Source organism: Vibrio sp., assembly GCF_050299255.1.
In the GTDB taxonomy this organism is placed as follows: domain Bacteria; phylum Pseudomonadota; class Gammaproteobacteria; order Enterobacterales; family Vibrionaceae; genus Vibrio.
Genome location: NZ_JBNKVP010000009.1, coordinates 1 through 57671, shown reverse-complemented (window position 1 = coordinate 57671; position 57671 = coordinate 1). Strand labels below are relative to the sequence as shown.

Below are 57671 nucleotides of genomic sequence, written 5' to 3'. Positions count from 1 at the left end.
TCCCGAATAGAGCCGTAAAACAGCTGGCTTTCCTGCGGCACACAGCCGATGTTGCGCCGGATATCGATATGGTGCAGTTGCTGGATATCGGTGTCATCGATACGCACATGGCCTTCGTTGGGTTGGTACAGCCCCATGATCAGCCGCTCCAGGGTGGTTTTCCCGGAACCGATCCGGCCAATGATGGCCACTTTTTCGCCGGGATTGATGGTCAGGCTCAAGTCACGGATTGCCGAGATTGGCGAGTTAGGGTAGTGGAAGGTGACTTTATCCAGTTCGATTTTGCCCCTGACCACAGGACGATGAATGTAACGCTTGCCTGGCTCCTGTTCGTCCGGCATTGACATTACCTGTTCAATGATGGTCATCGAGGATTTGGCATGATTGTAACGGGTTGACAGAACGGATAGCTGTACCAGCGGGCCAATAGCGCGGCCGCTCAGCATAGTCGCGGCGATCAGTCCGCCCATAGTCAGATTGCCGTCCGCGATCAGGTATACACCAAATATGATGATGCCGACGTTACAGGACTGGTGGACAAAGCTGGCGGTATTTTGAATGCCATCGCTGATGCGGCGGCTTTTGATATTCCAGTTGGCCATGTGGGCAACTGCCTCTTCCCAGCGGAACTGGAACTGACTCTGGGCGCCGAACAACTTAACGGTTTCCAGCCCGGCCAGACTTTCGATCAGGTTCGCGTACTTTTGTGAAGCGAGCCGGGTGCCTTCTTCAATGGTTTTCCGTAATGGACGTTGGATCAACAACGAATAAATCAGCAAGACGATCACCCCGGCAAGGGGCACCAGTACCAACGGTCCGGCCATCAGCCAGATCACCAGTAAGAACATCAGCGCAAACGGCAGATCAATTAACGAGCTGATGGTGGCGGAAGTGAAGAACTCCCGAATCGATTCAAACTCCTGTAAGTGGCGGGCAAATGCGCCGACCGAAGGCGGACGCGCCTCCATCCGAATGCCGAGCACTTTACTAAACAACTTGGAGGAAATAAGAACATCGGATTTTTTTCCTGCGACATCAATAAAATAACTACGCAGTAGCTTAAGAGTCAGGTCAAAAGCGAAGATCACGAATATACCGCTGGCCAGAACCCACAAGGTTTCAAAGGCCAGGTTAGGTACCACTCTGTCATACACCAGCCGGGTAAACATCGGCGCGGCAATGGCGAAAATGTTGATCAGCACCGACGCGATGATGACATCACGATAGATGTGTTTAGACTGCCACAGTGTGCCCCAGAACCAGTGGCCGTCACGGGTTTTTAGCACTTCCGGAGAGCGTTCGTCGTAGCGAAACTGTTTTTTGACCAAAAAGTAGTGGCCCAGATACTGCTCTGCCAGCTCAATCAAAGGTCTTGCCATCGGCACCATGTCTGATTCTTCGGTGACGACTTCCACTTCGCCCTGTTCTCGGTCGATGCTGGTCAGTACGCAGGCTTCCCCTCCTTTAAGCAGTAAGATCACCGGCAGAACCAGTTCCGAGATCTGGTCAAACTTAGCACTGTGTTCGCTCGCCACCAGCCCGGCCCGCTCTGCCGCTCTTGGCAACAGGAACGGAGTCAGCCTGCCTTCACTCAGCGGCAGGCCGTTGATTAGTGCTTCCGGCGAGTTGGCCAGCCCATAATATCGGCTAACGTAGATTAAAGATTTCAGTAGTGGATCCTGCATTTAATCATCCTTGAACTGGCTACTTGTCGACAATAAATCCCTGGAACACTTCAACGAAATGTTCAGAGAGAAAATCTAGCTGAGTCTGAGTTTCAACCCGGGAAGCCACGGTGGTGATGCCGAGATTGTGTGCGGTACGCGCTACCGAGGTTAAAGTGAATTTCTGTTTTTCATCCTCTAGATGGTGGGTGAACAGGTAATCTAACTTGACGTAGTTAGGCCGGAATTCGTTAATGTAATCCAGCGACTGGAAGTGGCGGCCGTAGTTATCCACGCCAAAAAGCGCACCAGACTGCTTGATGGCATTGCACAGTAGGGCGGTATGGTGGGGCGCTTCCACAAAACTGGACTCAGGCAGCTCGAAATGCAGGTTGGGGCAAACTTCCGGATGTTTTGACAGCAACTGAGCCACCCAGCGGATAAAATTCGGCAGCAAAATACTGGAATGGGCGATATTGATCGCCACCGGACCGTCCAACTCACCACGCTCAATTTTCTCCACCATGGCTTTGACCACATATTGGTCAAGCAGGTGGCTGGCGTTCAGCTGTTCCAGCGCAATCAAGTATTGATTTGCCCGGTACTCTTCGCCGTCTTTTTCAATAGATGTGTAGACCTCACGATGAAAGACCTGACCATTGCTGTAGCTGGCGACCTGGAATCGGAACTGGAACCAGGCGTTGTGGATCGCTTCTTCAACCAGGGTTTTCCACTGCTGTTTACCCATCACGGCGCGCATCGCATCGCTGGAAATCAGGCCATATGTCAGCTCGGGGTTGGCTTTGGCGGCGCTGAGTGCGTTGTCCAGTAAAGTGAGTATTTCAGAGGCCGATTTTCGCTGTTCGCTGTGTACCACCCCCAGCGCCAGTTCGGCTTTCGCGGTACCGGTTGGGTCTGCGTTTAAGTCCTGCACATAGCTGACAATGCTTTCGGCGGTCAGTTTGAGTTCATTGCTGGCGATATTTGGCATGATAACCCCAAACTCGGCGGTAGATATCCGGGCGATCACGATACCTGGCTGGTTCAGGGATAATTTAAGGTGATCAGCCAGCTCGCGCACTTTGCCGTCGCCAGCTTCGTACCCTTTGCTGTCGTACAGGTGAGTGATGAACCTGGCTTCCAGTATCGCAATGCCGCCGGTGCCGGATTCCGCCAGCCAGGCGTTCAGCTGATTGATGAAGTAGGCCCGGTTGCCCAGATGGGATACCGGATCGATATACGCTTTTTCCCGCAAAATTTCCGCTTCGTGGGCCTGAGCTTTAAAAGACTGTTCGACTTGCGCCGACATCTTGTTGATGCCGTTCACTACCGAGAGTAAGTCCCGGGTTTGTGGCAGTGGTAAAGGGTCGCCAAACTGATTGTGGGCGACCTGATCCATTTTCCTGACGATCATCTGCAGTGGCGTGAGCGCCCTTTTGACGATGATGGCTATCGCGACGATACCGATTAAGAACACCGAGCTAAATGCCAGTACCAGGCGTATGAACGCCTGCCACAGCTGCACGTAAGCTTCGCCGGGATGACTGACGATTTCCACTTCGGCCAGTTGCATCCAGCCGCTGGTCACCACCCGACGGTCGTGAATGCGCTGAAACAGATTCAGTTCAGTAAACCACTCCGGCACATCAATTGGTTTGATGGGGTAAGAACGGACAATTTCCTCCTCGTTGTCGAGGAAGATTAGCCGGACCACGGCATAGCTGCTGCCATCGAAAAGGGCATTGATGACGGATTCGACGGCGACATGATCTTTGTCTTCCAGGTAAGGCGCTAAAGCCAGACCTACCGTATTGATGGTGTTGTTGATCTCAGAGCGTTGTTGCTGCTCTAAGTTACTGCGGGTGGTATTAAATTCGATGACAAATACAGATGCCATCAGTATTAAAAACACCGTAATCATACCCGCAACAAGCTGTTTATATAGCGTCATATTGCCTACTCATCGTAACTTATGATCGGTTTGTTCAGATTGACGGAACTGCGTCTGGAACGCAGATCATTCCATAAACTCAGACGGGACGACTTACCCGCCAGCTGCCCCTGTTTGGATTTCATCAACCAGAGGTTTTTACCGTTAAAACTGTAGACGGGCAGCAGATCCCGCCGGGCTGAAGCTGGTTTAATCTCTCGATCAATGTTGTCCAGAATCAGCGGCTGTGCACTTGGTTTGGAGTAATACGCCAGTACCATATGAAATTGATTCAGTTCTATGGCTTTAACGTATACCAGGCGCAGTTTTTTATCCGGGACACCCAGTTCCAGCAGTGAGAAGTACTTGGCGATCGTGAAGTCTTCACAGTCGCCGGCGTTACTGCCGAGAAACTCAAGCGGAGTCGCCCAGTAATCTTTCTGGCCCCACAACACAATGTCGTCGACAAAATGTAGCTGGTTAAAAAAACGGTTTACCTGGGTCAGCTTATCCCGCTCGGACAACGACTGAAATTTACTCATTTCCCGTCGCCAGGTTTCTACCCGAAGCGCTGCTCGCTCTCCATAGGTGTCCCGCACCGACGCTACCCACTGCTGCTCGCGGGTATTGAGCGCCAGACTCGTCGAGGCGACCAGCAGGGATAAAACAAGGCCCAGCCAATATTTCATCGTCGCGCCGCTCGGTTAGGGTGTAGCCAGATCGTCATGGTTACTCTCTCAAAGCATTTTTCTGGGCATTGAGTATTGGATTCAATAGGTAATCCATTACGGTGCGTTTGCCGGTAATGATGTCGACAGAGGCCGTCATCCCCGGAATAATTGGCAAGCTGTCGTCGTGATTGAGCGCTGTCTCTTTAGTCCTTATCCTCACCAGGTAAAAGCTATTGCCGTCTTCGTCCTGATTGGTATCGGCGCTGATGTGCTCTAACGTCCCTTCCAGGCCGCCATATTTGATGAAATCGTAGGCGCTGAACTTGACGATCGCGGGCAAATTTGGCCGCAGGAAGGCGATGTCTTTTGGTGCGATCTGAGCTTCGACCAACAAGGTATCTTCACTTGGAACGATCTCGACGATATCCATCCCGGGCTGAATGACGCCCCCCACAGTATTGATATTGAGGGTTTTGACGGTTCCGGTCACCGGCGACACCACGACGGTTCGATTAACCCTGTCCTCCAGTCCCACGGTCGATTCTGTCATCGCAGACAGCTGATCCTGGGCCTGATTGAGTTTTTCCTGCTGCTCAGAGCGAAATTTCTGAGCGGCATCGATCCGGGACAACATCGCCTCTCGAATGGCCGATTCCAGTACCGGCATTTTCAGTTGACTGGAGGTTAGCTCTCGGCGGGTATCGTTCACCTGACGCTGCAACTTGAGCAGTTCTATCTTGGGTACCACACCTTCATCGGCTAAGGGTTTGGTGATGTCTAACTCGCGCTGGGCGTAATTGTAGCTGTCACGCAGGTTGCGTACCCGAGCGCGGATTTCGACCAGATCCTGTTGTTTCTGTTTAACCTGCTGGTCAATCACCGACAGTTGGTTGCGCAGGTTATTGAGATCCTGACGGTATTCGGCTTTGCGCCGTTCAACCAGGTTAGTACTGTTTTGCTCTAACTCGGCAGGAAACTGCAGCTGTTGATAGTTCAGTACTACGTTCTGTTGCCAGTTTTTACTGTCAAAATCTTCGTTGATCACTACGCTGGAAATGGCGGCAGAAAGCTGCACCACACTGGCTGTCAGGTTAGTGACTTGCTGTTCGCGTTCGCGGTAATCAGAGCGAAAACGGGTATCGTCGATCAGAAGTAGCTGCTGGCCTTTCTGGACGCTCTGGCCTTCCCGAACCAGAATTTCTTTCACTAAACCGCCTTCAAGGTTCTGTACTACCTGAACCTGGGAGGAGGGCACCACCTTGCCCTGGCCCTTGGTCACTTTGTCTATTTCTGCCCACGATGCCCAGATGGCCGCCAGCACAAAAAACAGCACTGTGACCCATAGCATCACACGAGCGCTGCTCGGGGTATTGAGCAGCAGCGCGGCAGTCTGGTCGTCGACATACTCCAGTTGTGAGGCGGAGAGCTTGTCGTAGCGGCGTTGAGTCATAGTGTGTGTTTGCTCCTCAGAACAGGTTAAGTGACGTAATCTTAGTTGGTGAGGCAATTTTTGCTCAATGGTATTGATAAGTATGAGTGATAAAACCGATTGAGCAATTATATGCCTATCAATAGTTTAGTTCTGAATTTAGGATTCTGGCTTGAGTAATTTCGCAGATCGGAGCACAATCTACGGAAAAACCCAGTAGGAGATAAGATGGAACTTGCAGATATTCGTCGCGAATACATTCAGGGCGGATTACGTCGCAAAGATTTAGAGTCGGATCCAGTCGCCCAATTCAATAAATGGTTGCAGCAAGCTATCGAGGCTGGCCTGACCGATCCTACCGCGATGACGGTCGCCACGGTCGACTCAAGCGGGATGCCGTATCAGCGAATCGTATTGTTAAAAAGCGTCGATCAAAATGGTTTTGTCTTCTACACCAATCTTGGTAGCCGCAAGGCGCAGCAGATTGAGCACAATAATAAAGTGAGTCTGCATTTCCCCTGGCACCCGCTGGAGCGTCAGGTTCATATCACCGGTATTGCTGAAAAACTGTCGGCGGTTGAAAACATGAAGTACTTTAGTTCCCGGCCGAAAGAGAGCCAGTTGGCGGCGATCGCCAGTCGCCAGAGTAGCCGTATTTCTGCTCGTGGTGTACTGGAAGGTAAATTCCTGGAGTTGAAACAGAAATTTGCCCAGGGACAAATCCCAGTGCCTTCATTCTGGGGTGGCTACCGTGTTCGCCCGGAATCAATAGAATTCTGGCAGGGTGGAGAGCACCGGCTGCACGACCGTTTCCTCTACTGCAAACAGCAACAGGAATGGACCATTGACCGTTTAGCGCCATAACGGAATATGGTTTGGGATACCAAGAACCGGCCAGACGTGGCCGGTTTTTTTACATCTACGAAAAAGGGAGGCGAGGCCTCCCTTGGTACTGATAACTATCGCCAATCACTGTTTAGTCGGACGATAAATCCCGGTTAATTGATTTCCCGTAGGACGCGGAAACCAATGTAGTTACCTGCGGCGGAAGGCGCTACGTACAACTGTTGATGCGCGGCAGCCATGACTGGTGAAAAGTTCCAGGCTCCGCCTTTAGCCAGGCTGGTCTTTTCGTTGGTCCACTGCCATACGTTACCCACTACGTCGTACAGGCCAAGTGGGTTCGGCTCAAACGCACTGATTGGTGACGTACCTTTGTTGGACCAGGGTGTTCCGCCCCAACCGGTATTGGCTTTGCCCGGTTTGAATTGATCCCCCCACCAGTACTTGTTCTCACTGCCTGCGCGGGCAGCGATTTCCCATTCGTCTTCTGAAGGCAACCGGTAGGAGTAACCGGTCTGTTCACTCAGCCATTTAGTGTAAGCCGTGGCATCATTGCGACTGATGCAGACAACCGGTGAATTAGCGAATTGTTTAAATCCGGGATTACGCCAGTAGCCTTTTTCAACCGGGCTGACCTGCGAATTTTCAATCGTGGTACAGGTGTTGGTCAGTTCAGCATCGGTCTGATAGCCAGACTGGGCCACGAAGGTATCAAACTGGGCCACCGTAATCGGTGTTGCACCGATCGCGAAAGCATGATCAAGGAAAATTTGCTTTGACGCATTCTCACCGGTCATGTATTCGCCCTGTAATACCGTTACCATCGAAGGCCCGTTGCTGCCGGACTGAATTGCGTCGGCAAACTGATAACCCTGCTTGAGACGATTTTCTGTCTGTACCAGAACCGCGCGCAGAGTATGGTCAGATTTCAATTGGATGGCTTGGTTGAACGTGCGGTAACCATCTTTGATCACTTTGACCTGGTGTTCACCGACTGGCAGCATCACTTCCAGCGGGGTACTGCCGTAGGAGACGTCGTTGACATAAACCGTATCGCCATATTGATTGGAACGTATAGACAGACTGACCCAGGCGGTTTCCTGCTGCTTATCCTGATTGTTACTGTATTCACCCGGTGCAAAACAGAATTGATTGTCGACATTCAGCAATCGACAGGCGGCGGTTTCCGATGGACGTGCTTCCAGATTTACGTCTAGCGCATTTTTGAATCTGAGGCCATCATAAAAGCCGGAATCGGTAACCTTATGTCCCAGTACGTGGATGTTGAGCGAGACATTGGCTGCGTTGCGGGCAATGAGTTCGGATTCAGTCGCGTTGCCCAGCAGGGTTTTACGGTACTGCTTCACGGCCTTTTGCAGACCAAGCTCCGTGGTCTGCTCAGAACATTGCGCCAGCGTCATATCGGACTGGCAAACATTGGTGAAACTGACCGAGAGTTTTTGACTCTGGCGAAGCTCAGCTTTTAGCCTGTCTGCGCGGGCACGTTGTTTACTACCAGCCAGTTTTTCAATATCTGCCTGCAGTTTTTCAACCGCTGACGCTTTCTGTTGCAGAGTCAGTTCCAGTTCCTGCAGCCTTTGCTCTTCTGTGAGACGCTGTTGCTGATTTGACTTAACGTCAGCCCAGGCCTGCTGATAGTTGCTCTGGCTGGCGCTGATATCCAGTTCAGGTTCATCGATCATGCGTTGATAATCACGTTCAAGCGCTTGTTTCGCGGTCAGCAGAGCTTTGTCCAGCACGCTGGCTTGCTTATTAAGCTGGGTCAGCTGTTCCTGCTGATTATCAACCGAGAGTTGTTGGTCTGCTTTTGCTTTCTCTGCCTCTTTTAACTCAGTATGTTTAGTAAAAAGCGCATCATCGATAGCGATGACCGAGGTGGGCTTGTCTTCTTCCGTTGCAGCCACGGTTGAGGTGACTACTAAACAAGGAGTGAGGGCGAGCAAAATTGCGGATAAACCGTGTCGCATTTTTTAATCTACTTCAACTGTTTAAATCGAGAATGGCATCATTCTAAACGAAAACACCACTTTGTCAGGCGCTAACTTAGGTTATCTGCTTGGCAAAATGGTGCTTGAATTAATCTTTGTGAAACCTGACTGAATTCGTCACGATGATTTCACCTTTACGCTGGTCATCAGCTCTGTTTTTCCGGTAGCAGTTTAACCCAAACGGTGTCGTTGCCGTTGATGGTTACCGTGCGGTTGTAGGTCTGGTAACCCTGCTTTGAAACTGTCACCTGATGACGACCGGCCGGCAGAACCACCTCTATCGGGGTGCTTCCGTATTCAATCCCATTAATGGTGACTGAATCATTGTACTGGTCAGAACGGACGGTTACGTTTGCCCAGCTTTTATCTTTATTAGCCGGATTGGCAGCCGTGCCCTGGTCTTTAAGACAGTAGCGAGAAGAGACGTCCAGCAGTTTACAAGCCGCGACGGCTTCAGGCTTGGCCTGCAGCTGAGCTTGCATCTGGGTAAAGTAAGCGTTGTTACCTTCAAAACCGGCACGAATAATCTGGTTCTCCTGAACGTGGATATTCAGTTGCACGCCTTTCAGGTTTTGCTTAGCGATAGTTGATTCAGTCAGGCTGTCGATCAGCTTGGCTCGGAATGTTTTCACCGCTTTCTGCTTAGTCAGATGTTTGCCCTGATTGGCACACTCACCCAGCGTCATGGTAGTGGAACAGGTGGTTTTGTAGCTGGTTTCCAATACGTCGCTTTCGCGCAGTTCAGCACTAATCCGCTTAACCCGGGCTTCGACCTTCTGCTCTTCCAGATTCGACAGTTCCGTGTTCAAACGGGCCTGTTTCTGTTTGATCTGAGACAGACGCATTTCACTCTCGGTCATGTCCTGGCTGTTGGTCAGGATGTTGGCCTGGTTCTGTTTAACCGCAGCCCAGGACTCCTGGTATTTTTTCTGGAAGGAAACCAGATCGGTATCCGGGTCATCCAGCAGGCGACTGTACTGCTTATCTAACGCAGATTTGGCACGATTACGTTTGGCGTTCAGCTCTTCGCTTTCCCGCTTCAGTTTTGCCTTATCGTTGGTCAATTGTTGCAATGCGTCAGATGCCGAACGGTACTCTGAAGACAATGCTTCGATTTCTGCTTGTTTTGTTTCGAGTTTGGCATCGATGGCCGCAACGGGGTCAGTTTGACTCACCTCTTCGGCGTGTAGCGATGTCGAAACCCAAAAAGGGCTTAGCGCAAGCAAGAGCGCTGGGATGCGACGTGTTATCATAGGTCCCTGCAAACATTTAACGTATTTAACCACGTTATGTGGAATAGACAATCTTTTGACAGCTTATTAAATATTGTTGAAGCACTGATAGTTTCTTCTGCTGTCTTGCATGAAAAAACTCACCGATAACAAGCCACTAGCGGCGGCTTAAGATGAGTTTTCTCATTTGTGCAGGATCCATTTTGGGCAGATTCATAAAATATGCAAGCGTAGATTGTGGTTCTAATTAAGGGAATCGCAATTGAACTCACATTGACCGTAATTTATGTGCACTTGATCAGCGTTCCAAAAAAATATTGGCTGTTTTTTCATCATGCCGAGGCGCAAATAGAGGCGGGTTTTATAGGTAATTAGTTGTATATTAAGGCGCTGGTTCGGGGAAATTTCTGACTCATTTTCGCAAATGATGTACCATAAGGAATCGTTGCGATTTGAACTTAAGCTATGAAATCTCCGAGCCAGACAGCGAAGCAAACTCTACCGACCAGTGCCAAAGTTTTGTCGCCTAAGCCGGCTGAAGTGGTGACGCTGCCCTCTTATATGGACTGCCATACTCACGATTACACCCAGGTGGTGATCGGTTTAAAAGGTCAGGTCGAGTTTGAAGTGGCTGGTGCGGGTAACCTGGTCGGCCCGGGGCAGGGCTGTGTAGTGCGCTCGGATACCGGACACGCTTTTGGCGGGCTGCTGAGTCAATCGGATATTTTGGTGCTTAACATGCCGCTGCCTGTCGGCGCAGATGCATTATTATTAGAAAAGCTCGACGGGCTGGCCCAATCACAAACCTATTTCCAGTTGGATGGCCAAATCCAGAAACTGATTCAGATGTTAGTGATGGAAATGAGGGACAATCCCGAAGATCTGTTGCTCAGTCGTGCATGCAACGACACGGTTACCGCGTTACTGCAGCGTCACATCTCTGCCTTTCAGGTGCATCGCCGTGACTCCCGCTTTGATCTGGAAGTTATCGACCGGTACATCGAACAGCATCTGGGGAGAAAAATCTCCATCGCCCAACTGGCGGGCAGTGTGTTCCTGGGGGAAAGTCAGTTCTATATGCTGTTTAAAGAGCATATGGGCATTACTCCTCATCAATATGTGCTTGGCAAGCGCATCGATGCCGCCAAGGCGCTGATTGAACAGGGCAGCTTATCGCTCAGCCAGATAGCGGAAACCACTGGCTTCTCCGGCCAAAGCGCATTTACTCATACCTTTACCCGTCTGCAGGGCATTACCCCGTCTAATTACAAAAAGCAGTATCGTGTTAAATAGGTAACACGGAACCAAATAATATATTGCTCAATTGGGCGTGATTTTGTTTTTGTTTTGTTAATTCGCGGAGTTTTTAGCAAAAAGCTCGGAGTTTTTGACAAGTAATCTGCATCGGCTCAAAATAAACTCCTTGCCATTGTAACAATCCCGTTAAATTTCTTTCGGGTGTGAGTGAGGAAAACGCATGTTTACAGCAACAGATGTGTTGAAAGCCGAGTTTGTCGAGCAACCGCTTGAGCAACTTTGGTCACTGATCTCGCCACTATATATGGTGGACGAAACTCAATGGCTACAGCAACTACTGCCTCTGGCAACGCCGTCTCAGCAGGAAAAGGACCAGATCACGACGAAAACCACGGAACTGATCGAAGCGATTAGGGCCGACAAAAAGTCGATTCAGATGATCGATGCTTTGCTGCTTGAATACAGTTTAGATACTCAGGAAGGTATCTTGCTGATGTGTTTGGCAGAAGCCCTGATGCGTATTCCAGATTCCGCCACAGCCGACGCGCTGATCCGCGACAAACTGGGTGTAGCCGACTGGAAATCACACCTGAAAAACTCCGACTCCGTGTTTGTCAACGCCTCGACCTGGGGCCTGATGCTGACCGGCAAAGTGGTTGGCTTATCTGAGAAAGAGTCTCAAAGTCCGACTCGCGCGGTTAACCGTCTGGTGAATAAACTGTCTGAGCCGGTGATCCGTCAGGCGATGAACCAGGCGATGAAGATCATGGGCTACCAGTTTGTGCTGGGCCGTAACATCAATGAAGCGCAAAAGAACGGTCGCAGCATGCGCGAAAAAGGCTACACCTATTCGTTTGATATGCTGGGTGAAGCGGCACTGACCACTGCCGATGCCAACAAATATTTCAAAGATTACCTGATGGGGATCGAAGCGGTAGGCCGTGAAAATGCAGGTTCAGCGACTGGGCCGGCACCGTCTATTTCGATCAAACTGTCTGCGCTGCACCCTCGTTATGAAGTGGCTAACCGTGAGCGAGTGCTTACTGAGCTGCATGACACTATTTTACAACTGCTGCGTCGTGCGGTAGAGCTGGATGTGCCGCTGACCGTCGATGCCGAAGAGATGGATCGACTGGAGCTGTCTCTGGAGCTGTTTGAAAAATTGTACCGCAACGATGTTGTTAAAGGCTGGGGTAAGTTCGGTCTGGTGGTACAAACCTATTCCAAACGTGCACTGCCGGTTCTGACCTGGCTGACAGCTCTGGCTAAAGAGCAGGGCGATTTGATTCCGGTTCGTCTGGTAAAAGGCGCGTACTGGGACAGTGAGGTGAAATGGTCACAGCAGGCGGGTTACGACAACTACCCGGTATTTACCCGTAAAGAAGCCACTGACGTTTCTTACCTGGCGTGTGCCCGCTTCCTGCTGAGTGAAAGTGTACGCGGTAACCTGTTCCCACAATTTGCCAGCCACAACGCTCATACTGTAACCGCTATCGCAATGATGGCAACGCACAAAGATTACGAATTCCAGCGCCTGCATGGCATGGGTGATTCGCTGTATCATCATGCGATGGAAAAATTCCAGCAATCGGTGCGCATCTATGCGCCGGTGGGCAGCCACAAAGATCTGCTGCCTTACCTGGTACGCCGTCTGCTGGAAAACGGAGCTAACAGCTCGTTTGTTCACCGCCTGGTGGATGCCCGCTGCCCGGTAAACTCACTGACACAGCACCCGGTTGAAGCGTTGCAGTCATTTGCCACCCTTCATAACGATAAGATTCCTTTGCCGCCACAGATTTTTCCTGAGCGCCGCAACTCTTACGGTGTCAACGTTGATGTGGAAAGTGAAGCGAAACCATTTGAACAACAAGTCGAAGCGTTCATGAAACAGAGCTGGACGGCTGGACCTATCATCAACGGCGACTTTTTAGCCGAAAGCATGATCAAGGAAAACCAGCGCGTTGAAATCGTCACAGCGCCTTATGATCGCCGCATTGAAGTCGGTCAACTTGCTATGGCCAGCCTTGATCATGTTTCCAAGGCGATTGAAGTTGCCCAGTCTGGCCTGGAGTCCTGGCAGCAGGAAGATAAGGCCGTTCGCGCCGCTGCGCTGGATAAACTGGCTGATTTACTGGAAGAAAACCTGGCTGAGCTGGTGGCTATCTGTCACAAAGAAGCGGGCAAAACCATTCACGATGCCATTGACGAAGTACGTGAAGCGGTCGATTTCTGCCGCTACTACGCTAAACAGGTTGATGAACTGGCAGCGATGTCTATGCAGGGCTTCGATGGTCAAACCCGTACCATTTCCCGAGTGGGTCGTGGTGTGTTTGTTTGTATCAGCCCTTGGAACTTCCCGTTGGCGATTTTCCTAGGCCAGATCACTGCCGCGCTGGTCGCCGGCAATACCGTGGTAGCCAAACCTGCCGAACAGACCAGCCTGATTGCCGGTCGAGCGGTCGAACTGATGCTGCAAGCCGGTTTCCCGGCCAATACTATTCAGCTACTGCCAGGTCGCGGTGCTGAAATTGGTTCATCGTTGACCTCTCACGCTGCTATTGCCGGTGTGGCGTTTACCGGTTCTACGGCGACTGCACAGCGAATCAATGCTTCTCTGGCCGCCCGCGATTGCGATCCCGTGCCACTGATTGCCGAAACCGGTGGTCAGAATGCGATGATCGTCGACAGTACGGCTCTGCCTGAACAGGTGGTAAGGGATGTGCTTCGTTCTGCATTCGCCTCGGCTGGTCAACGTTGTTCCGCCTTGCGTGTTCTGTACGTCCAGGAAGATATTGCTGAGCGAATCATTGCCCTGATACAGGGAGCGATGCACGAGCTGTCTGTGGGTACACCTTACCTGCACAGCACTGATGTTGGCCCGGTTATCGATGCAAATGCCAAAAACAAATTGCTGGCGCACATCGACCATATGACCCGTACCCAGAAAAAAGTTGCTCAGCTGGAGCTGGATGCCAACTGCGAACATGGTGACTTTGTGCCGCCGACGGCGTTTGAAATTTCAGACATCTCTTGTCTGAGCGAAGAGCAGTTTGGTCCGATACTGCACATTGTTCGCTTTAAAGCCAAAGATCTGGCAGAAGTGGTCAACAAGATTAACCAGACCGGTTATGGCCTGACCATGGGCGTACACAGCCGCAACGAAACCACTTATCGCTGGATCGAAAAACACGCGCGGGTCGGCAACTGTTATATCAACCGTGACCAGGTGGGGGCCGTAGTTGGCGTTCAGCCGTTTGGCGGCCAGGGATTGTCTGGTACCGGACCGAAAGCAGGTGGTCCGCACTACCTGTACCGTTTCACCAAAACTCAGTTTGATTAATTGCCGAAGTAAGGAGAAAAGTTATGGTTCATCAAGTGGCACTATTTTCCGATGCTTACTCGGCATGGGAAAACTGGAATCTGACCGATTTCGATTCAAAAAGCGAATCGCTGCTGTCAGTTAAGCAAAATTTTGAGTCCGGCAGCGCCGATCTGGCTGCTGTGGTCTCTTATCATCTTCAAAACGCTTCGGCGTTACTGGCTCAGCCACATCAGCTGATTGGGCCTACTGGAGAAACCAATGAGCTCTACACCGCGGGTCGCGGTGTTGCCCTGCTCATTCAGGATCAAGTTGGTCACCAAGCGCAAATCGCACTCGTCGCGCAGTTTACTGCTGCTCTGCTGGCGGGTAATGCGGTGATCGTATGTAGTGATGATGTAGAGTTGGTATCGATATTAGAAGCTGCCGTAGCGCAGTCATCGTTGCCAGCCAATCTGGTTCAGTTCGCATCTGTTGACGCTCACAGTCAGTTGCTTGAATCGGATGTACGCATCGTAGGTTACATCGGCAATGCTACCGTCGAACGTAACCTCAACCGCCAACTTGCCCAACGTTCAGGTGCTATTGTTGCCCTGATCTCAGAAACGGAAACTGGCCTCAACAGTGTGGCTCATGATCCGCATCTTTCGCTTCGGTTTATTACCGAGCGCACACGCACAATAAATATAACAGCAGTGGGCGGCAACGCGACCTTGCTTGAACTCGGAAGCGAAGCCCACTAAGCATCATTTCCGTGGTATTCCCGCCCCACTTGGGGCGGGTTTGGAAAGTGATCTAGCAATCTAGAGGAAAACACAATGGAAAATAGCTTTGCTATTACTTCAACGTTTATCGTATATCTGATTTTGATGTTGGCGATAGGCGTTATAGCTTACCAACGGACGAAAAACTCTTCTGACTATTTCTTGGGTGGCCGTTCCCTGGGACCATGGCCAGCGGCGTTGTCTGCCGGTGCCTCGGACATGAGTGGCTGGTTGCTGCTTGGTCTGCCAGGTTACGCTTACGCAGCCGGTATTGAAGCGTTCTGGCTGGCGGGTGGCCTGCTCGTCGGTACTTGGGCCAACTGGCTGATCAGTGCTAAGCGTCTGCGTACCTACAGCATTACAACGGATTCACTGACGCTGCCAGATTTCCTGTCGCGCCGTTTTAATGACAACTCCAAACTGATTCAGACAATCTCTGCTTTCTTCATCCTTTTATTCTTCCTTTTCTATACCAGTTCAGGTCTGGTAGCGGGCGGAAAACTGTTTGAGACAGTATTTGGTATGGATTATTCCACTGCGGTGATCATCGGTACTATCTGTGTTGTATCGTACACCCTGTTTGGTGGCTTCCTGGCCGTTTCCTGGACTGACTTAGTGCAAGGCCTGTTGATGGCTGCCGCGCTGATGATTGTGCCTGTGGCAGCGATGCAGGGCGGATTTGGCCAGTTAGGTGGTGATCTTGAAGCCATCAACCCAGAACTGATGACCCTATGGAATGACGTTAAAGGCGAGCCGCTATCGGCGATCGCGATTATATCGCTGGCCGCGTGGGGCCTGGGCTACTTTGGTCAGCCGCACATCCTGGCGCGTTTTAAAGCGACTCGTTCAAATAAAGACCTGACTACAGCGCGCCGCATCGCGGTAACCTGGTCTGCCTTGTCTATGGCTGGTGCTATGCTAGTCGGTCTGGTTGGTCTGATTTACATCACTAATCACCCAACGGCAGAACTCGCTGATGGCGAAAAAATCTTCATGCTGCTGGTAAACGCGATTTTCCATCCAGTTATTGCCGGTATTTTGCTGGCAGCAATCCTGGCGGCAATCATGAGTACCGCAGATTCACAATTGTTGGTGTCTTCTTCAGCTCTGGCGGAAGATTTCTACAAACAAGTGGTGAAAAAAGACGCTTCTACCGAAGAGATCGTTATGGTCGGTCGCGTGGCAGTAATCCTGATTTCTATCGTGGCACTGTACCTGGCAATGACTCCTGACAGCACGGTTCTGGGGCTGGTCTCGTATGCCTGGGCAGGTTTTGGCGCTGCATTTGGCCCGGCAATCGTACTGAGCCTGTACTGGTCTCGCATGAACCGCAATGGCGCGCTGGCCGGTATTCTGGTTGGCGGCGTAACCATTGTTATCTGGAAACAGCTGTCTGGTGGATGGTATGACGTGTACGAAATCGTACCGGGAATCATTTTCTCTACCATCGCCATCATCAGCGTAAGTTTGCTGACCTCTGAGCCGAATGAAACGGTTAAAGCCCAGCATAAAACCTTCCAAAAACATTTGGCTGAACTGGACTAATCCATTCGCCTGAGTAACGTTAACAGGCCCCGTTTACGGGGCTTGTTGTTTTTTTACCCCAAAACTGTCGATAAGCGTCACAAAATCGTCATATCCCCCTTAGCTGAACGGAACTATGCGCCGCCCTACTAGTCTGTAGTCGATAGTTAACATTTGCTAAGGAGAACAAGGATGCCTAAAGCATACTGCCCATGCTGCCGCCGCACTACGGCGCATAAAGTGGTGATGAAACGTCATGCTGCCCAGCGGGACTCTCTGCTGAGCGGAATGCAGAACCTGTTTAATGCACTACTGCATGGCGACCACTATATGAAAATGGAAAAGCAGTGCTTTTGTCGCGAGTGCAATTCTCGCGCAGAGATGCTCCAAGACGGTTACACTGATGTCCGGGTGATTTAGCCACTCTTTACACTTTATTACCACTTTGATTGATGGCACTGCTGGGTTTTGCATGTTCCTGCAGGCACTGGTATTTGCGCACATTGCCGCACTTTTACTAACCGCTGCTATTCCATTAGTGGTTCGCTCCTATATTATGCTGGTTTGTCACTGGAAACTGCCATCACACCATCATGGATCTAGATAGAATTGATCGCCAAATCCTGAGAATCTTACTGCTGAAAGGTCGCCTGCCGATCGTTGAGCTGGCCAAACAGGTGAACCTGACTACATCCCCCTGTTCTGATCGGGTCAAAAGGCTGGAAAAAGACGGCTATATCAAGGGCTACCACGCTGAGCTCAATCCGGAAAAGCTCGGCCTGGATGTACAAGTGTTTATCCATATTCGCCTTGATCAAACCAGTTTTTCTATCTTTGAAAAGTTTGCCGAAGCGGTCGATCTGATGCCGGAAATTGAAGAGTGTTATTCACTGTCTGGCGATTTTGACACCATGATCAAAGTCAGGGTCAAGGACATGAAGGCGTACCAGAACTTTATGTCTACTAAACTGGGTACTTTGCCGGGCGTGATTCAGACCCGCAGTGAAGTAGTTATTGAAGAACATAAAACCAGTTTTGGACTCAATCCGGATCTAGTCGCTTCGCTTTAACCGGCTAAGACTGTAGCAGAGGTAGGAAAAGTTGAGCTTGGGAGGCCTGAGCCTCCCGAGATGAAGTGGTCCGTTACACCAGCAGTGAAGAGATCACGCCGATTACTGCGCCAAACACGCCCCCCCAGACAACCAGCCAGCCGAGGTGCTGTTTAATCATCTTCTGCACCATCTCTTTTACCAACTGTGGTGTCAGCTCACTTAGTCGTTGATCGATGATGTTTTCGACGTTGGTTTTGATCTCCGACAGCATCGCTGGAGATTCCAGCTGCTGTTTCAGCGCCTGCTTGATCGTGTCACTCTGGCTGATTTCCAATACCGATTGCTGCATTTTTTCCACAAAAGGTTGTTTCAGAGGTTGCAGCGCTTCGGTGCCGCCAAACATCGCCAGCATGCCACCAAAGGAAGAGTTGGCGATCACTTCGACCAGCGAGTCAAAAGTCGGGTTGAAGTCGACTTTGTCCAGCACCGGAGCCAGATCGATATTCTTGTCACTGGCCAGTTCACTGCTGAGGAACCGGTCGATGTTATGGTCGGTAAAGAACTGTTCCATCATCAGGGTTTTAATTGCCGCTTTAAACTCATTGAAACGGGCAGGGATTACGCCGGATCCATACAGACCGGGCACTTTTTCAAACAGCATATGTACTGCCAGCCAGTTGGTGATGGCACCGGAAAAGGCAAACAGGCCGGCATACAACAACACGGTATGTTGCAGCAGGTAGCCCGAAGCCAGCAGCAGCAAAGAGACCAGGTTAGTGATTAAGCTTTTATTCATGGTTAACATTCGGTAAAACAGCGAGACGCTAGAGTATATTTTCGCACTTACTGGCTGACAAGCGGCGAATAAAAGAAAAGGCGATCTGATGATCGCCTTTTTGAATCAAGGGCAAAATTGTGGTTAGGCGGTTTGCTTCTGGTCGGTTTCTTCGCCGATAAAACCGCCGGTCTGGTGTGCCCAAAGTTGGGCATATATTCCATGGTTGTCGAGCAGTTGCTGGTGGGTACCCTGTTCGACAATTTGGCCCTGGTCGAGCACGATAAGCCGGTCCATTGCCGCGATAGTCGATAAGCGGTGCGCTATCGCAATCACGGTTTTGCCTTCCATCAGCTCGTTGAGGCTTTCCTGAATCGCCGCTTCTACTTCGGAGTCCAGCGCTGAGGTGGCTTCATCCAACACCAGTAGCGGCGCGTCTTTCAGTAGTACCCGCGAGATTGCAATTCGCTGCCTCTGTCCGCCAGAGAGTTTTACCCCACGCTCACCCACCTGGGCATCGTAACCGGTATTGCCAAACGGATCAGACAGGCTCTGAATAAACTCGTGGGCATGGGCCTGGTGGGTAGCTCTGAGCAGATCTTGCTCGTTGGCATCCGGATTGCCGTAGAGAATATTGTCGCGAATCGAACGGTGTAGCAGTGACGTATCCTGGGTCACCATACCGATATTACTGCGCAGGGAATCCTGAGTGACGGCGGAAATATCCTGACCATCGATCCGGATATGACCCGCTTCCACATCGTGGAATCTGAGCAGCAGGTTAACCAGGGTCGATTTACCGGCACCGGAACGCCCGACCAAGCCTACTTTTTCGCCCGGTTTGACCGACAGGTTCAGGTGGCTGATCACCCCTTTGTTTTTCTCACCGTAATGGAAGCTGACATTGTCGAACTCGATGCCGCCCTGGCTGACCAGCAACGGCTTCGCATCAGGTTCATCGACGATATCGATCGGTTTGGACAGGGTTTTCATACCATCCATGACGGTACCCATGTTCTCAAACAGGGCGCCGACTTCCCACATGATCCACATCGCCATGCCGTTTATCCGTAGTGCCAGACTGACGGCAATCGCGATAGCCCCTATGGTAATCGCATTATCCATCCACAATACGATTGAGATAGCAGCAATCGCGAACACCAGCAGATAGTTAGTAATTTGGACCGCGATGTTAAAACCGGTCACCAGCCGCATCTGCTGGTGCACGGTGTGTAAAAATCCCTGCATCGAATCCTGGGCGTAGCTGGTTTCGCGCTGGCTGTGCGAAAACAGTTTTACCGTAGCGATATTGGTATAGCTGTCGACGATACGGCCGGTCATGGTCGAGCGGGCATCGGCCTGCTCCGATGCGACCCGTTTCAGCTTGGGCACGAAGTAAATCTGAATGCCAATGTACAAGCCCAGCCAGGCCAGCATCGGGATCATCAAGCGCCAGTCCGATTGCGCCAGCAGCCAGATCATCGAAGTAAAATAGACCGAGACATAGACGAACACGTCCATAGTCTTCATGACGGTTTCCCGTACCGCCAGCGAGGTTTGCATCACTTTGGTCGCAACCCGTCCGGCAAAATCATCCTGATAGAAATTGAGGCTCTGTTTCAACAAATAGCGGTGTGCCAGCCAGCGTATCGACATCGGATAGTTGCCCAGCAGCGACTGGTGGATCAGCAATGAGTAAAGGACCACCAGAATCGGCATTACGATCAGCAGCAGGCCGGCGTAAAACATTAGCTGATCGCGATTGTCTGACCAGAAAGTTTGTGGGTTACTTTGTGACAACCAGTCGACCAGGTTCCCCATGGCACCAAACAGCGATACTTCCACTATCGCCACAGAGGTGGCAAGCAGTGACATCAGAATCAGAGGTATTTCAAAGCCACGGGTGTAATGACGACAAAAGGCCAGAATACCGTAAGGTGGCTGCTCCGGTTCTCGGTTGGGGAAGGGGCGGGTAAACCCTTCGAAACGCTTAAACATATCTCATCCTAATTTTATCTTGCTGGTCCGGAAATTAGGGAAAGCACAAGCGCCAGACACAGCGACTATACGCACTGCAGATTAGCAGCGGCGAATTCGGGGTAGTTCAGCTAAGAAGCAGTTATTGAGGTTGCGAATGTAAACAGTTGGTTAAGTCCGAGTCATTGTATCGGATTTCGCCGGTGAATTGCCACTTATCCAGCAGAGTCAGGTCTTGCCCCGCCTGGATACATACGGCCGATCATGCATATTTATGCCCGGCGGCAGTAAAAATTACTGCCTAATAGTGTTAACCCAGGTAAAAATATAACCAAGATATTTATTTGACCTGCAATTTCAGTAAATATTCGTTTAACAAAATGCTTACAATTTGGCAAAAATAACCTTTGAATAAGTTGGTATGAGATGCTGCCGAAACAGAGTTTAACCGAATATCATGCGCGTTCTGTGCAGAATGCGAACTGTGTTGTGATGGTGCCACCGAAGGAGTTTCGCTTTAATGCTGAAACCGCTCAGGATAATGAATTTCAACATGCTCCGCGCCTGACACTGAATGAAGTGCGCACCCAGGCGATGGCGGAATTTAAGCAAATGGTGGCGACCCTGCGCCAGGAAGGCGTTGAGGTAGTGGTGTTTGATTACCCGCTCAGTGAGAAAGAAACTCCGGATGCCGTGTTTCCCAACAACTGGTTCAGCACTACCGCCGACGGCAAACTGTTTACTTTCCCGATGGCCTGTCAGAACCGCCAGCTGGAGCTGCGCCCGGATGCGTTGATCGCAGAGCTGAATCAGGCTGGACGGACGGTTAACCATACCGAAGGGCTAGAGCACTACCTGGCTGACAATGCCCACTTGGAAAGCACTGGCGTGATGGTGAAAGATCACATCAACCGTACCATTTATGCGGCGTTATCACAGCGCTGTGATCGTGAAGTGCTGGAAGACTATGCCGAGCGAATTGGTTATTCCCGGGTGGTCTCATTTCAGACCGCGCTGCCTTCAGGCCATCCTATCTATCACACCAACGTGATGATGGCTGTCGGTGAGCGCTTCTGCGTGATCTGTGATGAAGTGATCCCTGAATTTGAGCGTCGCTTTGTGGTGAAATCGCTAGCCAAAGATAAACAGGTGATTTCGATTACCTTAGAGCAGATGAACCGCTTCTGCGGCAATATACTGCAACTGGAAACGGCCAAAGGCGACAAGGTGATTGCCATGTCACAATCGGCGTATGACGCTTTCTCACCAGCGCAACGCGCGCAACTGGCCAGCCACGGGAAGCTGTTGCCGTTTAATGTCAAAACCATCGAAGATATCGGTGGAGGCAGTGTCCGCTGTATGCTGGGTGAGGTGTTTCTGCCCACGATAAACAGTGCTGAAACGGTAGGCTAAAAGATTGGAAGAAAACAAAAGCGGAGCCAGTAGGCTCCGCTTTTTCTCTGCTTACAGTTTCACTTTTTTCACCATGCCGGCTTCGGCGTGCCCTGGAATATTACAGGCAAATTCGACGTTGGTATCACCATGGAAATGCCACATTAACTGTTTGGCTTTGCCTGGCTCTACCGTGATGGCGTTACCTGAGTCATGCATATGCCCATCCGACATGTTTTTCATCATCTCGCGATGTTCCAGCTGCTCTGAAGGTGAACCAATGGCAAATTCGTGGTCGATTTTGCCGGTATTCATCACCACAAATTGCACTACATCATTTGGCTCAATCTTAACTTCTTTTTTGAAGGTAATTTTCATATCGTCGCTCAAAATGACGTGAATTACTTTGTCGGGTTTGGCGCCTTTGGCAGGCATTCCGACCGCAGACATACCCTGAACATTGCCCATGTTGTTGTGGTTCATTTTGCTGTTATCAGACTGCATTTGGCTATGGTCCATTTTACTGTGATCCATCGCTTTATTATTCGAATGTGAGTTGCCCATATCGGCTGACACATTGGTCGCCAGCATAGTTAGAGTTAACGCAATAAAAGTCTTGTTCATGTAAATTAATCCTCAAATTGATTTTGCAATCGTTAATCAGTTGTCGGTCACTTCACGCTGTTTCCACAACTTAAAGATGGCCGGTAATACCAGCAGTGTCAGCATTAGAGCTGACGCCATACCACCAATCATAGGTGCTGCAATACGCTGCATCACTTCTGAACCAGTGCCTTCGCCATACATGATGGGGATCAGGCCGATGATCACCGTCAGAACAGTCATCATTACCGGTCGAACACGCAGACCGGCACCTTCGCGTATTGCGGCAATAAGATCCTTGCTAGTCAGGGGGTGTTGTTCTTCCGCAAGATCGAGTTTCTTGTGGTGCCATGCCTGGTTGAGATACACCAGCATGATCACCCCGATTTCCACCGCAACACCGGCCAGGGCGATAAAGCCCACCCCCACCGCGATAGAAAGGTTGAAGCCCAGATAGTGCATCAGCCATAAGCCGCCTACCATCGCCAGTGGCAGGGTAGCCATAATGATCAGCACTTCACCAATTCGGCGGAAGCTGAAATAGAGCAGCAGCATAATGATCGCGAGCGTGATTGGTACCACGATGTTGAGACGCTGTTTGGCTCGTTCCATATATTCATATTGACCGGACCAGGCGATAGAGTAACCGGCGGGTAGCTTGAGCTGTTCTGCGACGACGCGCTGGGCTTCAACCACATAAGAGCCCAGATCCCGCCCGTCGATATCAACATACACCCAGCCGTTGGGTCTGGCGTTTTCAGTTTTTATCATCGGAGGGCCGTCTTCATAACGGATATCGGCAACGTCCGCCAACGCGATGCGTGCGCCGTTTGGCGTGACCAGCGGCAGGTTCTGCAGCTTATCCACTGAATCGCGATAATTCTGCGGGTAGCGCACGTTGACCGGGTAGCGTTCCAGACCCTCAATGGTTTCACCCACGTTCATACCGCCAACGGCAGTAGAAATGACCTGCTGCACTTGTTTAATGCTCAGACCATAGCGGGCCGCCGCCCGGCGTTTGATATCCACGGTGACGTAACGCCCCCCCGCTACGCGTTCGGCATACACCGACGCGGTACCGGGAATACGGTTCATCACCTGTTCCAGCTCCGCACCTATCGATTCGATTACGCTCAGTTCAGGACCGACAATTTTAATCCCGATTGGGGTTTTAATGCCGGTCGCCAGCATGTCTATGCGGGTTTTGATCGGCATAACCCAGGCATTGGTCAGGCCGGGAAACTGAACCAGCTGATCAAATTCCTTACGCAGCGATTCGGTCGTAATACCGGGTCGCCATTGATCGCGGGGTTTTAACTGAATGACGGTTTCAATCATAGTCAGTGGTGCCGGGTCTGTTGCGGTATCTGCCCGGCCAATTTTACCCCAGACAGTTTTGACTTCCGGCACGGTCTTTATCAGCTTATTAGTTTGCTGCAGCAACTCCCTGGCTTTACCGATGGAAATGCCCGGATAGGTGGTGGGCATGTACATCAAATCGCCTTCGTCCAGTGGTGGGATGAACTCACTACCAAGACGGCTGGCAGGATAGTAAGCCGAAGCCATCAGCCCTAAAGCCAGGACAATCATCGACTTAGGATAGGTCAGGCTTAGGTTAAGCAGTGGGCGGTATAAGCTTACCAGCAGTTTATTGACCGGGTTTCTGTGCTCAGGGAGTATATTACCGCGGATAAAATAACCCATCAGTACCGGCACCAGAGTAATTGCTAACCCGGCAGCAGCAGCCATGGCGTAGGTTTTGGTAAATGCCAGCGGCGAAAACATCTTGCCTTCCTGGCCTTCCAAAGCAAACACAGGAACAAAGCTCAGTGTGATGATCAGCAGCGAGAAAAACAGCGGAGCGCCGACTTCCTGCGCGGCTCGTCCGACAATCTGCCAGCGGTTCTTATCGGTCAGGGGGGTACGTTCGATATGCTTGTGCATATTTTCGATCATCACGATAGCACCATCGACCATCGCGCCAATAGCAATGGCGATGCCGCCGAGAGACATGATGTTGGCGTTGATCCCCTGCCAGTGCATGATGATAAAAGCGCTCAAAATACCGACCGGCAGACTCAGCGCCACCACCAGCGAGGAGCGAATGTGGAACAGGAACAGCGCACACACTATTGCCACGACGATAAATTCTTCAGCGAGCTTTTTCCACAGATTCTCTACCGCTGAATTGATAAGGGTGGAACGGTCGTAAGTGGTCACTATCTCTACGCCATCTGGCAAACTGCGCTGCAGATCAGCCAGTTTGGCTTTGACATTGGCGATCACTTCACTGGCGTTTTCACCAAACCGCATCACAATCACGCCACCGACGGCTTCCCCTTCACCATTAAACTCAGATACGCCACGGCGCATCTGCGGGCCAAGGGTAATGTCAGCGATGTCGCCCAGCAGCAGCGGAGTTCCCTGCTCGTTGACCTTCAACGGGAGTGCGCGAATATCGTCCACGCCGCTCAGATAGCCGGTGGTACGCACCATGTGCTCAGCCTCGGCCACTTCAATCACCGAAGCTCCGGTTTCCTGGTTACCATCTTGAATCGCCTGATTGACTTGCTGCAGTGTCAGGTTGTAGGCGCGCAGTTTCGCCGGGTCAATCTGCACCTGGTACTGCTTGACCATGCCTCCGACCGTGGCGACTTCTGAGACCCCGCTGACGGTTTGCAGTTCGTACTTCAAGAACCAGTCCTGCAGGCTGCGAAGCTGAGCTAAGTCATGCTGGCCACTTTTGTCCTGCAGTACGTAGCTGAACACCCAACCGACACCGGTGGCATCGGGACCGAGCGTCGGTTTGGCACTGGCCGGTAAGTTGGGCGCCACCTGGCTGAGGTATTCCAGCACTCGGGAGCGTGCCCAGTACATATCGGTATTGTCGTTAAATATGATATAGACATACGAGTCGCCAAAAAACGAGTAACCCCGCACCGTTTCCGCGCCGGGTACTGCCAGCATAGCGGTAGTAAGCGGGTAGGTGACCTGGTCTTCGACTACCTGAGGAGCCTGGCCCGGATAACTGGTTTTAATGATCACCTGCACATCAGACAGGTCGGGAATGGCATCCACGGGCGTGTTCTTTACACTGTAAAAACCAGCCAGTGTCAGGGCGACGGTTGCAATCAGCACCAGAAACCGGTTGTTGAGTGACCAGCGGATAATGGCATTTATCATTGTTCACCCTCGACTGGTTTGATCTGCTTCAACTGGAACTCGGAGCCTTGTTTTTCAACCAGAAACTCTACCTGCTCACCTTCAGCCAATAGGGACAAATCCACCGTTTCATCAACGGAGAAATTCATCTCTCCCGCTTGCCATTGCCACTCGTCCACCGGCGAGTGAGTGAGGGTAATCATGCCAAAATCAGCCATTAACATACTGATTTCTCCACGCACCCACACCGCTGTGGTTGCCGGGGCTTCACCCGCTTCAAAATCGATGATCTGATATTGTCCATCTGGTGTTTTTTGCAGCTCGAACTTGATGGACTGGCCAACTTTCAGCGCGCTGATGTCCGCGTCTGGCTGCAACGTAAAGTTCATGGTCATTCCCGGCCAGTCCCATTCCGGTACCGGTTGGTGATTGATGGTCAGCATATTGTGACCCGCCATCACATCGGTGATTTCCCCTTGTGCCCAGACGGTGGCAGATTCCGCCTCGACACCATTGATTCGCGACAGATCCGCTGACTGGCTGGATTCAGAATCGAGCAGGAAGTGAGCCGATGTGACTATCTGGTCGTTCTGTTTCAGGCCTTCCAGTACTTCGATAAACTGCTCGTCTTGTCGGCCGACAGAAATACGCGCTGAACGGTATTTGCCGTCACCCTCTGCCAGTACGACCCGGGTCATGTTACCGGCACGAATAACCGCGGATTTCGGGATCCGCAGCACCGCTTGTTGCGAAGTTGGCTCAAGCTGGATATTGGCAAACATATTCGGTTTGAGTTCACCCTGACTGTTAGGGAATTTGAGCCTTACCCGCAGGGTACGCGAATTGGCATCCAGGATCGGATAGACATAGTCGACCTCGCCCCGCCACTCTTTGCCCGGCAGGGCGTCCAGACTCATGACCGCTTCACTGCCGGCTCGTACCCAGTGCGCCTGGCGCTCAAATACTTCGGTATCGACCCAGACCTGATCAAGAGGGCCTGCGGCGATAGCGACCTGGGCCGGAGAGAGGTAGCCCCCTTCGCGGATATTAAGGCTGGCGACCACGCCATCTGCCGGCGCTTTTATCGCGATGGATTGCGACGCTTTACCACTGCGGACGATGGACCGGATCTGTTGCCGATCGACGCCCAGAGTCATCAGTCTTTCTGTTGCGCCTTTAATCAGGCCATTGCGCCCGGTTCGGCTGGCGTTGAGCAACTCTTCCTGCGCTTTTACCAGCTCAGGTGAATAGAGAGTAAACAACACTTCTCCTTTGGTCACTTTTTCTCCGACAGCGTTGATATTCAGCTTTTCAACCCACCCGGCGACTCGGACGTTGGTCTGCCACAGTTTACTCTCATCAAAGGCAACATAACCGACGGTTTCTACCTTAGGTGCCAGGGGAGCCCATTCCACCGCGGCTGTTTTAACACCCAGATTGTTTTCCACTGACGGGTCAATGGTAACTGTGCCGGGCTGGTCGCTGCCACCCGCCTGATCTTCTGCATAGACAGGGATAAGATCCATGCCCATCGGCGATTTACCGGGTTTATCCCGGCGGTAATTGGGGTCCATTGGGGCGACCCAATACAGGGGTTCATCTGCACTGGATCCAGCCTCGCTTGAAGTAGTCGATGAAGCGTGCATATTGGCCGGTAGCCAGTACTGAGCGCCAAACCCTAATGCAGCACCGAGAGCCAATGCGATGGTGGCGACTTGAAAATTCTTCATAATGTTTCCTTGGTAATTAATCTTGCGTCAGGTCGGTTACCACCTGTGGTTCAGGTGCCTGGTAGTCGTAGCCGCCAAGTAAAGCCGCCAAGTTGTTGTTGACCAGATTGAGGTCGGTCAGCAGTCGCTGATGTTCCAGCTTCAGTGCCAGTACATCACTGCTGGCAGAGATCAGCTCGCTGAACTGGGCGGTATTGCTTTGGTAGCCGCGCTCAACGGCGTTGACCCTGGCCTTGGCCTGGGGTAGTAGTGCCGTTTGATAGCGTTCCAGGCGCTCAGTCAGATTGTCACGCTCGACCAGCAGGCCACTGACCCGCCCAATCAACTGCCTTATCAGAGCGTCCTTTTGTGAGCGCGATGCGACAACCTGATGCTGGGCAGCAGACAGGTTGCGATCCTGACGATTACCGGTGAACAAAGGGAGATCTAAGGTGAGATAAGCACTGACCAGATCAGATGCGGGCTGGCCGTTCATGCCTTTAGACTGGCGATAGCCATACATCACTTCAACACCAAACTGCGGGGTATAAGCCTGCTCTGCTATGTCTTCCTGGATCTGGTTAGTGGCGATATTGATATCGGCCATTTTTACCATCGGGTAATGACTCAGTAGCGCAAAGTATTGTTCTGTGCCGGAGCTGGTGGTCAATTGCTGTTGCAGTTTTGACCAGTTTAATTGATTGCTGGCTTGAACTGGCTGGTGGTTATTTAACAGATCCGGGCCTAGCCATTCTGCAAACCGGCCGATGGTACGTTGCTGCATCTGGCTATTTGCCTGAAGCTTTTCGTCCAGTTTGGTTACCTGGATCTGGGCGTTGAGCAGGTCCTGAGTATCGCTTTTGCCAATGGAGTAGTTGGTATTGATGAAATTCTCCATTTCGACCATCAGCAGACGGCTTTCCAGCAGAATCTCTCGGGCGACCTGTAAATAGCCCAGTTCCAGCCACAGCTCGGTCATGCTGTTGATGACGTCGAGCTCGCGCGCTGCAACCTGCAGCTCGACCCCTTTTGCCTGCGAATTGGCTTTTTTACCTTTCAATTGGGCGGTATTGCCCCGCTCAAATTGTTGCATCAGGCCAACAGAGATATTGGTCATAGGATCCTGATCAAACTTAAAGCTATCGACGGGAAGACCAGTTACGCCGACACGAAGTTTGGGATCCATTTGCGTCGCACTGGCAATACCCGTTTCTCGTATCGCTTGAGCCTGGGTATAAAATTGTTTACGACTCGGGTCGCTGCTTATCGCAATTTCAATCAGTTGCGATAGGTTAACTGAGGCAGGCTGAGCAACCTGAGTAGGCGACGCTTTCGGATTCGCATACACGGGCGCAATCAAGCCCACCGCTACGCTGATAGACAGCGCAACAAAATGTGGTCTGATGTTCACTTTTTTGTTCCATTTCTGAGTGCGCTATAGGCGCAATACACCACTCTGGCTATTTACAGAGGTAGCCGGAGTACAAATAGGTAGCGGAATCAGACAATGGGAGGTCGGAAAGGGGGCTGCGTTTTATGGTAGACGTCACCTGTAGAAGGCAGAGGGTGCTCCTGCGGAGAGGCCTCTTCAGGCAGAGATAAATTATGCGGAATCAATAGCGCCAGGACGCTGACGCAAGTGCTGTCACAACACAGTGTTCCCACCGAAGTATGGTTTTCGCAGCTTGTGTGGTGATCAGTACGGTCTGTAGATTCTAAGGTGGCACCCTGATGGTGGTGTAAATGCGTCATATCCGCCGGTTTCGCGTGGTTCACGGGCTGGCTGGACATGACTGAATTTGAGGCGTCGATCTGAAAACTTGTCGCACTGTTCGCGCTAAGCGAAAAGCTGGACACGAGCATACTAGCCAGTGTTAACAGCGAGATCAGCAATTTGCGAATTGAGTGAAAGTGCATAGTCGTTTTTCAGCGTTCGTTTGTGGAGTAAAGTAAAGCTTCCCCTATGGTGAAGGTCAAGATATTTTTCACCTCTAATTAGGTTGTTGATGTGGTGAATAGCCAAGACTGTACAAGGGGGCCAGCCAGATCATATTCACCGGAATCTGGCTAGACAAGTAATCATATTACTGATCTCAATAACTTCCTTAAGCAAACTCTCATCAAGGCACAAAAAAGCGCCAGCTCAGGGCTGGCGCAATAGGACATGTAATAGACCACTTAACTATTACAACATGGAGATGGTGACCTCCTTGCTAAGAATATTGAAGCTCACTTCATAGCTGCCTGCTGCTGGTGCGGTAAAGGCGATATTGCCGTTACTATCAGAGATTTCCAGGCTGGCGTCGCTCTGAGTAACATCGGCTGCGCCATGTTCAAAGCTGCCCCAACTTCCGCCGGTAAATTTAAATTCGGCGGTTTCACCTTGGCTCAGAGCAGGCAGTGTAAAGCTCCAAACGCTTGGCGAATCTTGTGTCATTAATTGGCTAGCGGTGTGGTCCCAACCTTGTGCTGAGCCTGGGATATACCAGCTCACATCACTGTAGTCTGCTACCAGTTCGCTGCTGATCACCGGTGCATCCGGGTCGGTGGCATCCATGCTGAGCTGGTACATACCCAAAGCGCTAAAGCCGGCACCGCAGTTACCACCATTACAGCCGAAGCTGGTATCCCAGTTACCAAAGGTGAACTTAAACTCAGTGTTTTCGTTCAAGCCAACCGTAGCTTGGTAGATACCGTTACCGACATATGCCGCAGCCGTACCGTTTGCTGTCCAGCCATTGAATCCACCGGCGATGTAGATAGCCTGGTTAGGACCAAATGGTGGAATGTCAGCTTTAGACGAAACCGGAAGACCGGTACCGCGTTCGGCTCCGCGTGGCGCAACAAAAACTGCTGCAGACCAGGCAGGTACCGAGAACTGACCATTGCTGTAGCTGGCGCTGCCAGCAATCGAACCACTGGTGGCGTGGCTGTTGATCAGCTCAAAGTCACCCAGAGTGATAGACTCGTTATTGCCATCAACAAACTGGCCGGTCGTTTGGGTGTCTGGCGTGGCATTAATCACCACGACTGCCGCGTCGTAGTTACTGTCGATATCGGCCGTTTGTGAGGCGCCGTTGTCGATAGTCATCACGATCAATCCTGCTTGCTGGTTAGGCCCAGTGTTGCGGAAGTCCACCCGGTTAATGATCTCTTCACCGCTTGGCAGAGTCAGCAGCGGCGTGGATTTACGCACTTCGTTCAGCTCCTTGTAGAAGTTGAACATCCGCTCCAGGTGCATCGCTTCTGGCTGGGCATTGGCGGTGAGCACTTTCTCGATCAGCTCGTAATTGGCCTGATCTTTGTCTTTCGCCGGTAAGCCTTTGTCCCAGTTGTTGTCTTGCAGAGTGAAGTCAACCCGGTTGTACCAGTCACCGTAATCGTACGAGTCGCGCTGCATCGATTTCGAGCGCAGCAGTTCGCCACCCATATGGTTGAACGGCATGCCCTGGCCCAGCAACACGGTCGCCATACCCAGTGCCTGCATTCTCACCCGATCATCAATACTGACGTCAGTGTTGACCTTGTACATATTGATATCCCAGAAAGTCTGGTTATCGTGCTTGGAAACATAGTTCTGAATTTCCCACGGCTGCTCGGCGTAACCGGCTGCCTGGCCGTTGTAATCCAGTGTCTCACCCGATTGTGTGGTACCGGTAAAATCAACCAGTTCAAACTGTTTCAGGTTGGCTGCCATACCAAGACGTACCAGGTCAGACTGGTGCAGTGCCCGTGCCAGCTCATCAGATACGCCGTCGTTGTTGGCATCCACAGCGATATCAACCAGTTCGTTCGGTTTAACATAAGCGCCGGTCGCGAAACCTTGTGCCTTACGGATGTCATCGCCGCTTTCAAACGGGCTGCCACCACGAACCGCATCACGCAGACGGTCAGAGAACGAACCGATGCCGGTGCCGCCGAGGTGTTTCTGAGTGGCCTGGACAAAGCGTTTGTCATCCGCCACTTCACCGAAGTTCCAGCCTTCACCATAGAAGTAGACTTGTGGGTTAACCGAACGGGCGGCTTCCAACGTGCCCTGCATTTGCGTCAGTGGATGGTGGCCCATTAAATCCCAGCGGAATGCATCGATCTTATACTGCTCAACCCAGGTTTTGATTGAATCGTCGATCAGCTTGGCGAACATGGCATGCTCTGGCGCGGTGTTGTCACAACAGGTCGAGGTTTCGACCGCACCGGTATCCGGTACCAGGCGCTGGTAGTAAAGCGGTACGATTTTATCCAGAACCGATTTTTCGTTGTACAGGCCAGAGGCGTTGGTGTGGTTATACACCACATCGACGACCACGTTCATACCGATATCCTGTTTAACCGCCTGAACCATTTCACGGAATTCCAGAATACGCTGGCTGCCTTCCGCATTAGTCGCGTAGGAACCTTCCGGTACCGTGTAGTGGAATGGGTCGTAGCCCCAGTTGTAGCTATCGACGCCACGGACATACTCGTTCAATGCTTCGACTTTGGCATCATCTTTCGAATCTTGCTGTTGCAGTTCGGCAAACGCATCGGCGATGGTACCGCCGCCACTGCAGTAGCTGGCGAACTGAGACTGTTTCACCGCAGGGTTCACATCACACAGCTTGCTGAAAGGTTGGTCGATATCGGCCACTTTGCTTGGGTTTTCATTGATGGTGGCGATGTCGAAAACCGGCATCAGGTGCAGGTGGGTCATACCGGCATCGCTGAGCTGTTTCAGGTGGTCAACCGGCACGCTGTTCTGTTCAGTAAAGGCCAGGTATTTACCTTTATGCTCAGTGCTGTCATCCCGGGCGGAGAAATCACGTACATGGGATTCATAGATCACCATATTGGTCAGATCAGAACCTTGTTGTGAATGCGGTGCCTGCAGGCTATCCCAACCGCTCGGTTTCAGTGTGTCGTCACTTAGATCAATGGCCTGACTGAACTTAGAGTTGGTCGACAGGCTAACCGAATAAGGGTCGGTTACTTCAAACTTAAACGGCTTCTGTTCACGCGGCTGGTACATGGTCATCTGGTAGCGGTAGAACTTGCCGTCGATGTCATCTTTGGCCACTTCCACGCTCCAGCTACCGGACGTGCTGTCTTCCGTCATGGCCAAAGTGTCAGCAACGGTTTTGTCTTTGTTGTACACCACCAGGTTAATTGCGCTGGCTGTTGGAGCCCACAAGCGCAGGGTAACGTTATCATTGTTATAAATCGGGCCGTATTGCAGTTCGGCCGCTTCTTCGGCAAATAGGGCATCTAATGCGCCGGCATACTGAACACCGGTGGCAGAACGCATGGTGCTGTCGTCATTGCTGGCGATCGCGATCAAACTACCTTTCAGCAGCTTTTCCAGCTTGAAGCCTTCATTCAGGTTAGGCAGGGCAAAAGCCGGGTAATCCGCTAGGTGCGGATACTGGGCTTTCTGATCATCGGTGAGCGAAGTGCCTTGCAACTTGATAGACATACCGGAAACCACAGCCAGTTTCTCGCCATCGACCATTTTCTCGCCGACTTTGTACTGACCATCGTTGCTGAACATTAACTGAACTAAAGCCGCGTTGGCACCGCCTTTCCAGACCAGGGTGTTGTCGTCAAGGAAGATGGCACCGATGGTGTCAATTTTGAACTCCGAAGAGGGTCCGGCTAGCTCAAAGGCTTGTAGGCGGGTATCAAACTGTGTGGCACTGCCCGGCATATAGGTGGCGGAGTGATTGTCACTCAGTGATGCTATGTCTACTTTGATATCGGAACTGATCAGCTTGTCATTGTTGCCATTACGGAAAATAACGTTGAAACAGCCGGATTCGGTATCAGCAACATCCAGATACCAGACCGGGCCGAATTCATCGACCGCATCCGGATTGACGGTTTTATCATCCCAGCCGTTGTTGGCTGAAGATTGCATTAAGCCGCTACAGCCACCGTCCGGGTTTTCATCAGTACCCCACAGGTGCAGGCTGAAATTGTCATAAGGGGCATAGTCACCCATTGGGTCATACAGTTGTAGCGCGATTTGACTCGAACCTGGCGCTGCGTGTTCACCCGGCGCGACCACTTTAGGCAGGATCACATTGGTGCCCGCTTGCGGCAAGCCTTTGCTGGCCATCAGGCCATCCTGGCGGCTACCTTCCATTTTGGCGCCATTGCCGTCAACGTAAAACCCTTTACCCAGATCGGCTTCCGCCACTGCCAGGCCAGACGCGACGGCGGTACCGTCTTTTTCAATTGCAAAACTGCCGCAGACGCCAACCTGAGCTTTAGTCAGTTTCCACAGCGGTCCAAATTTATCTACAGAAGTCGGGCTGATGATGCTGTCGTCGGCACATTTGATCTGCCACTCGGTACTGGCTTGAACGGCCGCCATAGTCGCGACTCCGGCACCGTTATCCATATAGCTGAGGTAAACCTCTTGTGCCGTCGGGGTACCTTCGTCTTGTGGTACATCTACTGCAGGTGGAATGGTTGCGACGGTTGGCGTGGTTGGGTTGGGTGTTGTCGCGCCACCTTCATCGCCAGTACTAGAGGAGCCGTTACAGCCTACGACTAAAACACCAGACAGCAAAGGCACTAACACCTTAGCAAGTGGTGATAGATGAAATCTTTTCTCATTCTGTTTCACGGGTGTATTTCCATATAGTTGTAAATTAACAGGATTCTTATTAGTGCCAGTTCAGCATAAAAGCCTGGCTCAAAATGAAATCCACCGGAAAGGTGGTAGGAGAGGGGAGGACGATAAAGGCTGAGGTGAGCGAAAAATGCTCGCCTGCTCTCGCTTTGTGGGTGGACAATTGAAAGTTAGCAACAGATCTCTGCCACGTATGTGCATCAATATCACTGATAGTGAAATGATTTAACTGGTTTATGAAACTGGATTTCTTGTTGGGTAGTGTGAGCTGAGTGGAAGTGGAATAATAAAACTGTGAGACAGATAAAATGACGAGTTACTGAACCGATCAATATCCGAAGAGTGAAATGCACCTAGAAGCTCAAACAACCTTTTCTGTATATCGGTGCTAATTTGATTGGGCCAGATAGCTGGAGCGCCAGCCAAACCCAAATACTGCCGCTCCAGAATAGTGGTGTCCAATCGTGTAAAATTGTTGATATATAGTACTTTTCTAATCTGTTTCTGGCTTGATACTCAATTGTTCTAGTACCGATTCAAATACCGCGTACTTTTGAGCACCAACCACCATCTCGGGTTCAATCAGTTGCCCGTTTTCAATTCGTCCTATTAAAAAGCTCGGTGTGCCACGTACACCCAAAGATGTCCCTAAGGCAAGATCCTGTTCAACCTTGTCTAAAATTGATGGGTTTTTCAGGCAATCGGAAAACTCAGTCATATCTAACGACAATTCAGACGCTGACTTCTGATATAAATCATCACCTAGTTGTTTAACATTACTGAATTAGTTGTTTAACATTACTGAATAATTTCATCCGCATTGGCCAATAGGCTTGTTGTTGAAAACTACACATGGCCGCAATGGCAGCCCCTTTGGCCTGTGGATGAAATTTCAAAGGAAAATCGCGAGCGATATACCGCACTTTGCCGGTATCAATATAGTGCTCTTTTATCTGGTTAAACGTATTGTCGGAAAAGCGTTTACAATACGGGCATTGAAAGTCCGAAAACTCAATGATGGCGATTTTAGCTTCATTACTACCTAAACTCGGAATTTGGCCGTTTTGATCGAAGTTGACTTGATTTGGCAGGGTTTTAGTCGGAGGTTTTCCGGCCAGTTTGTTAATTTTTTCTACTTGTTCGCCTATTTTATTCACTTCTTTAGTTAGTTGGGTGATTTGCTGCTTTAATCCGTCAATCTCTGATCTCATTTTGTCATCATCTTCCGACTGACAGCCGACAACAAATGATAATACTGCTAACGACATGAAGAATCTGGCTATATACCTTGTCATTGTTCGTTCCTCACTATTGCACGTGGTGCGTACTATTCAAATTAATCTAATTTTGATTTTTCACCGTTCAGAAAACTGTTTAAAACTGACGCAAAGTGACAAAGAGCAGTGAAACACAACAACGAATTAGAACCTGTAAACAACAGCATAATGTCTAAACCCAACACATGAGTTTACTGACCATTTTAGCTAAGACACTTTGATGTTGATGGTTGTAACTATTTGTTTAATGGTTATTTTTTTATAGCAATAAGAAAAGTATTGTAAACGTACGTTGATAAGTCAATGTCAAACCAAGGGTGAAAAGCTAGTGAAAACCCACTACCACTGCATCTGTATCATGTTGCATTGACACCCTGTACACCCACGAATTTTTAAAGGTGTTGATTTACAGAATGTTATGCAACACCTGCTCGGCTCCCTGTTACAAACTGTTACTTAGAGTGACAGCTATTTTTCGCATTAAAATAAAATTATCCATTAATTTCAATGTGTTATGTTATGGCCAGAAAGTTGCTTTTAGTCGGTCGAGTGGTTGCAGGCTTTATGCGGTGTCTACTGAACACACACTTTTGCCGCTTAAGACGTTATGAGCCTTTAAGAAGTAACAATATTTCTGCAACCAGAACGGTGCTCCTTGAGCTTTTGGCTGAGGGGAATTTTTCGCAGCAAGACAATCTAGCCTACGTTACCGGAAAATGGTTGTCGCTCTGGATAATAGGTAGGTTGGGGGATATGCAAATGAAGAATAAAACGAAAATGGGTTCGTCCGGATTCGTGAAGGGACTGGCTCTGGCATTTCCGTTAATTATTGGTATCGGCATAGGAACAGGCACAGCGATAGCTGACGACACTGTCCCCGTGGCGACTAGTGACTGGGAGATAGATGGCAATAGCTATTTTGGCCCCACGTCCAGCCAGAGGCTTCCATCGATAGATAACTCCTGTATGGGAGATGTCGCCTCCGATAATGGCATCAGCGGGCTTACCTGTACCGCCAACGATATTAGAATTGCAGAGGCGTTTGACATCAATATTATTGATGGCGATCCGAATCCAGACGATGGTAAAAATGAATGTACCATTGGTGAAGACGTAACCTTTACCGCCAAGTTCAAATTTGAACTGAGTGCACAGGAACGTCATGATTTGGGTGTTTGGTTTGCCACTGGTGGCCAGGCAGACGCGCGAAATGGTGCCTGTTTGGTGTCAACCGCTCCGCTATTTAGCGACGCGGATGGTTATATAAACGACTTGGATGGTGTGACTACCGGTTACTGTTCCGGCGACACCACTCAATCATGTAATGCGGACAGCGACTGTAAAGGTAAAAACAACACTTGTCAGTTCACTCAGGATTACTGCGGTGATATCGACGAAAATACCAGTCCACAATATTTCGAAATCGAAATCACCACAGCGTGTGTCGATAAAGATAACGATCGCAAGCTGGATCTACCTGTCTGTTTGAGCTGGCGTCAGCCTGGCGCAGACGAATATTGTGAGACCGCGGTAGATGCGTATCCAGGTTCGCCATCAAAATGTAATTGTGATGACACGTTCTCGGTTGATATTGAAGTACCGCCGCCACCACTATCAGTATACAAATCTGTCTCTCCGGCGACCATTAAGGAACCCGGTGGTACAGCAACGTTTACGTTCGATATAGTTAATCCATCAATCTATGGTAATGATGTCCAATTAGTTTCAATTCTAGATTTGTTAGATGAATATGTCACTAGCACTCCAGATTTTGGCAATCCCGATGACGAGTTAACTGTATTTGGCACTTCGCCAGAGGTAACCGATTTGAGCTGTGTGGAATATCCGGAGGCTTATACCGCTTCGCCAACTTCAACGCCAACCGCGTTCGATCCTAGCACTGATATGTTGATGGCTCAGGAAGACCAACTGCAAGATCCGGTTGTCAAGACGCCAAACTTTGTTCGTTGTACCTTCACGCTGTTTGTCGGTGGTGAGATTGAAGGTGCTGATACAGGTGTGTTCTATGACTTGATTAAGGTTGTTGGTTTGGATGAATATGGCAATTTTTCAAACGGTGAAGATGATGCCAACCTGGCAATCGTCGATGTGCCACCTAAAGTTAACCTGACCAAAACTGCCAATCCAACCACTCTAACTGAAGCAGAGATTGCCGCTGGCAACACTGATATCACCTATACCGTTTTAATTGAAGTTCCTTCGGACTCCGATACCGTGACCATTGGTTGTCTCGATGATAAGACCAGTACACTCGGCGTTGTCGGCACTTATGATTGCGGTACCGGTAGTGACATACTCGGTATGTGTAAAACTGCAGGAGGAGAGTACTTAACCGGCAAAACTATTGCCCCCGGAGGCAGCGAAACATGTACATTTGTTGCACCGGCAACCGGCATCAGTGATACCGGCGAAGTGCTGCATGACAGGGTAGCGGTCAAAGTTTCAGATGATGAAGGTGGTACGGCAATGGCAAGCGATATCGCCAGTGTGACAGTATTGAACTCGCCTCCGTCACTTAAACTGACCAAAACTGGTGCACCAACTGGTTCTGATTATGAGCCATCGTATACCGCTAAATACACTTATAAGATCGAAAATGTCACCCTGTTTAATGACATCGTAGTGCTCGACAAACTGGTTGATGACATTACGCTGGTAGATGGTACCGTGCTGGCGACTCAAGATATTACTAATGAGTGTAAAGACGGCGCAGGTTATACCATACTCACAGCACAAGAGGCTCCAGTGGAACTGGCGCCGGGTGAATCCTTCACCTGTACCCTGACTCGTACCGTGGGTCTGGATAACAGTGGTGATCCGGCCGGTGATGCCCCGGGACTTACCGATTCCGGCAACACCGAGGACAACACCGCTACCGTAACGGGTCATGAGAAAGGTGTCGCGGGTGATATCACTGCGATGGACAACGAGTCGCTAGGCTTTAAAGATGCACCACCAACCGCCATAGTGAAAAAAGAAGTGAACATGATGACGGTGGTTTACAAAGTGACCGTCTCCAACACTTCGAATGAACCTTTAGATCTGACCGCGCTCTCGGATAACATCGGCGGCGCCGCCGTGGATATTACCCATCCGGATTATTGGCCACCATCAGGGCTGACTCCTTGCTACGTGGGTGCTGATTTTGAACTGGCAGCGAAAAATGACGGTAATACCGATGATTACGTCTGTTATTTCAGCCGTACGTTCGATACCTCAACATCCACTTCACCTATTATCGATACCGTCACGGCAACGGCGGTGGATGATGAAGGCAATGATGTTAAACCGACCGCACAAGCACAGGTTAGCTGGGTATCCAACTATGTAGCTCCATAATAGGAAAACGTAGTGATACGCTGACTAATAAACGACGGGCCTGCTCAGGTTGTATTGAGCGGTCCGACAATCACCCAATCCGGGCACAGTGCGCTGCCCGGATTTTTTTATCTGGCTTGGGCCAGTCCCATTGCTCACTAACTCAGCTGCATGATTCACGCAACACCAGTTGAGGGGGCAGCACCACACTTCTTACCGGCTGTTTATTCTGTTGCATGCGCTCGAGGATCAACGAGCCAGCGGTGCGGCCGATCTCGCGGGCGGAAACCGAGACAGTGGTCAATGGCGGGTTGGTATCAGCTGCTTCGGGTACATCATCGAAACCTATGACCGAAATATCTTTACCTACCTGCTTACCCTGTTCTCTGACTGCGCGCATAACACCAAAGGCGACGATGTCCTGATAACCAATAATGGCGGTGATTTCCGGATGCTGTTCTAGCAGTTCCTTGGTTTGCTTCGCTGCATCGGAGCGGTTGGCTCCACAGGTTCGAATGTAGTGATCATTAAAAGGGATACCGTGTTCAATCAGTTTCGACAGGTAACCACCCAGCCGATAAGAACGGGTGCGGGACTGTTTTAAGCCGCCGACAAAGCCAATGTGCCGGTGACCCAGTTTGATTAGGTGTTCGGTGGCCAGTTGTACCCCCATAAAATTATTGGTGCCGACATAATCGAACTGTTCGTAGCCCATTGGTCTGACGGCCATAACAATAGGCAGGCCGCGACTTTTTACCGTTTCAAGGTACTCAATATCGGTGTCCATCGCCGGGCAGATAACCATACCGGCGGCGTTCTGGCTCAGCAAAGAGTCGATAAACTGTTTCTGCCGCTCGACGTTCTCTTCGGCATTGGCCAGAAACAGCAACGTATTATGTTGTTCCAGGTAATGACTCAACCCGGCGATCAATTCGGCGTAAAAAGGATTGGTGATATCCGGGGTTACCAATCCGACCAGGTTACTGGTTTTATGACGTAGATTGGCTGCAGTTTGGTTGTACACATAACCGAGCGTTTCGACCGCTTCCAGTACTCGTTGCCGGGTTTTGGACGATATTCGGCCTTTGTTGGTTAATACCTGCGATACCGTGGCTATTGAGACTGAACAATGACGTGCCACATCGGCGATGGTTGGTTTGCTCATGCTGTTGTCCTGTCTATTAAATATTCGTATAAATTCAATAAGATACGGTAAAAATTTAGCGGGTGTAATAATAGATTAAACGTTTAACCTAAAATCTGTTCATTTTATGCATCAGAAGCGTGATCTAAAGCTCAATAGTCTGCAGTGACAGAGGTTAATTGCAGGTAATTGACGGGTTAAACGAGTTTACCAGTTTGAGGATTGATAAATGGGCTGATTATATTGTCACTAGTTGATCAATTTTGGGTGATGTATGCAATACCTGACTGAACAATCCAACTATGACAAAACACCTCATGTGGAGGTTGCAGGCTATGCTGACCATGCTTGGCAGGGGTGGCCGGAGATCCTGGCGCAGCTCAGACAACAAGTGACCGGGCAGGCACGGTCGGTACTGGTTATCGATACCTATTACGGCACCAACCATTGTGAAATCTATCAGCAGCTAATTGCGCCATTGAATCCGGCATTAACGGTGTTCACCGAAGACGCCAGACATTCAGAACAATACCTGCTTTCCATGTTAGATCGCCATATCACCGACGATCGGGTTTTTGGCGTGATTGCGCCGCACAAGATGGAAGAATTCTTTGATCGCGACAAACTGAGTCAGCTTCAAGCGCTGATCGAACGGCAGCGCGACGGCTTAATTGTGATTTACGGACACGCTGCCAGTTTGTTCGCCACAGCGGATATTCTCGTTTACGCCGATATGGCCCGCTGGGAAATACAGCAGCGCTTTCGCCGTGGTGAGCTGGGAAACTGGGGGGCGAACAATAATCAGGAAGATCTGTTGCGCCGTTACAAGCGAGCATTTTTTGTCGAATGGCGGGTATTCGACCGTTACAAAGCGCCATTGCTGGCCAAAGCAGATTTTGTGCTGGATACCAATATTGCCCGGCAGCCAAAGCTGGTATCTGGCGCGGCGTTTACTGCCGGTCTGCAACAGACGGCCGAGCAGCCATTCCGCCTGGTACCGTTTTTCGACCCGGGCGTCTGGGGCGGACAATGGATGAAACAGGTCTGTGATTTGGACCCGGATCAGCCCAATTACGCCTGGTGTTTTGACTGTGTTCCGGAAGAAAACAGTCTGCGGCTGAAATACGGCGATGTCATCCTCGAAGTGCCGGCTCAGGATCTGGTGTTAAGCCAGCCGCGCGCGCTGTTGGGTGAAAGCGTTCACGCCCGCTTCGGAGCGGAGTTCCCGATCCGGTTCGACTTCCTCGATACCATGGAAGGGCAAAACCTCAGTCTACAGGTGCATCCGCTGACGGAATATATCCAGACTGAGTTTGGTATGCACTACACCCAGGATGAAAGCTACTACATGCTGGATTGCGGTCCGGATGCCAGCGTTTATCTCGGTACACAAACCGGGGTGGATCCAGAGCAGATGATGGACGCGTTGCATTCGGCCCAAATGGGCCTGTGCGAGTTTGATGACCGCCACTATATCAACCAGTTTGTCGCCAAAAAACACGATCACTTCCTGATCCCTGCCGGTACGGTCCATTGCGCCGGAACCAACGCCATGGTGCTGGAGATCAGTGCTACGCCTTTTATCTTCACTTTTAAACTCTGGGACTGGGGCCGGTTAGGTCTGGATGGCTTGCCGCGTCCGGTACATCTGCAGCACGGTCAGCAGGTTATCCAGTGGGATCGAGATACCCAGTGGTGTCGTGAAAATCTGGTTAACGCCGTCACGCCCATTGCGGAAGGGGATGGTTGGCGTGAGGAAGTGACCGGTTTGCATAAGCGTCAGTTTATTGAAACGCGGCGACACTGGTTCTCTAAACCGGTACTGCATCGGACAGAAGCAACGGTCAATGTGCTCAACCTGATCGAAGGGCGAGAAGCCAGGGTAACCAGCCCCAACGGAGCCTTTGCACCGTTCGTGGTGCACTACGCGGAAACGTTCGTTATTCCTGCCCGGGTGGATGAATACCGGATTGAACCTTGGGGTGAAAGCGCCGGTCAGGAAATCGCCACCATCAAGGCTTATGTAAGGGGTTAATTATGATTCACTTTATTGTTGCAACACACGGCCCTCTGGCTACCTCTTTAATTGAATGTGCCCGTATGGTGTATGGCGAGCTGAGCAATATCAGTTCTGTGTCATTAACCGAACAGGGTGGCATAGAAAAGTTCAAGCACGATTTTGAGCGTGAAATCAACTCAGTTGCAAAAAACTCTGACGGCGTGATCGTACTCTGCGACCTGGAGTGTGGTAGCCCATATAACGTCGCGTGTCAGTACAGCTTTGATCGACATTTTCCGGTTCCGGTGGAGGTGATCAGCGGCGTTAATTTTCCCATCGTCCTGATGAGCGCCGATTACATCGAGCAGAACGATGTCGAGGCGGTCGCTGAGCAGTTGCTGCTGCAAGCACTGCAAACCATCGTCGTGGCCGCTCCGAAAGAGCTGGCACTAGAGGACGAGTTCTGAGGAGAACAGTATGACGATTTCATTTGTACGGATTGATGACAGGGTGATCCATGGCCAGTTAATGACCCGTTGGGCGAAAGAGCTGCCATGCGACGGAATCGTCGCGGTTGATGACGCGGTGGCCGCTGATCCACTGCTGTCACAAGTGATGAGAGGCGCGGTGACGGATGTCAAAGTGTGGCTGTTCGATACCCAGACCGCAATTGAAAAACTGCCGAAGGTCATCAGCAGTGAAAAGAACTACTTCCTGATTGCCAAGTCGCCGGTGACATTACGCCAGATTACTGAGGCGGGTATTTCACTGGTCAATCTGAATAACAGGATCAACGTAGGACCGATGAGCGCCAGAGAAGACACCATCACGATAGGAGGCAATCAATGTGTCAATGAGACGGAAATCTCGGCGTTTGATTACCTGTCTCAAGCCGGTCACCAGATTGAGTTCCGCCTGGTACCGGACGCCAGCAGTTTTAGCTGGCCTGAGGCGCAGAAAAAGTTAACAAAATAACAAGTTAAACGTAACATTAAGGACGAGATTATGTTTTTAGAAGCAGTATTTATCGGGATACTCTGTTATCTCGGCGCGTTGTCGTCACCCTGGCTGTTGGGGGTGACGGGAGGCTGGTACACCATTACCCGGCCACTGGTATCGGGCATGCTGGTGGGCATCATTCTGGGAGACATGCAAACCGGTATCATGGTGGGCGTTGCCGTCCAGGCGGTATATATCGCGATGGTGACCCCTGGTGGTTCAATGCCGGCCGATCTTAACTTTGTCGCCTATCCGGCAATTGCGCTCGGGATCATGTCTGGTCAGGGCGTGGAGGTGGCGGTCGCCATTGCGGCTACCATAGGTATTGCCGGCACCATTATTTTTAACTTTATGATGGTGCTGAATTCTTATTGGAACCACCGCGCCGATCTGGCCGTTGCTGAGGGTGACGAGCGGGGGGTTTACCTCAATTCTGCCATTTTTCCGCAAGTTACTAACTTCCTGATGCGTTTTATTCCAACTTTTGTGGCGGTTTACTTTGGCAACCAATATATCGAAGGCGTGATGGCCAGCCTGCCTCAGCTTGTTATCGATACCATGACGGTACTCGGTGGCATCCTGCCCGCGGTGGGTATCGCCATCTTGCTCAAACAGATCATCAAAGAAAACACCATGCTGATCTATTTCCTGGTGGGTTTTGTCGGGGTGGTTTTCCTGCAACTGAATATGGTCGGCCTGGTCATAATCGGCGGGCTGTTTGCTCTGTTGCACTACAACTACAAGCCAGATCCTCTGCCTGCGCAGGGGGTGACCACTCAACCTGACGAAGAGGACGAATTCTGATGACGGTACTAAACAAGAAAATCGACACCGACTTTCAATCCCGAGTCGAGTTGGATAAACAGGATCTGATTAAATGCTGGCGCGCCTGGATGATGTACAACCTCTCTTCAATGAGTTTTGAGCGTCTGGAATCGTTTGGTTTTTGTCTTGGTATGATGCCGGCGTTGAAGAAGCTTTACCCCAATAAACAACAACGGGCCGAGGCAATGAAACGTCACGCCTCTTTTTACAATACCGAGCCGCAACTGGGGGCGATCATCAGTGGTATGGCGGTTGGCCTGGAAGAGAAAAAAGCCAATGGCGAACCTGTCGACGGGGAAACCATCAACACTCTGAAAGTGGGTTTGATGGGACCGGTGGCGGGTATCGGTGACTCTATGATCCCTGGCATGTTGATTCCCATCCTGCTCAGCATCGGTATGGCACTGGCGGCTGGCGGCAATGTATTGGGTCCGATTTTCTACATCCTGGCCTACAACGCGATTGTCATTTTGGGTTCTTATACCCTGTTTATGAAAGGCTATCAGTTGGGCGCCGGGTCGGTAGAGATTTTGGTCAGCCATAAATCAACCAAAATCCGTGAGGCGTTGTCACTGTTGGGGGTGTTTGTCATGGGCGGGGTGGCCGCCAGTTACATCAACCTCTCGACCGGATTGGAATTTGCGACCAAAGACGGGGTCGATATTCAACTTCAGTCGATGCTGGATGGCATCTTTCCTAAATTATTGCCTCTGGTCGTGGTTCTGGGCATTTGGTATGCGATGGCCAAAATGAACCTCAGTCCGGTAAAAGCCATGCTCTCTCTGGTCGTGATCTCGGCTATTGGAGTCTCGCTCGGCATTTTCTGATATCGGTGGGCGCCTGTTCTGGGTGCCCAAACTGGGAGCCATAACCATGACAACCGAACTGCAACAACTGGCACAACGATGTCAGACCTGGCTGCAATCGGCCGCTTTGCCTCGCTGGCGACGAAGTTATGATCCAGAGCGGCGCCTTTTTGCAGAAGGTATTTCCGCAGAGCAGCAGCCCTACTGCGATGATTTTGTCCGATTTCGTGTTCAGTCGCGCCAGATATACGTATTTGCTCACGCCACGGAACTTGATTTAGTGCGGGAGCCAAAACTTATCGTTGACGGTCTGGCTGGGCTGGAGGCCTTCAAGCACGCCAGTGGTGGCTATCAGTTTGCCCTGGGCGGCAATGACGGCTACCTGAGCGAGCAGGTTAATACCTATGAGCAGGCTTTTGCCCTGATGGCATTTTCCTGGGGGTATGCCATCACCTCAGATGTTTATTATCTGGAACAGATGGAGTACCTCTATAACTGGTTGGAGACTCATCTGGCGGACCCGCTCGGGGGAGGGTATTTTACCGCTCTGAATCAGCAAGACACTCGTGATCAGAATCCCCATATGCACCTGTTCGAGGCGCTGTTGTGCTGTTATCAACATACCGGCCATACCCGATGGTTGGATCGCGCCGACCACCTCTATGTGCTGTTTCGCTGCAAATTTCTTCAGAGCGGCCATCTTACCGAGTTCTATGACCGTGACTGGTCGCCAAATAGTCAACTGAGTATAAGGGTGGATCCCGGCCATCATTACGAGTGGATCTGGCTGTTGAATCGTTATCAGCGTCTTTGTGGCATTGATGTCAGCAAGCCTATCTCCCAGTTGTACCAGTTTGCCAGTCTGTTTGGTCATAACCGCAACGGCTTAGTCCGGGATGAAATTTTAAGCAATGGCAATGAGTTACGCTCCACTTCCAGGTTATGGTGCCAGACCGAATACCTCAAAGCCGCCATTGTGCTGTGGGAACGGGACCCGTGCCGGGAGTGTCGGCAGGTTATATGCCAAGCGGTCAGTATGATATTTGACTACTATCTCGATCCAGCGCCAGCGCCCGGTTTGTGGATCGATCAGGTCGACGAAATGGGTAAACCCGTCGAAAGGAATTCACCTGCCAGCAGCTTCTACCACCTGTTTCTGGCCTTTGCCGAACTCATCCGAATTGCTAATAAGGGGGCTCTATGAATGCGATATGTCCGCCATCTGTCGATTACCTGACCGGGGAAATCGAAGCCGATGATTTGATAACCAAAGTGTCCACCCTGGGTTCGCTAAAAAATGTCTTTGCCGACCAGGTCGCCCAGGCAACGATGCCGCAGGAGACACTGGTGTACCACGTTGCCATGCTGCCGGCTGAAACGGATAAAGGGGAACTCAATTTTGGTGTTACCCATATCGAACCGGGCCGAGTCGGGGAGGAGTTTTACATGACCCGCGGGCATCTGCATGAGCACGCTGAACAGGCCGAATATTACTTTGGTGTCGCCGGGAAAGGGCTGTTACTGATGCAGAGTCTGGATGGCAGAGTAGAACTGGGACATGTCTTCGCTGGCAGCGTTCATCATATTCGCGGTTATGTGGCTCATCGCCTGATCAACATAGGCGATGAGCGGTTGTCGGCACTTGCAGTATGGCCAGCTATCGCCGGTCACGACTACCAATTTATCGATAAGATAGGATTTAAAATTCGCGTCGTCTGGCGTGATGGTGAAATCAAAGTTGTAGAGGGAGGGCACTAGTTAAGACTTGGTAACCAACGCTTGTTTCAAGCTCCTAAGAGGCAGTAACTCACCCCCAACAGGTTGCTGCCTCTTTTTCATATCCGGATATCCTCTGCACCACTCAGGTGAGCAATTTTAGTCAAGATCAGCATTCTGGCTTATGGCAAGATGACTCCATATTAACGTTTTACATCGGATATCAGGCCATGAGTTCTAGCCCGGATCAGCGTATTAAGCGGGTGTGTGATTATATTGACCGCCATCTGGATCAAAGGTTATCACTGGACGTGTTAAGCCAGGTGGCATGTTGCTCTAAATATCATTTCCACCGGGTGTTTAAAGCCTCGGTTGGCGTGAGTGCAGTTCAGTATGTGCAATTGGCAAGACTGCGGCGAGCGTCGTTTCGTCTGGCGTTTGAAACCCAGTTCAGCGTACTTGATATTGCGCTGGAGGCTAAGTTTGACAGCCATGAGGCGTTTAGCCGGGCGTTTAACCGTCAGTTTGCCGTCACGCCGAGTCAATTTCGTCGTTCGCCGGACTGGTTAAGCTGGCATTCGGTGTTTACTTTTCAACTTCCCAATGCAGGAGAACATCATATGGACGTCAGTCTGGTCGACATGCCACCGCAGCAGCTAGCCGTGATTGAACACTACGGTGACCCGAAACGAGTGCTGGAAACAGCAGCGAAATTTATCGAATGGCGCAAAAGCACCGGGTTATCCCCACTGGACAATAGCAAAACTTTCGGGATTCCCTACAGCGATCCAGCCGAGACGCCGGAGGAAGAATTTCGATTTGATATTTGCGGCACCATAGATGGTGACGTGCCGGATAACGCCTTCGGGGTGAAGTCGGGGTGGCTACCGGGCGGTCGCTTTGCCGTAGCACGCCATTTCGGCAGTCATGACAATATTGGCGACACTGTCTATGCGCTGTACCGGCAGTGGCTACCGGAAAGTGGTGAGCAGCTCAGGGATTTTCCGTGCTTTTTCCACTATCACAATTTTGTCCATCAGGTGAATGAATGTGATCTGATCACCGATGTGTATCTGCCGCTCCAGTAACCCACGGTTAAGCCGAAAAAAACCAGCCCGGATGGGCTGGTTTTTGTGTCTGTGGCGTAAACGAACCTGAGGATTTCGCTTTGGTTAAAACAGTAAATTAGGCAAGAATAACACGATGCCCGGCACCAGAATTACCAGGGCTACCCGCGCCAGATCGGCCAGGAAGAACGGTAAGATCCCGCGGTAAATGGTACCGGTGCTGATCTCAGGGACCACAGCATTGAGCATAAACAGATTCAGCCCAAGTGGCGGAGTGATAAATCCGATTTCAACGCACATGACCACCACGATACCAAACCAGATTGGGTCGAAGCCCATGCTGATCACGACAGGCAGAAAGATCGGTATGGTCAATAGGATCATCGACAACCCTTCCAGAAGGCAGCCGAGCACAACATAGACCAATACCATCACCGCCATCACCATCAGTGGGGACAGTGAATTGTCATTGATGAAGGCCAGTAAGTAGTCCGCGATACCAGAGAAGGCGACAAATTCAGAAAAGACCTGAGCGCCAATGTAAACCATAAACATCATGGTGGTGGTACCGGCTGTCTCCAACATGGTTTCGCTAAACGATTGCCAGTTCAGTTTGCCGCGCCACCAGGTGAAAGCCAGCGCGCCAAATGCCCCGACACCGGCTGCTTCAGTTGGGGTAAATACGCCGCCGTAGATGCCACCCATGATCAAACCAAACAGGACCACCACACCGCCGATATGCTGCACTGCTTCGAATCGTTGCGCCCAGGTTGATTTCTCACCGGCTGGACCGGCACTGGGATCTCGGGCAATCACCAATCTGGCCGCGATCATATAGCCGACGATACCCAGTATGCCGGGTACCAGACCCGCTGCGAACAACATACCGATATGGGTTTGCGTCATCACGCCGTAGATCACCATGATGATGCTGGGCGGGATCAGTATTCCCAGGGTGCCACCGGCGGCAATAGTAGCCGCTGACAGCTGATCGGAATAGTTGTATTTCTTCATCGAGGGGTAAGACACTTTGGCCATGGTGCCAACCGTTGCCAGGCTCGAGCCCGACACCGCGGCAAAGCCACCACTGGCGACAATAGTGGCCAGTGCCAGGCCGCCTTTGCGATGGCCGATGAAAGTGTTGGCTGCTGCATAGATATCTCTGGACAGCCCAGCCCGGCTGATCAAGGTTCCCATAAATATAAATAAGGGTACGGCAGACAGGGTGTAGGACATGGCTCCGTCACGGAGAATTTGTCCGGTCAGGGCAAACGAAGGTGACCAGCCAACAAATGACGCGTAGCCGTAACAGCCGACTAACATCAGCGCTAATGCGATGGGTAATCGCATAAAAATCAGGGTGATAAGAACAGCGAAGGCGGTAAACGCAAACTCCATGGATTAACTCCTATGCGAACGTGCCTGAGTGGCTGCCGGGCCACGTTGTAATCGGCGGGTGAAAAACTGCCCTGCTTTGTAACCGAACAGAGCGCAGGTGAGACCTGACATAATGGCCATCCCGTAGACAACCGGATACATGGGAATTTCCAGCAAGGGCGTTTGATCGCCGTAGCTGGCGGCGCGCCCGGCGAGTATCCAAAGACGCCAGCTAATGATGGCAAAGATCACCATTCCCAACAGGTCACCAATGCATTGCAGCAATCCGGTCATCGACTTTGATAACCAGTTGTCGATGATATCGACCACAATATGATCGTTTTTAAGCGTGACTAACGGCAAAGAGACAAAGATCAATAGCGCCATCAGCACTTCGGTCAGCTCTGTAGCGCCAGGGATAGGGGAGTTAAAAACATAACGCCCCGTCACGTCACACACCGTAATCGCAATCATGGCTGAAATCGTCACACTGACTAATACTGTGGTGATTTTTTTCAGTTTGATTAGCATAGGACTCCGGCTTTCGCCGGAATCCTCTACTCCTGGTAAGTGATGCTGGTTCATAGCTCCTGCTCCAGCTTGGCTATTTCATCGCGGAATTCACCCAGCACTTGTTTGGCATTAGACAAACCGGCTTTTTCAGCTCTGGCTATCCATTTTGCATCTACTTGCGACAGGGTATTTTTGATGTCGGACTCCAGTTTGCCTTCGGCCATTTTGAAGGTGTGTCCTTTTTCCTGGCCTGCTTCAAATGAAGCCTGGTCCAGCTCATGTACGGCGTTACCCCAGATGGTGGCCCAGGTTTCTCCGGATGCTCTGATTAACGCTTGTTGATCCTGCTCTGAAAGTGAATCGAATTTTTCCGGGTTCATCACCAGTGCGTAGGATGAATTGTAGAAACCTCCACGGACCGCCAGAGTGTGATTGATCAGATCCAGTAGACGGAAACTTTTGACGGACTCTTGCGCCAGCATGGCACCGTCGACGATGCCGGTTGCCAATGTTTCATAAAGCTCTGAGACAGGTTTTTGTACCGGAATGGCACCCAGAGGTGAGGTAGCCGCAATCGAGGCACCGCCTGCTACCCGAACTTTCAGGCCAGAGAAATCATGTATGGAGTTGATCTCTTTTTTGGTGGTATGCAGACGACCGCCAGCCAGGGTAGACAGACCAAGTAGCTTAACGCCTCTGTGCTCGTTGTATTGCGCCAGGTGTTTGTTGTAAATGCGCCAGTACGCTTTACCGACTGCTACGGCGTTGTCACCCAGAAACGGCAGTTCTGATATTTCTTGCAGTGGGAAGCGTCCTGGTGTGTAGGCGTGAATCGGGAAAGTGATATCTGCGATACCGTCGCGTGCAACGTCAAATTGGGTCGCGGCTGAACCCACAACTTTTGGTAACAACACGATCTTAATCCGACCTTCGGACTCTTTGGCAACTTCAGCGATCCAAGGTTTTAAGATCTTTTCTGACAATGGATGAGTCGGTGGCAACCAATTGGACATGCGCAGGATAGTCGTCTCTGCCCAAGCAGCGGTAGAGACACATGAACAGAGTGCGATAAGTGAAGCAATGAGTTTAGATTTCATAGTGAATTCCCTTTCTTAGGCTCAACTTCGGCTTCTCAGGTTCCAATTTTCCAGTGTGAGAAGCGTTAAGTGGTCAATAGTTACGATGCATGTGAATAAATTGTTAACTTGGATTTTCTATTGTTAACTTAAATTAAAATTAATTTCAAACACTCATTTAAATTTTCTATTAAATATTTTTAACCCATCATGGTGAGATCAAAAAATTAGTCATTTCACTGTAACAGTCGAGATTTTTTGTATCTCAATGTGACAGGGAGTTTTTGATACTTCATGCATAATTGGCAGCGGTGTTATGTTGGCTAGATTATTATTTTAGTGAATCATATTGGCATTTTTACTAATAAATAATGATCAAATAACGACGAGGGTAATTTGCAGGCTCTAAGGCGATTGGCTTAGTGGTTATGGATTATTTTTGTTTTAAAACAACAATATAGTCTTTTAAGTTGGTGTAATGGTAAGAATCTTAAAGCAGATTTTTCTCATAGGTTATCATCGATTTTATAGTAACTGTAAGAAAGTTACTTATATAAATAAATTTTTAAGTTAAACATAAAAGTTATGAATATTTAAACATTCACAGGTATTATATTGCTCGTGACTTTTAATATTATATCTTGAGTGTTAGACCTAATTTAAATATTAGGAGTTACTTGTTTAGTGTGATGGTTAATATGATTGTTAATAATTAATTTAGAGTAATTAACCTATTTATATGGTGTTGAAGTATTGGGTTATCCGTTGCTTTTCACACAGCTAATCCGAAAGATGACAAGTAACCGTGCTATGGCTTAATCACTTGCCGCAGAGCGCCATAAGCCTTCAGTGGGTGAGATGTGAGTCAGGGTTAAGTTGTGAGTAAGGAGTGAAAGGTGAACTGGCTTGGGGCGGGAATGGAGCAGGGCGGGGCTATCCCCACCCTGACGATTAGTCTTGATGTTTGTCGGCAAATTTTTCCAACCCAAGCACTAGGATGATGGCACAGAACATGAGCGCGATGGCCACAAACAGTTGGGCTGGCTGAGAGGTGATGGTTTCATAGTCGAAGGGTGAGAGATTCTCCTGCAGCAGAGGGACCTGCTCACCTTTTGAGTTGACCCGCCAGCTGAGTGTTTGTTTCCACGGCCAGATTTTCGGCAGTGTGCCTAACATCAGCCCGGTCAAAAATATCAGCGTGACATCCCGGAAGCGTTTCAGTAACCATGAAAGTAGGTGGGAAAATGTCACTAAGCCCAGCACACATCCGCTCAGGAACAGGGCCAGAATGTCTACCTGGAACGATTTTACCGCGCCCAGTACAGGGGTATACATTCCGATTAACAGCAGAATAAAACTGCCCGAGATACCCGGCAGTATCATGGCACATATTGCAATGGAACCGGCAAACAGCACATTAATTCCAGAAGGGGTCATTTCGAGCGGATTGAGTACCGTGATGCTGTAAGCGGCAGCGACACCCAAGAGCAGGAACAGCGCCCTGTCCCATTGCCATTTCTCGACTTGCTTTAACATATGCACAACGGAAACCAGGATCAAACCGAAAAAGAACGACCAGATTGGTATGGGGTGGTTGGTGAGCAGCCAGGAGATCAATTTCGCCAGGGTCGCGATGCTGGTGACAATACCGGCAAATAGTGACAGGAGAAATAACGCGTTAATCCGCTCAAACACGGCACGGATCCCCTGTTTTCTCCACAGTGCAATCAAGCTCGGGTTGACCCGACGAATACTTTCCAACAGAGTGTCATAGATACCGGTGATGAAGGCGATAGTGCCTCCCGATACGCCGGGAACGACATCAGCGGCCCCCATGGCTAAGCCTTTTAAAAAGGTTGTTATGTAGTTCATTGAATTTTCACTGATCGTTGTGGTGTGGGCAGTATACAAATTTCGCCACTCCAGTCATAAAAATTTTGTGTTTTATCTGTTAGCTGGCTTTTAGTCGTTATTGCAATTTTTGTTTTATAGCAACGCAATGCTTATAAACCAGACGCTTATTAAAATGCAGATATTGCAATATGCAATTGCATATTGCAAATAAACCACGAATAAAGTCAGGTCTTTAAGTCGAAAACCGCCGAGTGAACTGGATTGATAAAACTGGCACGATAGCTGCATTAGTAGGAATGACCCTTGTTAAGCCGAGGGTCACCTAGCCAACTGACGTTGTTAGTGAATGAATTTGTTCACAAAATTATATGCCAATCGATCTCGTCGATTGGCTTTTTTTTGCGTTGAATTCATGTCAGTAAAAAACGTGTCAGGCTAGCGAATCATAGCCAGTTAAAACATGGTCTTACTCAATAATCATCTTAACTACTATAACAACCATCAATGTATTGACTGTAACCTATTCGGTTTATTAAGAGGTCGATGAGACTTGGCGGTGTAAATGTGCTATAAATAGCCCACTTTCAGCTAACCTCTGGCTGACGCAGGGCTTGCGGAAACAGAGGGAGATTGAATTTGAGAACTGGTTTTCAGCATCGTTTTGCTGTTGCTGGCTCATCAATCAGGGATTGCCTGATCAAGGATGATGAGTGAGAAACAACAACAAAGAGGTGTATGAATACTATGATTTCTGTCGGACCATTAGAATCTTTCTTAGTCGCGATAAGCGTATTGTTCCTAGGCCACTTTATCAACGGTCGTTTTCCTGTCCTGAGCAAATTTAATATACCTGAACCGATAGTCGGTGGATTGATCGTGGCCTTTGGTATTACCATCGCTCACTTTTTCGATATTGAGTTTGAATTCTCCTTACCGCTGCAAAATACGCTAATGCTGATGTTTTTCAGCACCGTCGGCCTGGCGGCCAACTATACCCAACTGATGAAAGGGGGCGCCAAGGTTTTTATCTTTCTGGCGGTGGCATCGGCATACATCCTGATCCAGAACGGCGTGGGGGTCACACTGGCCAGTACACTGGGCCTGGACCCGCTCATGGGGCTGATCGCCGGCTCGATCACTCTGTCCGGTGGGCACGGTACCGGTGCGGCCTGGTCACAGACTTTTGCAGAAAACTATGGCATAGGCAATACACTGGAAATCGCCATGGCGTCGGCAACGTTTGGTTTGATTATTGGCGGTATTATTGGCAGCCCGGTGGCACAAAAAATCATTAATAAACATGGTATCGAGTCCGAATACGGCCGTGGCACCCATACCCATGAGCGCTTTCCTGAACTGGTGACCTATAACGAATACGAAGAAGATAAAGTGACCGCGAAAAAGGTCATCGAAGTTCTGTCGATACTGCTGCTGTGCGTAACAGGAGCCAAATATCTGGAGCAGTTTGTCAGCAGCTTTGAAATCAAATGGCTGATGATTCCTGATTTTGTTTATGCGCTATTTATTGGTGTATTTATCACTAATGTGCTGGAACTGACTAAAATTCATAAAGTAGACGCAGAAACGGTCGACATCTTGGGTACGGTGTCGCTATCGTTATTCCTGGCAATGGCGTTAATGAGCCTGAAGTTGTGGAATATCTTTGACTTAGCGGTACCATTTTTAATCATTCTGGCGGTGCAGTCACTGGTGCTGGGGTTGTTTGCCTACTATGTCACGTTCAAAGTGATGGGGTCGAATTACGATGCCGCTGTGATGGCTGGCGGTCACTGTGGGTTTGGACTGGGCGCGACACCAACTGCGGTGATGAACATGGGTACTTTGGTTAACAAGTTTGGCCCGTCACCGCAAGCGTTTATGGTGGTGCCTATTGTTGGTGCTTTTTTCATAGATATAGTTAACTTAGTTATTTTACAAGGGTTTATTTCGTTCATTCACTGACGTTACACGACAGTAAACGAATATTCGAAACGGGCGCCTTCAGGTGCCCGTTTTATCAGCGGTTGTTGACACGGAGGCAATATGACGCATTCAATTATCCATGAACCGGATCAGCATCGTTATCTGGTTCACCTGCAAGATGGCATGTACGCGCAGGTTATTTACCGTCAACAAGATCAGGTGTTGCTGCTGACTTCTACTCATGTCCCTGACTCTCTGCAGGGCAAAGGTTACGGCGGCATCATGATGGAAACGGTGTTACCACAGATCGAGGCTGACGGCTTCAAAATCACCCCGGTGTGCAGTTACGTGGTGCACTATCTGGATAAACACCCGGAATGGGCACATTTGGTCGCATAGGCATGCAGATTAACCAGTTAGACGCCGTCATCAGCAGATTGGGGTTTCGTTACATTCACGATCAGCAGCTAATCCAGCCGTTATGGGGCGGATATGGTGAATTAATTCGTGTGCAGGTGGATGACACCAGCCTGATTGTCAAACATATCCAACTACCAAAACCAGAGCACCACCCCCGAGGCTGGAATAGCGACCTCTCCCATCAGCGTAAACTGCACTCCTATCAGGTTGAACTCCGTTGGTACCAGCAATACGCCGTAAACTGCGGCGTGAACTGCCGTGTACCCGGTCCTCTTTTGGTCGAGCAGCAGGGTGAGCAGTTGTTACTGGTGATGGAAGACTTAGCCCAGGCTGGGTTTGCTCGTACGTCGCAACAAGCGAGTGACACCCAGCGCAGCGCCTGTTTGCGCTGGCTGGCCTGTTTTCACGCTCTGCATATGGGCAATTCGGGCAACGGGTTGTGGCCGACCGGAACATACTGGCATCTGGCGACCCGACCCGAGGAGCTAGAGGCGCTGGTGGACCAGGAATTAAAGCAGGCAGCCGACAAATTAGACACCATATTGACCCACGCACCGTTCCAGACCCTGGTGCATGGTGACGCCAAACTGGCCAACTTCTGTTTTACGGCAGATGATTCAGAGGCAGCGGCGGTGGATTTCCAGTATGTTGGTCGTGGCTGCGCGATGAAAGATGTGGCGCTGTTTATCAGCAGTGCGGTGGACCCGGACCAGTGTCAGCAATTAGAACAATCACTGCTGGATGAGTATTTCCACTATCTGGCCCAGGCACTGGCAACATACCAGCCTAAGATAAGTTCAGCTCAGGTGATCACTACCTTGCGGCCCCTGTACGCGATTGCATGGGCGGATTTTCAGCGTTTTCTTAAAGGCTGGTGTCCCGATCACTGGAAAATCAATCCATACAGTGAGCAGTTGACCCAATCAGCATTAGTCAAGCTGGCGGATTACCCCGACTGAGAGCACTAGATTATTCCCAGTCTAGGGTTTAATGCGGGCCATGTAATAGGTACTGATGTATTCACCGTCGCGGAATACCGAGCACTTGGCTTCACCTTCAATTTCAAAGCCAAATTTTTTGTAGCAGGCGATCGCGCGCTGATTGTCGCTGTTCACTTCGATCTGTACTCGTTTAACCTGCAACCAGTTGTCGGCGAGATCCAGTACCGTGGCAATTAACTTGCTGCCAATACCCAGACCGTGAAAGTCGTCGTGTACACCGATACCAAAACTGGCACAGTGGGCGGTGCGCGGGCGCTGTGAATGCTCAAAGCCGATATTGCCGACCACTTTTCCATCCACTTCGGCCACGAAACTGTATATGCCGCTTGGTATATTGCTGAGGCGTTGTGTCCACATTGCTGTGCTGGGCAGAGGTAATTGCAGCGTTTCACGCTGGGCACTGGGCTGTGAGTAAATTTCAGCTAGTGCTGCAGCATCTTCGATAGTCGTGGGGCGTATTGATACTTCCATGTTATGTCTCTGCGCTCATATGATTTCAATACTTTATATCGATTTTGACTGGACATATCAATCGTATTCACTAGTTAAGTTTTTTTGGCTAGTGACTTGTCTGGTTGGAGTTATCTCAGCTTAGTGCGGATAGCAATCACCGCATGGTCGCTGGCATAGCCGTCATAGTCAAAATCGGGTTCAACCAGATGCTTGTCCAGGGTCAGGTACTGTTCGATTTCTAGCAGGCAGTGGGCACTTTGCGGGTTAAATTCGTCCGATACCAGAATGTAGTCGATAATCATCTCCCGATTTTTATGGTAGTGGGTGGCCGGCCGGGTCAGACAGCCCTGGCAGTTATACAGCTCCCAACTGTCAAACATCTTATATGACAGGCCCTCATAGGTGGCTACGGGCGGGCTGCGGAACGGTGCCAGTTCAATACTGTTCAGGGATTGGTTGAAGTCCCCCATCAGCATAAAGGGCCGCTTATGCTGCAACCGGTTGGCAATAATATGCTGTTGGATAAACAGAGCTTCGTAGCCTCGCTGCACGGTGGATATCCAGCTGCCGGTCAGATCGCTTATCCAGTCATCAACATCTTCATGACAGGGTACCAACTCCAGGTCTGTTGGCCGCTGTGATTTGAGATGCACGACATAAAAATCACACAGGCCAATGCCGGGCAATTTTATCGTGGTATGTAACGGTTGGCGGCTAAAGCGAAACTCATCCGGGCAGGGCTGGGCGTTACAGGTGTCCAGCAGTTCGCATTCATTGATGGCAAAGCGAGAAGCGAGCGCCAGCACGGGATCGGAATAGAGATACCCATCGCTGATGGTCGGCTGTGACAGGCAGCAAAAATGGCTGTAGCCACATTCGGAGACGAGATGATGCAACTCATCGGCACTGAACACCTCCTGAAAGCCGACGATATCGGCCGATAACCGGTGCAGTTGCTGCTTTAGCCAACGCTTTTTTGCCAGCCAGGCTTCACAGGAGTAGATATTATCCGGCGAGTAGAAGGCTTCTGGCGGCGCAAGAAAATTCTGCAAGTTGATGGTAGCAAAGGTGAAATGCGATGCGCGAGGCAACATGTGCGGCTCCAAAATGGTCATTGCCGAGGTCAGCGATTCCATTAAGCATAGATTATACGTTGCGAATTTGAGGGCTCGGCGCGTATGATTCAGTCATCATAACGAGAAGGATGACACTATGATGCAGTCTAAACAGGACTGGAAAACTCCGCATAATTTTTTGATTCTGATTTCGATAATCGTCCCGGTCGCTTTTTCAAGCTGGATGGCGCTGCTGAATAACTTTGTGGTAGAACGGGCACAATTTGATGGCGCCGATATCGGCTTGCTGCAAAGTGTCCGAGAAATCCCCGGCTTTCTGGCATTTACCGTGGTGTTTGTGTTGCTGTTTATCCGAGAGCAACGCTTTATGTTGCTGTCACTGGCGATGTTGACGCTGGGCACTGCGCTGACGGGTTTTTATCCGACCCTGACCGGGTTATTGATGACCACATTCTTAATGTCGACCGGTTTTCACTATTTTGAGACACTGAAACAGTCACTGTCGCTGCAATGGTTGAGCAAAGAAGAAGCGCCGGAGATGCTGGGCAAGATGATCTCCATTGGTGCGCTGGCGTCACTGATCACTTACGGCGCACTGTGGGTATGTCTGGAGCTGTTAAAACTCGATTTCTATTACGTGTATCTGCTGTTTGGTGGCAGCGGATTGCTGCTGGTGGTATGGATCTCCCTGGCTTTTCCGCAGTTTAAAAGTGAAACGCCACAGAATAAGAAGCTGGTTCTGCGCAAGCGCTATTGGCTCTATTATGCATTGACCTTTATGAGTGGTGCGCGCCGGCAGATTTTTACCGTTTTTGCCGGCTTTTTGATGGTAGAAAAATTTGGTTATTCCGCTGCGGATATTAGCCTGTTATTTCTGATCAATT

At 50.3% G+C, this 57671-nt stretch carries 42 protein-coding genes and 1 pseudogene (1 of these 43 running past the window's edge); 21 read left to right on the top strand and 22 right to left on the bottom strand.

Annotation, left to right across the window (positions count from 1 at the left end; genetic code table 11):
* The 4 genes in view from ACQY6F_RS04805 to ACQY6F_RS04790 are tightly spaced (at most 40 nt apart) and all read right to left on the bottom strand, a layout consistent with a single transcriptional unit that may run on beyond the window.
* A protein-coding gene (locus ACQY6F_RS04805) for a type I secretion system permease/ATPase (protein WP_428772608.1) crosses the window boundary here: on the bottom strand, positions 1 to 1685 show its 5' portion. Its footprint begins 433 nt before the window's first position; only the first 1685 of its 2118 coding nucleotides appear in the window; it begins with the start codon at positions 1683 to 1685; the stop codon falls past the left edge of the window.
* Positions 1686 to 1704: 19 nt separating this feature from the next.
* Positions 1705 to 3615, bottom strand: coding sequence for a bifunctional diguanylate cyclase/phosphodiesterase (locus tag ACQY6F_RS04800; RefSeq protein WP_428772606.1), 1911 nt, complete (start codon positions 3613 to 3615; stop codon positions 1705 to 1707).
* 5 nt (positions 3616 to 3620) lie between these two features.
* Positions 3621 to 4283, bottom strand: coding sequence for a transglutaminase-like cysteine peptidase (locus ACQY6F_RS04795; RefSeq protein ID WP_428772604.1), 663 nt, complete (start codon positions 4281 to 4283; stop codon positions 3621 to 3623).
* A gap of 40 nt (positions 4284 to 4323) precedes the next feature.
* Positions 4324 to 5715, bottom strand: coding sequence for an HlyD family type I secretion periplasmic adaptor subunit (locus ACQY6F_RS04790; protein ID WP_428772602.1), 1392 nt, complete (start codon positions 5713 to 5715; stop codon positions 4324 to 4326).
* Positions 5716 to 5922: 207 nt separating this feature from the next.
* Here ACQY6F_RS04790 and pdxH point away from each other — a divergent pair, with 207 nt between their 5' ends.
* On the top strand, positions 5923 to 6558 hold the full coding sequence (gene pdxH / locus ACQY6F_RS04785; RefSeq protein ID WP_428772601.1) for a pyridoxamine 5'-phosphate oxidase: 636 nt from the start codon (positions 5923 to 5925) through the stop codon (positions 6556 to 6558).
* A 134-nt stretch (positions 6559 to 6692) separates the two neighbouring features.
* On the opposite strand, the gene ACQY6F_RS04780 is transcribed toward pdxH, so the two are convergent.
* Complete coding sequence (locus tag ACQY6F_RS04780) at positions 6693 to 8525, bottom strand: SUMF1/EgtB/PvdO family nonheme iron enzyme (protein WP_428772599.1); 1833 nt, start codon at positions 8523 to 8525, stop codon at positions 6693 to 6695.
* A 167-nt stretch (positions 8526 to 8692) separates the two neighbouring features.
* Entirely contained in the window at positions 8693 to 9799 is a 1107-nt protein-coding gene (locus tag ACQY6F_RS04775; RefSeq protein WP_428772597.1) for a PEGA domain-containing protein, read from the bottom strand.
* Between the two features lie 444 nt (positions 9800 to 10243).
* Between ACQY6F_RS04775 and ACQY6F_RS04770 the strand changes: the two genes are divergently transcribed.
* The 6 genes from ACQY6F_RS04770 to ACQY6F_RS04745 all read left to right on the top strand — a co-directional run bounded on the left by ACQY6F_RS04770 (position 10244) and on the right by ACQY6F_RS04745 (position 17712).
* Entirely contained in the window at positions 10244 to 11071 is an 828-nt protein-coding gene (locus ACQY6F_RS04770; protein ID WP_428772596.1) for a helix-turn-helix domain-containing protein, read from the top strand.
* A 184-nt stretch (positions 11072 to 11255) separates the two neighbouring features.
* Positions 11256 to 14375 carry a bifunctional proline dehydrogenase/L-glutamate gamma-semialdehyde dehydrogenase PutA gene (putA, locus tag ACQY6F_RS04765; RefSeq protein ID WP_428772594.1) on the top strand — a complete coding sequence of 1040 codons (3120 nt, stop codon included), beginning with the start codon at positions 11256 to 11258 and terminating at the stop codon, positions 14373 to 14375.
* Positions 14376 to 14398: 23 nt separating this feature from the next.
* Positions 14399 to 15097, top strand: coding sequence for a 1-pyrroline-5-carboxylate dehydrogenase (locus tag ACQY6F_RS04760; protein ID WP_428772593.1), 699 nt, complete (start codon positions 14399 to 14401; stop codon positions 15095 to 15097).
* Between the two features lie 75 nt (positions 15098 to 15172).
* On the top strand, positions 15173 to 16663 hold the full coding sequence (gene putP, locus ACQY6F_RS04755) for a sodium/proline symporter PutP (protein WP_428772592.1): 1491 nt from the start codon (positions 15173 to 15175) through the stop codon (positions 16661 to 16663).
* Positions 16664 to 16834: 171 nt separating this feature from the next.
* A complete protein-coding gene (locus ACQY6F_RS04750; RefSeq protein ID WP_428772591.1) occupies positions 16835 to 17062 on the top strand; it encodes a hypothetical protein in 228 nt (75 codons plus the stop codon).
* Positions 17063 to 17235: 173 nt separating this feature from the next.
* A complete protein-coding gene (locus ACQY6F_RS04745; RefSeq protein WP_428772590.1) occupies positions 17236 to 17712 on the top strand; it encodes an Lrp/AsnC family transcriptional regulator in 477 nt (158 codons plus the stop codon).
* A gap of 73 nt (positions 17713 to 17785) precedes the next feature.
* Here ACQY6F_RS04745 and ACQY6F_RS04740 read toward each other — a convergent pair whose 3' ends face one another.
* Positions 17786 to 18490, bottom strand: a complete 705-nt coding sequence (locus tag ACQY6F_RS04740; protein WP_428772589.1) for a DUF445 domain-containing protein — start codon at positions 18488 to 18490, stop codon at positions 17786 to 17788.
* A gap of 123 nt (positions 18491 to 18613) precedes the next feature.
* A complete protein-coding gene (locus ACQY6F_RS04735; RefSeq protein WP_428772588.1) occupies positions 18614 to 20467 on the bottom strand; it encodes an ABC transporter ATP-binding protein in 1854 nt (617 codons plus the stop codon).
* Positions 20468 to 20872: 405 nt separating this feature from the next.
* Here ACQY6F_RS04735 and ACQY6F_RS04730 point away from each other — a divergent pair, with 405 nt between their 5' ends.
* Positions 20873 to 21859, top strand: a complete 987-nt coding sequence (locus tag ACQY6F_RS04730; RefSeq protein WP_428772587.1) for an arginine deiminase-related protein — start codon at positions 20873 to 20875, stop codon at positions 21857 to 21859.
* 51 nt (positions 21860 to 21910) lie between these two features.
* On the opposite strand, the gene copI is transcribed toward ACQY6F_RS04730, so the two are convergent.
* The 7 genes from copI to ACQY6F_RS04695 form a co-directional block, all read right to left on the bottom strand.
* On the bottom strand, positions 21911 to 22462 hold the full coding sequence (gene copI / locus ACQY6F_RS04725; protein ID WP_428772585.1) for a copper-resistant cuproprotein CopI: 552 nt from the start codon (positions 22460 to 22462) through the stop codon (positions 21911 to 21913).
* A 36-nt stretch (positions 22463 to 22498) separates the two neighbouring features.
* Positions 22499 to 25624, bottom strand: coding sequence for an efflux RND transporter permease subunit (locus ACQY6F_RS04720; protein ID WP_428772583.1), 3126 nt, complete (start codon positions 25622 to 25624; stop codon positions 22499 to 22501).
* A complete protein-coding gene (locus ACQY6F_RS04715; protein WP_428772582.1) occupies positions 25621 to 27333 on the bottom strand; it encodes an efflux RND transporter periplasmic adaptor subunit in 1713 nt (570 codons plus the stop codon). The genes ACQY6F_RS04720 and ACQY6F_RS04715 overlap by 4 nt, the downstream gene beginning before the upstream one ends.
* Before the next feature lie 16 nt (positions 27334 to 27349).
* The gene (locus ACQY6F_RS04710; RefSeq protein ID WP_428772580.1) at positions 27350 to 28723 is read right to left on the bottom strand and encodes a TolC family protein; all 1374 of its coding nucleotides are present in this window, start codon (positions 28721 to 28723) and stop codon (positions 27350 to 27352) included.
* Between the two features lie 774 nt (positions 28724 to 29497).
* Positions 29498 to 33916, bottom strand: a complete 4419-nt coding sequence (gene pulA, locus ACQY6F_RS04705) for a pullulanase-type alpha-1,6-glucosidase (RefSeq protein ID WP_428772578.1) — start codon at positions 33914 to 33916, stop codon at positions 29498 to 29500.
* 499 nt (positions 33917 to 34415) lie between these two features.
* Positions 34416 to 34640 carry a DsbA family protein gene (locus tag ACQY6F_RS04700; protein ID WP_428772576.1) on the bottom strand — a complete coding sequence of 75 codons (225 nt, stop codon included), beginning with the start codon at positions 34638 to 34640 and terminating at the stop codon, positions 34416 to 34418.
* 58 nt (positions 34641 to 34698) lie between these two features.
* The gene (locus ACQY6F_RS04695; protein WP_428772575.1) at positions 34699 to 35190 is read right to left on the bottom strand and encodes a DsbA family protein; all 492 of its coding nucleotides are present in this window, start codon (positions 35188 to 35190) and stop codon (positions 34699 to 34701) included.
* 768 nt (positions 35191 to 35958) lie between these two features.
* On the opposite strand from ACQY6F_RS04695, the gene ACQY6F_RS04690 reads away from it, so the two are divergent.
* A complete protein-coding gene (locus tag ACQY6F_RS04690) occupies positions 35959 to 38559 on the top strand; it encodes a hypothetical protein (protein WP_428772573.1) in 2601 nt (866 codons plus the stop codon).
* A 142-nt stretch (positions 38560 to 38701) separates the two neighbouring features.
* On the opposite strand, the gene ACQY6F_RS04685 is transcribed toward ACQY6F_RS04690, so the two are convergent.
* Entirely contained in the window at positions 38702 to 39703 is a 1002-nt protein-coding gene (locus ACQY6F_RS04685) for a LacI family DNA-binding transcriptional regulator (protein WP_428772572.1), read from the bottom strand.
* Positions 39704 to 39956: 253 nt separating this feature from the next.
* Between ACQY6F_RS04685 and ACQY6F_RS04680 the strand changes: the two genes are divergently transcribed.
* The 8 genes from ACQY6F_RS04680 to ACQY6F_RS04645 all read left to right on the top strand — a co-directional run bounded on the left by ACQY6F_RS04680 (position 39957) and on the right by ACQY6F_RS04645 (position 47115).
* Positions 39957 to 41717, top strand: a complete 1761-nt coding sequence (locus ACQY6F_RS04680; RefSeq protein WP_428772570.1) for a class I mannose-6-phosphate isomerase — start codon at positions 39957 to 39959, stop codon at positions 41715 to 41717.
* Positions 41718 to 41719: 2 nt separating this feature from the next.
* Positions 41720 to 42148, top strand: a complete 429-nt coding sequence (locus ACQY6F_RS04675) for a PTS sugar transporter subunit IIA (RefSeq protein WP_428772569.1) — start codon at positions 41720 to 41722, stop codon at positions 42146 to 42148.
* Positions 42149 to 42158: 10 nt separating this feature from the next.
* Positions 42159 to 42656, top strand: a complete 498-nt coding sequence (locus ACQY6F_RS04670; RefSeq protein WP_428772568.1) for a PTS system mannose/fructose/N-acetylgalactosamine-transporter subunit IIB — start codon at positions 42159 to 42161, stop codon at positions 42654 to 42656.
* 30 nt (positions 42657 to 42686) lie between these two features.
* Positions 42687 to 43484 (top strand): PTS mannose/fructose/sorbose/N-acetylgalactosamine transporter subunit IIC, encoded by a 798-nt coding sequence (locus ACQY6F_RS04665; RefSeq protein WP_428772566.1) that lies wholly within the window; start codon positions 42687 to 42689, stop codon positions 43482 to 43484.
* Complete coding sequence (locus ACQY6F_RS04660; RefSeq protein ID WP_428772564.1) at positions 43484 to 44332, top strand: PTS system mannose/fructose/sorbose family transporter subunit IID; 849 nt, start codon at positions 43484 to 43486, stop codon at positions 44330 to 44332. Before ACQY6F_RS04665 ends, ACQY6F_RS04660 begins: the two co-directional genes overlap by 1 nt.
* A 46-nt stretch (positions 44333 to 44378) precedes the next feature.
* A complete protein-coding gene (locus ACQY6F_RS04655) occupies positions 44379 to 45515 on the top strand; it encodes an AGE family epimerase/isomerase (RefSeq protein ID WP_428772562.1) in 1137 nt (378 codons plus the stop codon).
* Positions 45512 to 46069: a glucose-6-phosphate isomerase family protein gene (locus ACQY6F_RS04650; protein ID WP_428772560.1), complete on the top strand. Its 558-nt coding sequence runs from the start codon at positions 45512 to 45514 to the stop codon at positions 46067 to 46069. The genes ACQY6F_RS04655 and ACQY6F_RS04650 overlap by 4 nt, the downstream gene beginning before the upstream one ends.
* 188 nt (positions 46070 to 46257) lie before the next feature.
* A complete protein-coding gene (locus ACQY6F_RS04645) occupies positions 46258 to 47115 on the top strand; it encodes an AraC family transcriptional regulator (RefSeq protein ID WP_428772559.1) in 858 nt (285 codons plus the stop codon).
* Positions 47116 to 47199: 84 nt separating this feature from the next.
* Here ACQY6F_RS04645 and ACQY6F_RS04640 read toward each other — a convergent pair whose 3' ends face one another.
* The 4 genes from ACQY6F_RS04640 to ACQY6F_RS04625 form a co-directional block, all read right to left on the bottom strand.
* Positions 47200 to 48492 (bottom strand): TRAP transporter large permease, encoded by a 1293-nt coding sequence (locus tag ACQY6F_RS04640; protein ID WP_428772557.1) that lies wholly within the window; start codon positions 48490 to 48492, stop codon positions 47200 to 47202.
* Between the two features lie 3 nt (positions 48493 to 48495).
* Positions 48496 to 49056 (bottom strand): TRAP transporter small permease, encoded by a 561-nt coding sequence (locus tag ACQY6F_RS04635; RefSeq protein ID WP_428772556.1) that lies wholly within the window; start codon positions 49054 to 49056, stop codon positions 48496 to 48498.
* A complete protein-coding gene (locus ACQY6F_RS04630) occupies positions 49053 to 50081 on the bottom strand; it encodes a TRAP transporter substrate-binding protein (protein ID WP_428772554.1) in 1029 nt (342 codons plus the stop codon). Before ACQY6F_RS04630 ends, ACQY6F_RS04635 begins: the two co-directional genes overlap by 4 nt.
* A 930-nt stretch (positions 50082 to 51011) precedes the next feature.
* Positions 51012 to 51932, bottom strand: coding sequence for a DUF368 domain-containing protein (locus ACQY6F_RS04625; protein ID WP_428772553.1), 921 nt, complete (start codon positions 51930 to 51932; stop codon positions 51012 to 51014).
* A 717-nt stretch (positions 51933 to 52649) separates the two neighbouring features.
* Here ACQY6F_RS04625 and gltS point away from each other — a divergent pair.
* From gltS to ACQY6F_RS04610, 3 genes are all read left to right on the top strand, one after another.
* Positions 52650 to 53876: a sodium/glutamate symporter gene (gene gltS / locus ACQY6F_RS04620; RefSeq protein ID WP_428772552.1), complete on the top strand. Its 1227-nt coding sequence runs from the start codon at positions 52650 to 52652 to the stop codon at positions 53874 to 53876.
* A gap of 81 nt (positions 53877 to 53957) precedes the next feature.
* Positions 53958 to 54236, top strand: coding sequence for a GNAT family N-acetyltransferase (locus ACQY6F_RS04615; RefSeq protein WP_428772550.1), 279 nt, complete (start codon positions 53958 to 53960; stop codon positions 54234 to 54236).
* Positions 54215 to 55216: a phosphotransferase gene (locus ACQY6F_RS04610; RefSeq protein WP_428772548.1), complete on the top strand. Its 1002-nt coding sequence runs from the start codon at positions 54215 to 54217 to the stop codon at positions 55214 to 55216. The genes ACQY6F_RS04615 and ACQY6F_RS04610 overlap by 22 nt, the downstream gene beginning before the upstream one ends.
* Before the next feature lie 21 nt (positions 55217 to 55237).
* On the opposite strand, the gene ACQY6F_RS04605 is transcribed toward ACQY6F_RS04610, so the two are convergent.
* Positions 55238 to 55729 carry a GNAT family N-acetyltransferase gene (locus ACQY6F_RS04605; RefSeq protein ID WP_428772546.1) on the bottom strand — a complete coding sequence of 164 codons (492 nt, stop codon included), beginning with the start codon at positions 55727 to 55729 and terminating at the stop codon, positions 55238 to 55240.
* Between the two features lie 110 nt (positions 55730 to 55839).
* Positions 55840 to 56805 carry an endonuclease/exonuclease/phosphatase family protein gene (locus tag ACQY6F_RS04600; protein ID WP_428772544.1) on the bottom strand — a complete coding sequence of 322 codons (966 nt, stop codon included), beginning with the start codon at positions 56803 to 56805 and terminating at the stop codon, positions 55840 to 55842.
* Between the two features lie 118 nt (positions 56806 to 56923).
* On the opposite strand from ACQY6F_RS04600, the pseudogene ACQY6F_RS04595 reads away from it, so the two are divergent.
* Positions 56924 to 57671: pseudogene (locus tag ACQY6F_RS04595) on the top strand (MFS transporter); the annotation flags it as partial.

Coding starts and splice junctions, on each gene's coding strand:
- ACQY6F_RS04610 (WP_428772548.1), top strand. CDS start 54,215: ATGGGCACATTTGGTCGCATAGGCATGCAGATTAACCAGTTAGACGCC.
- ACQY6F_RS04690 (WP_428772573.1), top strand. CDS start 35,959: ATGAAGAATAAAACGAAAATGGGTTCGTCCGGATTCGTGAAGGGACTG.
- ACQY6F_RS04770 (WP_428772596.1), top strand. CDS start 10,244: ATGAAATCTCCGAGCCAGACAGCGAAGCAAACTCTACCGACCAGTGCC.
- ACQY6F_RS04790 (WP_428772602.1), bottom strand. CDS start 5,715: ATGACTCAACGCCGCTACGACAAGCTCTCCGCCTCACAACTGGAGTAT.
- ACQY6F_RS04635 (WP_428772556.1), bottom strand. CDS start 49,056: ATGAACCAGCATCACTTACCAGGAGTAGAGGATTCCGGCGAAAGCCGG.
- ACQY6F_RS04775 (WP_428772597.1), bottom strand. CDS start 9,799: ATGATAACACGTCGCATCCCAGCGCTCTTGCTTGCGCTAAGCCCTTTT.
- ACQY6F_RS04670 (WP_428772568.1), top strand. CDS start 42,159: ATGACGATTTCATTTGTACGGATTGATGACAGGGTGATCCATGGCCAG.
- ACQY6F_RS04795 (WP_428772604.1), bottom strand. CDS start 4,283: ATGAAATATTGGCTGGGCCTTGTTTTATCCCTGCTGGTCGCCTCGACG.
- ACQY6F_RS04800 (WP_428772606.1), bottom strand. CDS start 3,615: ATGACGCTATATAAACAGCTTGTTGCGGGTATGATTACGGTGTTTTTA.
- ACQY6F_RS04760 (WP_428772593.1), top strand. CDS start 14,399: ATGGTTCATCAAGTGGCACTATTTTCCGATGCTTACTCGGCATGGGAA.
- ACQY6F_RS04735 (WP_428772588.1), bottom strand. CDS start 20,467: ATGTTTAAGCGTTTCGAAGGGTTTACCCGCCCCTTCCCCAACCGAGAA.
- ACQY6F_RS04740 (WP_428772589.1), bottom strand. CDS start 18,490: ATGAATAAAAGCTTAATCACTAACCTGGTCTCTTTGCTGCTGCTGGCT.
- ACQY6F_RS04730 (WP_428772587.1), top strand. CDS start 20,873: ATGCTGCCGAAACAGAGTTTAACCGAATATCATGCGCGTTCTGTGCAG.
- ACQY6F_RS04695 (WP_428772575.1), bottom strand. CDS start 35,190: ATGTCGTTAGCAGTATTATCATTTGTTGTCGGCTGTCAGTCGGAAGAT.
- ACQY6F_RS04645 (WP_428772559.1), top strand. CDS start 46,258: ATGAGTTCTAGCCCGGATCAGCGTATTAAGCGGGTGTGTGATTATATT.
- ACQY6F_RS04615 (WP_428772550.1), top strand. CDS start 53,958: ATGACGCATTCAATTATCCATGAACCGGATCAGCATCGTTATCTGGTT.
- pdxH (WP_428772601.1), top strand. CDS start 5,923: ATGGAACTTGCAGATATTCGTCGCGAATACATTCAGGGCGGATTACGT.
- ACQY6F_RS04655 (WP_428772562.1), top strand. CDS start 44,379: ATGACAACCGAACTGCAACAACTGGCACAACGATGTCAGACCTGGCTG.
- ACQY6F_RS04660 (WP_428772564.1), top strand. CDS start 43,484: ATGACGGTACTAAACAAGAAAATCGACACCGACTTTCAATCCCGAGTC.
- ACQY6F_RS04685 (WP_428772572.1), bottom strand. CDS start 39,703: ATGAGCAAACCAACCATCGCCGATGTGGCACGTCATTGTTCAGTCTCA.
- gltS (WP_428772552.1), top strand. CDS start 52,650: ATGAATACTATGATTTCTGTCGGACCATTAGAATCTTTCTTAGTCGCG.
- ACQY6F_RS04625 (WP_428772553.1), bottom strand. CDS start 51,932: ATGAACTACATAACAACCTTTTTAAAAGGCTTAGCCATGGGGGCCGCT.
- ACQY6F_RS04680 (WP_428772570.1), top strand. CDS start 39,957: ATGCAATACCTGACTGAACAATCCAACTATGACAAAACACCTCATGTG.
- ACQY6F_RS04630 (WP_428772554.1), bottom strand. CDS start 50,081: ATGAAATCTAAACTCATTGCTTCACTTATCGCACTCTGTTCATGTGTC.
- ACQY6F_RS04750 (WP_428772591.1), top strand. CDS start 16,835: ATGCCTAAAGCATACTGCCCATGCTGCCGCCGCACTACGGCGCATAAA.
- ACQY6F_RS04650 (WP_428772560.1), top strand. CDS start 45,512: ATGAATGCGATATGTCCGCCATCTGTCGATTACCTGACCGGGGAAATC.
- ACQY6F_RS04700 (WP_428772576.1), bottom strand. CDS start 34,640: ATGACTGAGTTTTCCGATTGCCTGAAAAACCCATCAATTTTAGACAAG.
- ACQY6F_RS04780 (WP_428772599.1), bottom strand. CDS start 8,525: ATGCGACACGGTTTATCCGCAATTTTGCTCGCCCTCACTCCTTGTTTA.
- copI (WP_428772585.1), bottom strand. CDS start 22,462: ATGAACAAGACTTTTATTGCGTTAACTCTAACTATGCTGGCGACCAAT.
- ACQY6F_RS04640 (WP_428772557.1), bottom strand. CDS start 48,492: ATGGAGTTTGCGTTTACCGCCTTCGCTGTTCTTATCACCCTGATTTTT.
- ACQY6F_RS04715 (WP_428772582.1), bottom strand. CDS start 27,333: ATGAAGAATTTTCAAGTCGCCACCATCGCATTGGCTCTCGGTGCTGCA.
- ACQY6F_RS04720 (WP_428772583.1), bottom strand. CDS start 25,624: ATGATAAATGCCATTATCCGCTGGTCACTCAACAACCGGTTTCTGGTG.
- ACQY6F_RS04665 (WP_428772566.1), top strand. CDS start 42,687: ATGTTTTTAGAAGCAGTATTTATCGGGATACTCTGTTATCTCGGCGCG.
- ACQY6F_RS04600 (WP_428772544.1), bottom strand. CDS start 56,805: ATGTTGCCTCGCGCATCGCATTTCACCTTTGCTACCATCAACTTGCAG.
- ACQY6F_RS04675 (WP_428772569.1), top strand. CDS start 41,720: ATGATTCACTTTATTGTTGCAACACACGGCCCTCTGGCTACCTCTTTA.
- ACQY6F_RS04745 (WP_428772590.1), top strand. CDS start 17,236: ATGGATCTAGATAGAATTGATCGCCAAATCCTGAGAATCTTACTGCTG.
- putA (WP_428772594.1), top strand. CDS start 11,256: ATGTTTACAGCAACAGATGTGTTGAAAGCCGAGTTTGTCGAGCAACCG.
- putP (WP_428772592.1), top strand. CDS start 15,173: ATGGAAAATAGCTTTGCTATTACTTCAACGTTTATCGTATATCTGATT.
- ACQY6F_RS04605 (WP_428772546.1), bottom strand. CDS start 55,729: ATGGAAGTATCAATACGCCCCACGACTATCGAAGATGCTGCAGCACTA.